The sequence below is a fragment of the Pseudomonas sp. GW822-FHT01E03 genome, from assembly GCF_058802985.1.
The window spans coordinates 513,647-563,933 of the sequence record NZ_JBXAOQ010000004.1 but is presented as its reverse complement, the minus strand read 5'-3'; the positions used below and the strand labels follow the sequence as shown (position 1 = coordinate 563,933).

47 protein-coding genes, 1 tRNA gene and 1 pseudogene (1 of these 49 only partly in view) are annotated in these 50,287 nt (G+C 60.2%); 18 read left to right on the top strand and 31 right to left on the bottom strand.

What is annotated here, in order from left to right; translation table 11 throughout:
- Position 1: 1 nt before the first annotated feature.
- Positions 2-74 (bottom strand) — tRNA-Glu (locus tag AC1RP7_RS11405).
- 385 nt (positions 75-459) lie between these two features.
- Between AC1RP7_RS11405 and AC1RP7_RS11400 the strand changes: the two genes are divergently transcribed.
- Complete coding sequence (locus AC1RP7_RS11400; RefSeq protein WP_493181126.1) at positions 460-1,218, top strand: hypothetical protein; 759 nt, start codon at positions 460-462, stop codon at positions 1,216-1,218.
- A gap of 222 nt (positions 1,219-1,440) precedes the next feature.
- On the opposite strand, the gene AC1RP7_RS11395 is transcribed toward AC1RP7_RS11400, so the two are convergent.
- The 4 genes and pseudogenes from AC1RP7_RS11395 to AC1RP7_RS11380 form a co-directional block, all read right to left on the bottom strand.
- Positions 1,441-2,304: a methyl-accepting chemotaxis protein gene (locus tag AC1RP7_RS11395; protein WP_493183981.1), complete on the bottom strand. Its 864-nt coding sequence runs from the start codon at positions 2,302-2,304 to the stop codon at positions 1,441-1,443.
- Positions 2,302-2,526, bottom strand: a pseudogene (locus AC1RP7_RS11390) (HAMP domain-containing protein); the annotation flags it as partial. The gene AC1RP7_RS11395 and the pseudogene AC1RP7_RS11390, both read right to left, overlap by 3 nt.
- A gap of 987 nt (positions 2,527-3,513) precedes the next feature.
- Positions 3,514-4,899 (bottom strand): aminotransferase-like domain-containing protein, encoded by a 1,386-nt coding sequence (locus AC1RP7_RS11385; RefSeq protein WP_493181128.1) that lies wholly within the window; start codon positions 4,897-4,899, stop codon positions 3,514-3,516.
- 201 nt (positions 4,900-5,100) lie between these two features.
- On the bottom strand, positions 5,101-5,862 hold the full coding sequence (locus AC1RP7_RS11380; RefSeq protein WP_493181129.1) for an SDR family oxidoreductase: 762 nt from the start codon (positions 5,860-5,862) through the stop codon (positions 5,101-5,103).
- Positions 5,863-6,100: 238 nt separating this feature from the next.
- Here AC1RP7_RS11380 and AC1RP7_RS11375 point away from each other — a divergent pair, with 238 nt between their 5' ends.
- Positions 6,101-7,105, top strand: a complete 1,005-nt coding sequence (locus tag AC1RP7_RS11375) for an NADP-dependent oxidoreductase (protein WP_090457259.1) — start codon at positions 6,101-6,103, stop codon at positions 7,103-7,105.
- Between the two features lie 131 nt (positions 7,106-7,236).
- Here the strand turns inward: AC1RP7_RS11375 and pyrF are convergent, their stop codons facing one another.
- The 11 genes from pyrF to AC1RP7_RS11320 all read right to left on the bottom strand — a co-directional run bounded on the left by pyrF (position 7,237) and on the right by AC1RP7_RS11320 (position 16,770).
- Positions 7,237-7,935: an orotidine-5'-phosphate decarboxylase gene (gene pyrF, locus AC1RP7_RS11370; RefSeq protein WP_008016546.1), complete on the bottom strand. Its 699-nt coding sequence runs from the start codon at positions 7,933-7,935 to the stop codon at positions 7,237-7,239.
- A gap of 213 nt (positions 7,936-8,148) precedes the next feature.
- Entirely contained in the window at positions 8,149-9,204 is a 1,056-nt protein-coding gene (locus tag AC1RP7_RS11365) for an AI-2E family transporter (protein WP_090457260.1), read from the bottom strand.
- A gap of 69 nt (positions 9,205-9,273) precedes the next feature.
- Positions 9,274-10,080, bottom strand: coding sequence for a DUF4892 domain-containing protein (locus AC1RP7_RS11360; protein ID WP_057713671.1), 807 nt, complete (start codon positions 10,078-10,080; stop codon positions 9,274-9,276).
- 8 nt (positions 10,081-10,088) lie between these two features.
- The gene (locus tag AC1RP7_RS11355; RefSeq protein WP_489339078.1) at positions 10,089-10,748 is read right to left on the bottom strand and encodes a glutathione S-transferase family protein; all 660 of its coding nucleotides are present in this window, start codon (positions 10,746-10,748) and stop codon (positions 10,089-10,091) included.
- Between the two features lie 50 nt (positions 10,749-10,798).
- Positions 10,799-11,653 carry an alpha/beta hydrolase gene (locus AC1RP7_RS11350; RefSeq protein ID WP_218494369.1) on the bottom strand — a complete coding sequence of 285 codons (855 nt, stop codon included), beginning with the start codon at positions 11,651-11,653 and terminating at the stop codon, positions 10,799-10,801.
- Positions 11,650-12,456, bottom strand: coding sequence for an alpha/beta fold hydrolase (locus tag AC1RP7_RS11345; RefSeq protein WP_493181131.1), 807 nt, complete (start codon positions 12,454-12,456; stop codon positions 11,650-11,652). The genes AC1RP7_RS11350 and AC1RP7_RS11345 overlap by 4 nt, the downstream gene beginning before the upstream one ends.
- A 113-nt stretch (positions 12,457-12,569) precedes the next feature.
- Positions 12,570-13,013 (bottom strand): hotdog fold thioesterase, encoded by a 444-nt coding sequence (locus tag AC1RP7_RS11340; RefSeq protein ID WP_008003274.1) that lies wholly within the window; start codon positions 13,011-13,013, stop codon positions 12,570-12,572.
- A 32-nt stretch (positions 13,014-13,045) separates the two neighbouring features.
- The gene (locus AC1RP7_RS11335; protein WP_218494368.1) at positions 13,046-14,713 is read right to left on the bottom strand and encodes an AMP-binding protein; all 1,668 of its coding nucleotides are present in this window, start codon (positions 14,711-14,713) and stop codon (positions 13,046-13,048) included.
- A 200-nt stretch (positions 14,714-14,913) separates the two neighbouring features.
- Entirely contained in the window at positions 14,914-15,369 is a 456-nt protein-coding gene (gene sixA / locus AC1RP7_RS11330) for a phosphohistidine phosphatase SixA (protein ID WP_057713667.1), read from the bottom strand.
- Positions 15,366-15,713, bottom strand: coding sequence for a DUF4389 domain-containing protein (locus AC1RP7_RS11325; RefSeq protein ID WP_057713666.1), 348 nt, complete (start codon positions 15,711-15,713; stop codon positions 15,366-15,368). Before AC1RP7_RS11325 ends, sixA begins: the two co-directional genes overlap by 4 nt.
- A gap of 31 nt (positions 15,714-15,744) precedes the next feature.
- A complete protein-coding gene (locus AC1RP7_RS11320) occupies positions 15,745-16,770 on the bottom strand; it encodes an NAD(P)H-dependent glycerol-3-phosphate dehydrogenase (RefSeq protein WP_150812165.1) in 1,026 nt (341 codons plus the stop codon).
- A 195-nt stretch (positions 16,771-16,965) separates the two neighbouring features.
- Between AC1RP7_RS11320 and AC1RP7_RS11315 the strand changes: the two genes are divergently transcribed.
- The 6 genes from AC1RP7_RS11315 (at position 16,966) to AC1RP7_RS11290 (ending at position 24,505) form a co-directional block, all read left to right on the top strand.
- Positions 16,966-19,089, top strand: a complete 2,124-nt coding sequence (locus tag AC1RP7_RS11315; RefSeq protein ID WP_492624025.1) for a TonB-dependent receptor plug domain-containing protein — start codon at positions 16,966-16,968, stop codon at positions 19,087-19,089.
- A 1-nt stretch (position 19,090) separates the two neighbouring features.
- Positions 19,091-20,023, top strand: a complete 933-nt coding sequence (locus AC1RP7_RS11310; protein WP_493181134.1) for an ABC transporter substrate-binding protein — start codon at positions 19,091-19,093, stop codon at positions 20,021-20,023.
- Positions 20,020-21,921, top strand: coding sequence for an ATP-binding protein (locus AC1RP7_RS11305; RefSeq protein ID WP_493181135.1), 1,902 nt, complete (start codon positions 20,020-20,022; stop codon positions 21,919-21,921). The genes AC1RP7_RS11310 and AC1RP7_RS11305 overlap by 4 nt, the downstream gene beginning before the upstream one ends.
- Positions 21,922-22,168: 247 nt before the next feature.
- Complete coding sequence (fabA, locus tag AC1RP7_RS11300; RefSeq protein WP_003227150.1) at positions 22,169-22,684, top strand: 3-hydroxyacyl-[acyl-carrier-protein] dehydratase FabA; 516 nt, start codon at positions 22,169-22,171, stop codon at positions 22,682-22,684.
- A gap of 11 nt (positions 22,685-22,695) precedes the next feature.
- A complete protein-coding gene (gene fabB, locus AC1RP7_RS11295) occupies positions 22,696-23,916 on the top strand; it encodes a beta-ketoacyl-ACP synthase I (protein WP_007974551.1) in 1,221 nt (406 codons plus the stop codon).
- Between the two features lie 400 nt (positions 23,917-24,316).
- Positions 24,317-24,505, top strand: a complete 189-nt coding sequence (locus AC1RP7_RS11290; RefSeq protein WP_057713661.1) for a hypothetical protein — start codon at positions 24,317-24,319, stop codon at positions 24,503-24,505.
- A 67-nt stretch (positions 24,506-24,572) separates the two neighbouring features.
- Here the strand turns inward: AC1RP7_RS11290 and AC1RP7_RS11285 are convergent, their stop codons facing one another.
- The 8 genes from AC1RP7_RS11285 to AC1RP7_RS11250 form a co-directional block, all read right to left on the bottom strand.
- Positions 24,573-25,520, bottom strand: a complete 948-nt coding sequence (locus AC1RP7_RS11285) for a hypothetical protein (protein ID WP_493181136.1) — start codon at positions 25,518-25,520, stop codon at positions 24,573-24,575.
- 158 nt (positions 25,521-25,678) lie between these two features.
- Positions 25,679-26,221 (bottom strand): DUF2058 domain-containing protein, encoded by a 543-nt coding sequence (locus AC1RP7_RS11280; protein ID WP_057713659.1) that lies wholly within the window; start codon positions 26,219-26,221, stop codon positions 25,679-25,681.
- A 28-nt stretch (positions 26,222-26,249) separates the two neighbouring features.
- The gene (gene mazG, locus AC1RP7_RS11275; RefSeq protein ID WP_102669940.1) at positions 26,250-27,083 is read right to left on the bottom strand and encodes a nucleoside triphosphate pyrophosphohydrolase; all 834 of its coding nucleotides are present in this window, start codon (positions 27,081-27,083) and stop codon (positions 26,250-26,252) included.
- A gap of 137 nt (positions 27,084-27,220) precedes the next feature.
- A complete protein-coding gene (relA, locus tag AC1RP7_RS11270; protein WP_090457279.1) occupies positions 27,221-29,464 on the bottom strand; it encodes a GTP diphosphokinase in 2,244 nt (747 codons plus the stop codon).
- 122 nt (positions 29,465-29,586) lie between these two features.
- On the bottom strand, positions 29,587-30,939 hold the full coding sequence (gene rlmD, locus AC1RP7_RS11265; RefSeq protein WP_057713656.1) for a 23S rRNA (uracil(1939)-C(5))-methyltransferase RlmD: 1,353 nt from the start codon (positions 30,937-30,939) through the stop codon (positions 29,587-29,589).
- Positions 30,939-31,841 carry a cysteine synthase CysM gene (gene cysM, locus AC1RP7_RS11260; protein WP_057713655.1) on the bottom strand — a complete coding sequence of 301 codons (903 nt, stop codon included), beginning with the start codon at positions 31,839-31,841 and terminating at the stop codon, positions 30,939-30,941. The genes rlmD and cysM overlap by 1 nt, the downstream gene beginning before the upstream one ends.
- A 172-nt stretch (positions 31,842-32,013) precedes the next feature.
- Positions 32,014-33,435, bottom strand: coding sequence for a histidine kinase sensor domain-containing protein (locus AC1RP7_RS11255; protein ID WP_493181137.1), 1,422 nt, complete (start codon positions 33,433-33,435; stop codon positions 32,014-32,016).
- Positions 33,425-34,144: a response regulator transcription factor gene (locus AC1RP7_RS11250; protein WP_090457285.1), complete on the bottom strand. Its 720-nt coding sequence runs from the start codon at positions 34,142-34,144 to the stop codon at positions 33,425-33,427. Before AC1RP7_RS11250 ends, AC1RP7_RS11255 begins: the two co-directional genes overlap by 11 nt.
- A gap of 215 nt (positions 34,145-34,359) precedes the next feature.
- On the opposite strand from AC1RP7_RS11250, the gene AC1RP7_RS11245 reads away from it, so the two are divergent.
- The 4 genes from AC1RP7_RS11245 (at position 34,360) to AC1RP7_RS11230 (ending at position 39,117) form a co-directional block, all read left to right on the top strand.
- Positions 34,360-37,113 carry a response regulator gene (locus AC1RP7_RS11245; RefSeq protein ID WP_493181139.1) on the top strand — a complete coding sequence of 918 codons (2,754 nt, stop codon included), beginning with the start codon at positions 34,360-34,362 and terminating at the stop codon, positions 37,111-37,113.
- Between the two features lie 95 nt (positions 37,114-37,208).
- A complete protein-coding gene (locus AC1RP7_RS11240; protein WP_154860363.1) occupies positions 37,209-38,201 on the top strand; it encodes a 2-hydroxyacid dehydrogenase in 993 nt (330 codons plus the stop codon).
- A gap of 77 nt (positions 38,202-38,278) precedes the next feature.
- The gene (locus AC1RP7_RS11235; protein ID WP_056728017.1) at positions 38,279-38,713 is read left to right on the top strand and encodes a hypothetical protein; all 435 of its coding nucleotides are present in this window, start codon (positions 38,279-38,281) and stop codon (positions 38,711-38,713) included.
- Positions 38,713-39,117 carry an META domain-containing protein gene (locus AC1RP7_RS11230; protein WP_057713650.1) on the top strand — a complete coding sequence of 135 codons (405 nt, stop codon included), beginning with the start codon at positions 38,713-38,715 and terminating at the stop codon, positions 39,115-39,117. Before AC1RP7_RS11235 ends, AC1RP7_RS11230 begins: the two co-directional genes overlap by 1 nt.
- Before the next feature lie 191 nt (positions 39,118-39,308).
- On the opposite strand, the gene AC1RP7_RS11225 is transcribed toward AC1RP7_RS11230, so the two are convergent.
- A complete protein-coding gene (locus AC1RP7_RS11225; RefSeq protein ID WP_057713649.1) occupies positions 39,309-39,776 on the bottom strand; it encodes a TlpA disulfide reductase family protein in 468 nt (155 codons plus the stop codon).
- Positions 39,777-39,890: 114 nt separating this feature from the next.
- Between AC1RP7_RS11225 and arsC the strand changes: the two genes are divergently transcribed.
- From arsC to AC1RP7_RS11210, 3 genes are read left to right on the top strand one after another with little or no spacing between them, the layout of a single operon-like run.
- Positions 39,891-40,244, top strand: coding sequence for an arsenate reductase (glutaredoxin) (arsC, locus tag AC1RP7_RS11220; RefSeq protein WP_218494355.1), 354 nt, complete (start codon positions 39,891-39,893; stop codon positions 40,242-40,244).
- The gene (gene wrbA, locus AC1RP7_RS11215) at positions 40,241-40,837 is read left to right on the top strand and encodes an NAD(P)H:quinone oxidoreductase (RefSeq protein ID WP_493181141.1); all 597 of its coding nucleotides are present in this window, start codon (positions 40,241-40,243) and stop codon (positions 40,835-40,837) included. Before arsC ends, wrbA begins: the two co-directional genes overlap by 4 nt.
- Position 40,838: 1 nt before the next feature.
- Entirely contained in the window at positions 40,839-41,264 is a 426-nt protein-coding gene (locus AC1RP7_RS11210) for a DUF2069 domain-containing protein (RefSeq protein WP_090457293.1), read from the top strand.
- 100 nt (positions 41,265-41,364) lie between these two features.
- Here the strand turns inward: AC1RP7_RS11210 and AC1RP7_RS11205 are convergent, their stop codons facing one another.
- Together AC1RP7_RS11205 and ttcA are read right to left on the bottom strand one after the other, a co-directional pair.
- A complete protein-coding gene (locus tag AC1RP7_RS11205; RefSeq protein WP_493181142.1) occupies positions 41,365-42,039 on the bottom strand; it encodes a DNA-3-methyladenine glycosylase I in 675 nt (224 codons plus the stop codon).
- Positions 42,040-42,161: 122 nt separating this feature from the next.
- Entirely contained in the window at positions 42,162-42,986 is an 825-nt protein-coding gene (gene ttcA, locus AC1RP7_RS11200; protein ID WP_008051493.1) for a tRNA 2-thiocytidine(32) synthetase TtcA, read from the bottom strand.
- A 282-nt stretch (positions 42,987-43,268) separates the two neighbouring features.
- Here ttcA and AC1RP7_RS11195 point away from each other — a divergent pair, with 282 nt between their 5' ends.
- Together AC1RP7_RS11195 and AC1RP7_RS11190 are read left to right on the top strand one after the other, a co-directional pair.
- A complete protein-coding gene (locus tag AC1RP7_RS11195; protein WP_007988750.1) occupies positions 43,269-43,871 on the top strand; it encodes a Yip1 family protein in 603 nt (200 codons plus the stop codon).
- A gap of 157 nt (positions 43,872-44,028) precedes the next feature.
- On the top strand, positions 44,029-44,523 hold the full coding sequence (locus AC1RP7_RS11190) for a SprT family zinc-dependent metalloprotease (RefSeq protein ID WP_057713644.1): 495 nt from the start codon (positions 44,029-44,031) through the stop codon (positions 44,521-44,523).
- A 120-nt stretch (positions 44,524-44,643) separates the two neighbouring features.
- Here the strand turns inward: AC1RP7_RS11190 and AC1RP7_RS11185 are convergent, their stop codons facing one another.
- The gene (locus tag AC1RP7_RS11185) at positions 44,644-45,825 is read right to left on the bottom strand and encodes a CaiB/BaiF CoA transferase family protein (RefSeq protein WP_493181143.1); all 1,182 of its coding nucleotides are present in this window, start codon (positions 45,823-45,825) and stop codon (positions 44,644-44,646) included.
- 156 nt (positions 45,826-45,981) lie between these two features.
- Positions 45,982-47,316 (bottom strand): dicarboxylate/amino acid:cation symporter, encoded by a 1,335-nt coding sequence (locus AC1RP7_RS11180; protein WP_057713642.1) that lies wholly within the window; start codon positions 47,314-47,316, stop codon positions 45,982-45,984.
- Positions 47,317-47,655: 339 nt separating this feature from the next.
- On the opposite strand from AC1RP7_RS11180, the gene AC1RP7_RS11175 reads away from it, so the two are divergent.
- Positions 47,656-48,654 (top strand): AraC family transcriptional regulator, encoded by a 999-nt coding sequence (locus AC1RP7_RS11175; protein ID WP_493181144.1) that lies wholly within the window; start codon positions 47,656-47,658, stop codon positions 48,652-48,654.
- Positions 48,655-48,698: 44 nt separating this feature from the next.
- Here the strand turns inward: AC1RP7_RS11175 and AC1RP7_RS11170 are convergent, their stop codons facing one another.
- Positions 48,699-49,454, bottom strand: coding sequence for a polysaccharide deacetylase family protein (locus tag AC1RP7_RS11170; RefSeq protein WP_090457298.1), 756 nt, complete (start codon positions 49,452-49,454; stop codon positions 48,699-48,701).
- 196 nt (positions 49,455-49,650) lie between these two features.
- Positions 49,651-50,287: the 3' portion of an ATP-binding protein gene (locus AC1RP7_RS11165; RefSeq protein WP_493181146.1), read on the bottom strand. Its footprint extends 710 nt past the window's final position; only the last 637 of its 1,347 coding nucleotides appear in the window; the start codon falls outside the window, past its right edge; it ends in the stop codon at positions 49,651-49,653.

Below are 50,287 nucleotides of genomic sequence, written 5' to 3'. Positions count from 1 at the left end.
GCGTCCCCTAGGGGACTCGAACCCCTGTTACCGCCGTGAAAGGGCGGTGTCCTAGGCCACTAGACGAAGGGGACACACGTACAACATTCACTCCCTGCTTCGTTTCGCTGTGTGCTTTACGCTGCAAGTGGCGCGCATTCTATGGATGGATTGAGAGGTCGTCAACCCCCTGATATAAATTTATTTAAATCAATGACTTCGCCCTGCTTTTGGGAGCCATTGCGGTTTTTCCGCTGCCCGGCGTTTGACGCCTATATTCTGGCACCCGCCAAGACGTTATAGTCCACCCGATGATGGCAATCTGAGTATCGAGTGCCATCATTCAAAGAAGCGGGGCTCCGGCCGATACAAGAACAAGCATGTCCGATCCAACCCGTCGTGCGGGACTGGGGGCTCAAATGCCAAGCCACTCAACCCGCATGCGTAACCTATAAAGAGGTCTTACCGGTGACGCCACTCATGATCACCCTGCTAGTCGTAGCCGGGATCGCGCTGTTGATCGCCATTGGCTACATGAACCATGTGGTGGAAAACAACAAGCTGGAAAAGGCCCGTACCAAGATTGAGCTCAACGATCGCCTGCGACGCTGCGGCGAAATCACCGAGACGTTCCCCGGCCAGCTGATGACCCCGGCCCTCAAGCTGCTGTTGGCCCGCCTGGAACTGAACGTCTGCCAGCGCCTGCTTAACCTGGAAAAATCCAGCGCCAACCTCAAGGCACGGATCGCCGAACTGGAGGCCCTTGTCGGCCTGGGTGAATCCATCCCGGTCAACAATCCGCCGGCACCGATCCAGACTGAAGCCAAGGCCAAGGATGTACGCTTCCTGCTCGAAGCCCTGCACGGCCAGGTTACCCGCGCGGCACAGGACGGCTTCCTGCCCCCCAACGAAGCCAAGCGCTGGATTCGTGAAGTGCGCCACATCCTGGTGCTGCTGCACATCGAGTTCTTCAACAACCTCGGCCAGCACTCCCTGCAACAGAACCAGCCCGGGCAGGCCCGCCTGGCATTCGAACGTGGCGTGCAATACCTGCGCAAACAGCAGGAACCACAGGTCTATGCCGAGCAACTGGAATACCTGGAAAAACTCCTGGCCAGGGCCAACGACCAGGTCATGGATCGCATCGCGCCGGTCGAAGGCGAGGTCAACCAGTTGACCGAAGGCCTCAAGGACGTCGAGGTTGACGCAGACTGGAAGAAGAAAGCGATCTACGACTGATCAGCGAAAATGGAAAAGCCACCTAGAGGTTAATTCCGATCAGTCAACGGTTTGAACACCGCCACCCTGTGGGAGCGAGCTTGCTCGCGATGACGGTTGGACAGTCACACAAGGAGTGCCTGACAGTCCGCCATCGCGAGCAAGCTCGCTCCCACAGGTTTAGTGTGTTAACTGATGAGCATTAACCGAGAGGTGGCTTTTTTAGCCTGGCCGATGATCATTTCAAAGCCTGAAATGCCCCACCATCCCCTTCAGTTCAACCCCCAGTTGCGCCAGCTGAATACTGGACGCTGCATTGCCCTGCATCGCCAGCGATGACTGATCGGCACTGGCGCGAATACTGGTGACACTGCGGTTGATCTCCTCGGCCACCGAGCTCTGTTCCTCGGCAGCCGCGGCAATCTGTTGGTTCATCTGCTGGATCAACGACACCGCCGCCGCAATGCTTCCCAGCTCACTCTCGGTCTGCAAGGCATCGCTGACCGCCAGCTTCACCAACTCGCCACTGCTCTGGATCTGCTGCACCGACGACTGCGCCGCCGAGCGCAAGGCGCTGACCAGGCGTTCGATTTCCTCGGTCGATTGCTGGGTTCGCTTGGCCAGCGCACGCACTTCATCGGCCACCACTGCAAAGCCCCTGCCCTGCTCGCCGGCCCGGGCCGCCTCGATCGCCGCGTTCAACGCCAGCAGATTGGTTTGCTCCGCCACGCTTTTGATCACACTCAAGACAGTGCCGATGTTCTGGATTTCCGCACTGAGGCTTTCGATGCTCGAACTGGCCGAGGTGGCCGAGTCCGCCAACTGCTCGATCCGCGCCATGCTCTGGCGCACCACCTGCTGACCACTTTCAACCTTGCCGTCAGCGGTTTGCGCGGCCAGCGCAGCTTCCTCTGCATTACGCGCGACGTCATGCACCGTGGCCGTCATCTGATTCATTGCGGTGGCGACCTGTTCGGTTTCCTCCTTCTGCGTGCTGACTTCGAGATTGGTCTGTTCAGTCACCGCCGACAACGACTGGGCGGAAGTCGCCAACTGCTCGATACCCGATTGCAAGCCGCTGACTATATGGCTGAGCCCCGCGCCCATTTGTTGCATTGCCTGCATCAACTGGCCGATTTCGTCACGGCGGGTCACGTCAATGGTCGCACTCAAATCCCCTGAGGCAATCTGCTGCGCCACCTGAATCACACGGCGCAGCGGTGCCACGATCAACCGGGTGATGATCCACGCGGCAACCAACCCAACCAGCAAGGCCAGGGCGGAAGAGCCAATGATCAGCAGCGAGTTCTTTTTCAGTTCAGCCTGCATCGCCAGGTCTTGCGCGACATACGCCTGATCCACCCGCTCGACCACTTGGGCTGCGCGCTGGTGCAATTGTTGATAGACGGTTTTTTCCTGTTCCAGCAGGCCGGTGTACTCGGCGAGCTTGTCACTGAAACTGACGATATGACCCATCACCTCATTGAGAACGGTCTGGTAACCCTCGTCCTTGACCGTAGTCTTGAGCTGCTCGGCCTGGGTCAATGCCTGGCTGGCCTGTTCGATCTTGCCCTGCCCGGCGCTGTCGTCGCCTTTGCGGCTTTGATCCAGACGCACGCGCGCTTCATTCATGGCTTGCAGCATCAAGCGTGAAACCTGGCTGACCTGGCTGGCCTGCTCGATGAATTGCGCACCGTCCTTGCCTTCGGAGTCTTTCAGCGTATAGGTGCCGTCATCGGTGAGCCCGGATTGCAATACATCAAGGTTATTGGCCACGCTGGACACCGACCAACTGGCCATTTCCAGCGCCAGGTCCTTGGCCTGGCTGAGCGAGACAAACTCGTCGAAGGCCTTGCGATAGGCTCCCAGGGACTGTTCGACATCATTCATCACCGGCACGTTGGCCGCAGACGCGGCCTTGAGCTGGCCGGCCAGGGCGATCAAGCCATCGACGCCCTCGTGCAGGGCATCGACGGTTTTCGGATTGCCGTGCAAGGCGTACTCCTGCTCCAGTAGCCGCACCTTGAGCAAACCGCTGTTGAGCGATGACATTTGCTTGAGCCCATCGAAGCGCTGGCTGATGGTTTGCAGGGACCAAACGCCAATGCCCGCCACCAGCGCAGTCAACAACAGCACCAGGACAAACCCGACACCCAGTTTTTTCGCCATACCGAGGTTGGCAAAACGTCCTTGCACGGCCGATTTCATTGCACTTAGTCCCCTGCCAAAGTCTGTAGACGCAGATTCGCAACGGGCCAGTGGCAACACAAGGCTCTGGCTCCGGAATAATGGCAAAAAGCTACGTCAACGTCGTTTTCAGAACGCTTGAGGTCGATCCCGGGCAGTGGCCTGAAAGAACGCCCGGGCACGCGGATCGCAGGCATATGTCACGTTGATACGCTGCCAGTCACTGGCCTCACCCGAGGGGTTGAAGGCGGTCTTCGATGACAGCAGTACACCCAGGCGCCGTGCCTGGGTTCGCAGCTGATCGTAGTCGGACATTCGTGATCGCGCCCAGATGAACAAGCCTCCCGCCGGCTTGCCGAAAACTTCCCATTCGGCATCTTCGAGCAATTGCAGCACCACCAGCCGGTCGCTGCTCAAGCGTTGGCGCTGACGCTGTACCAGTTTGCGGTAGGCACCGTTAGCCAACAGGCACGCCAGCACCGATTCGCAAAATCGCGAGGCGCCCATGCCACTGATCATCTTGACCTCGGCCAGACGTGTAATGACTTCGGCATCGGCCACCACGAAACCGACCCGCAAGGAACTGCTGAGGGTCTTGGAAAAGCTGCCCACGTAGATCACATCGTCGTCCAGCGCAGCCAGTCGCATACCGGAACCGCTGTGCAAATCCGCATAAACGTCGTCTTCGATCACCTGCACGCCGAAGGTCCTGGCCAGTTGCAGCACGCGGCGCGCCACCACCGGTGCAAGGCTGCTGCCGGTCGGGTTGTGATAGAAGCTATTGATGAACAGCCCTTGGGGCCGGTGATTGACCAGCACCGACTCGAGCACCTCCACGTCCGGCCCGCGCGGTGTTCGCGGTATCTCGACCATGTGGATGCCGTGCAGCCTGAGCAGATCGAACAGCACCGGATAACCGGGACTCTCCACGACCACACAGTCACCGGCCTTGAACAGCGTCCGCACAATCAGGTCGAGCCCCTGACTGGCACCCGCCGTGGTCATGATCCGGTTGTCCTTTGCCCGGATATCCAGCTGCCTGAGGTGCTTGAGGATCTGTTGTCGCAAGGCTGGCAAACCCAACGGCGTGCTGTAGTTGAACAGGCTGGCCGTGTCGGTACGACTGACTTGCCGAATCGCGTAAGTCAGATCGTCTGTCTCGCGCCAGCTTTCAGGCAGTCCGCCACAGCCAAGCCTCAACTCACTCGAAAAAGTCCCGTGATCGGGCTCCGCCCCCTCGAACCACACCGGCTCGTGCTTTGTGCCTGTGGCCAATGCCGGATCGGCAACCGCATAACCGGCTCCATGACCTGACACCAGCATTCCCTGTGTCACCAGGCGTTCACAAGCCTGAGCGACGCTTAACTGACTGAGCAAATTGATCCGCGCGATCTGTCGCACCGAAGGCAGGCGCGTACCGGGCGATACCCCGCTGGAATGAAGCCAGCAGGTCAGTGCGTCAACAATTTGCTGTACGACGGGCACCAGCGCCTGTCGGTCGATTCTCAATTCCATGAGCAAGCAAACCCCTGTTGATTTTGCGATTAGCAGTTAATCACAGGCGTGCTCGAAGACTTGTGCGACAACGCCGCCAAAACCATTCGATCTAATCATTTGATACACATTGCCTGGCCCTTCAGCGGAACCAAAAAACCTGTGGGAGCGAGCTTGCTTGCTCCCACAGGTTCGCAGTGTGTCTGGTATTGGTATGTCGAGTTAAAACGCGGTAACGCCACCGTCCACGGCCAATGAGTGCCCCGTGGTGAATGCCGCGCCATCGCTGCACAGGTACAGCACCGCGCTGGCGATCTCTTCGACCTTGCCGATGCGACCGACCGGATGCATGGCGTTGGCGAACTCGCCTTTTTTCGGGTCGGCTTCATAAGCGCGGCGGAACATATCCGTGTCGATCACCGCCGGACACACGGCGTTGACCCGGATTTTCTTCTTGGCATATTCGATGGCCGCCGACTTGGTCAGACCGATCACCGCATGTTTAGAGGCTGCGTAGATGCTCATTTTCGGCGCCGCCCCAAGGCCGGCCACCGATGCCGTATTGACGATCGCACCGCCCCCTTGCGCCAGCAGCAACGGCAACTGGTATTTCATGCACAGCCAGACACCTTTGACGTTGACGCCCATGATCGCGTCGAACTCGTCGAGCGTACCTTCGGCCAACTTGCCCTTCTCGATTTCGATGCCGGCATTGTTGAAGGCATAGTCGAGGCGACCGTAAGTATTGATCACCTCCCCCATCAGATTTTTTACATCGTTTTCCAGGGTAACGTTGCAGCGCACGAAGGTCGCTTCGCCACCGGCGGTACGAATCAGCGCCACCGTGCCCTCGCCGCCTGCCACGTCCATATCGGCCACTACTACCCTCAGGCCCTCGGCGGCAAATGCCTGGGCGGTCGCGCGGCCAATACCGGCCGCCCCGCCTGTCACCACGACCACCTGGCCAGAAAACGTCATGCTCATTTTGTTATGTCCTCGAAAAGAAGAATGCGGGGAATCGCGTAGGACCAGTCTAGCCATGGAGGTCTTGAACACGGCAGCACTATCAAGGCTCCGGTTGGGCGCCCATGAGTTGCAGTGATGGAACTGCCGTACCAACTATCACTGCACTGGATCCACCTGCATTCGCCGCATCAGCCGAACTTGCAGCATCGTCGCTGACCGGCTATCAACAAAGCTTCATTCAACTTGAGTGCTTGCCATGACCTCCCAGACCAATCGCCAATTCCTGCTCGCCAAACGTCCGGTTGGCGCGGCGACCCGCGAGACATTCACCTACCAGGAAGTACCGGTCGGCGAGCCGGCGGCGGGTCAGATACTGGTCGAAAACCAATACCTGTCCCTGGATCCGGCCATGCGTGGATGGATGAACGAGGGCAAGTCCTACATCCCGCCGGTCGGGCTCGGCGAAGTCATGCGCGCCTTGGGTGTGGGCAAAGTCATTGCGTCGAACAACCCGGGGTTCGCGGTCGGGGATTACGTCAACGGCGCCCTGGGTGTGCAGGACTTCTTCCTCGGCGAACCGCGAGGCTTCTACAAGGTCGATCCGAAACTGGCGCCGCTGCCACGTTACTTGTCCGCGCTGGGCATGACCGGAATGACGGCGTACTTCGCCCTGCTCGACGTCGGCGCTCCGAAGGCCGGTGACACCGTGGTGCTGTCGGGCGCGGCGGGCGCCGTGGGCAGCATTGCCGGGCAGATCGCCAAGATCAAAGGGTGCCGGGTGGTTGGCATCGCCGGTGGCGCCGACAAGTGCAAGTTCCTGATCGATGAACTGGGTTTCGATGGCGCTATCGACTACAAGAGCGAAGACGTCCTCGCCGGCCTCAAGCGCGAGTGCCCGAAGGGCGTCGACGTGTATTTCGATAACGTGGGTGGCGACATTCTCGACGCGGTGTTGAGCCGCCTGAACATGAAGGCGCGGGTGGTGATTTGCGGTGCCATCAGCCAGTACAACAACAAGGAAGCGGTCAAGGGACCGGCCAATTACCTGTCACTGCTGGTCAACCGCGCGCGCATGGAAGGTTTTGTGGTGATGGACTACGCCGCCCAATACGCCAGCGCCGCCCAGGAAATGGCCGGCTGGATGGCCAAGGGGCAGCTCAAGAGCAAGGAAGATATTGTCGAAGGACTGGAGACTTTCCCGGAGACGCTGATGAAATTGTTCAGCGGGGAGAACTTCGGGAAGTTGGTGCTGAAGGTTTGATTCAAGATTTGAAGTGATCACAAAACCAATGTGGGAGCGAGCTTGCTCGCGATAGCGGAGTGTCAGGCAACATTGATGTCACTGATCCTCCCCCATCGCGAGCAAGCTCGCTCCCACAGGTTTAGCGGTGTTTAGGCCAGTTCAGCCACAACCGAAGCCAGTGCCTTCGCTGGATCCGCCGCCTGGCTGATCGGACGGCCGATTACCAGATAGTCGGAACCGGCATCCAGCGCCTGACGTGGCGTCAGAATGCGGCGCTGATCGTCCTGGGCGCTGCCCGCCGGACGAATCCCCGGGGTCACCAGTTGCAGCGACGGGTGCGCCGCTTTCAGTGCCTGGGCTTCGAGGGCCGAGCACACCAGGCCGTCCATCCCGGCTTTTTCCGCCAGGGCGGCCAGGCGCAGCACCTGCTCCTGGGGCTCGATGTCCAGGCCGATGCCCGCCAGGTCTTCACGCTCCATGCTGGTCAAGACGGTCACGCCGATCAGCAGTGGTTTAGGACCGGTGCGCTGATCCAGCACTTCACGGCACGCCGCCATCATGCGCAGGCCGCCGGAGCAATGCACGTTAACCATCCACACGCCCATTTCCGCCGCTGCCTTGACAGCCATCGCGGTGGTGTTCGGGATGTCGTGGAACTTGAGGTCCAGGAACACTTCGAAACCCTTGTCGCGCAGGGTGCCGACGATTTCCGAGGCGCAGCTGGTGAACAGTTCCTTGCCGACTTTGACCCGGCACAGCTTCGGGTCCAACTGATCGGCCAGCTTCAGTGCGGCGTCACGGGTAGGGAAATCCAGGGCGACGATGATGGGAGTCTGGCAGGCGGACATGAGTGGGCTCTCAGGCAAGTCGAAATCGGCGCGCATTGTAGCGGAACCAGCGCCGCTGCGGGACCCGATGATCGGTAAATCGTCGCGACGGCTCAGGCAAGACTAGCCCTTGAGGCCATTGTGTCGAGTTCGATACACACACGACACGCCCGCAACACCCAGGCCCGCTACCCTCGGCAACCGCAACAGGTCCCTGCAACAGCGCTTCCCGCCTCAGGGCCGGCGATCTTCACCCCGTGCCTGGGTCGTGCTCCAGTCGATCAACAGGCTGTAGGCCACCGCCAGCAATGTCGGGCCGATGAACAGGCCGATAAAGCCAAAGGCAATCAACCCGCCAAACACCCCAAGCAGCACAATGACCAGCGGCAGGTTGCCGCCACGGCTGATCAGGTACGGTTTGAGCACGTTGTCGACACCGCTGATGATGAATGTGCCCCAGATCCCGAGGAATATGGCCATCCCGTACTCGCCTTTCCAGACCAGCCACGCGGTTGCCGGAATCCACACCAGCGGCGGGCCCATCGGGATCAGGCTGAGCATGAACGTCACGATGCCAAGCACCAGCGCACCCGGTACGCCGGCAATCAGGAACCCGATCAGCGCCAGGATCGCCTGGGCCGCCGCAGTGCCGATCACGCCGTTCACCACCCGCTGTACCGTGCCCGCCACCAGCTCAATGTAGTAGCCGGCCCGTTGACCGATCAGCCGCTCCAGCAGTGTGTGTACAAATGCCGCCAGGCGCGGCCCGTCACGATAGAAAAAGAACACGAAGACGACGCTCAAGGTCAGTTCGAGAATACCGCCGCCGATCTGCGCACTGCGCGCCAGCAACCAGTTACCCACCTGCCCCAGATAAGGCTTGAGCGACACCATCATCGCCGCGCCCTGCTCATCGATGCTGTTCCAGATCCCCACCAGCCGCCCGCCCACCAGGGGAATCGAACCCAGCCACAGCGGCGCTTCGGGAAGCCCCTCAACCTGTGCATCCTTGATGAATGCCGTGGCATCGCGCACATGATCGGCAAGGTTGAAACCCAGCCACACCAAGGGTGCCGCTACCAACACCATCCAGCCCAGCGTCAGCAATGCCGCCGCCAGCGACTCGCGGCCATTGAGCCAACGGGTCAGCAAGCGCATCAGCGGCCAACTGGCAAACGCCAGGACCGCGCCCCAGAACATCGCCGACCAGAACGGCGCCATCACCCAGAAGCTCGCGCCGAACAACGCCACGAGCAGGATCTGCACCAACAGGCGATCGTTATTGATCATCAAAAGTCTCGAAAAAGTCAGTCAGCAAAAGAGTAGGCGAACGCGACGTACGCGCTCGCCCGGTACAGCCTAGCGCAATAGCTCGATGTGCAGGCCAGAGCCTTCGGCACTACCGGTTTCCAGCCGCGCGGCACGCACGCCCTGGGCAATCAGGGCCTGACGCCAGGCTTCGGCGTTCGCTCCGGAAATGCTGACCCGCAAGGTGGTGTCCAGATTCAGTCCGCGAGAAATCAAGCGGAGCCAGGTCTCGTCAGGTGCGCTGTTCAACGTGGCAAAATCAAGTTCGCCGGTGCTCTTGAGTTCACGCAGCAAGGTCGCGGAGGTCGGTAACAACTCGCCCAGCGGTGTCGAAGCCTCGAACTGTTCGACATGCAGGTAGGCTTTGCGATTACCGCGGGTGATGCTGTACAGCGCAACGAGCGTGTTGTCCCTTGGAGCAGCAAGTCGCAGCAACAAATAGGCTTGCTGATCGTCGGCGCCATACAGCTTGGCGTTGCCAAAGACCTGGTTGGCCCAGAGGCTGCTTTCACCGCAATCGCGCGCCTGGCACCAGAAGAGCAACCCGGCGTCCTGCTGTTGCAAAGCCTCGCGGGCAGCGGTGAACGCCTCGATGGATGAATGCTCCGAGGGTAATTCGTAGGTCACCGAAGTGACGTTGCCGCGGGCACTGACCTGGCCGTCGAATCGTAACTGGCCACTGATTTTACGGATCGAGCCCAACGGGTAGATCCGCTCCAGTTCGGCGGCGGGGCGATAGTCGACAATCTGGGCGTCGACCATGCGCGGCACTATCGGCAGGTCCTGACTGCCCGGAACATCGGCGGCGAATAACAAGGGACTGAAACTGCACAGCACCAGCAAACTGAATGAACGCATGGATAGACTCATCGGATCAGCATGGCCTGGGCGCCCTTGATAATACTGGCTTCATCGGCGCGTTTCGGTACTTGCAGGCCACGCTGCACCGCCGGCCGGTCCTCCATGGTTGCCATCCAGCGTTGCAACGCCGTCAAGCCTTCCACCGAGACGCCCGACCACTCGTAGCCGCGCACCCAGGGAAAGGTGGCAATGTCGGCAATGCTGTACTGATCGGCGAGGAACTCCACGCCTTGCAACCGCGTGTCGAGCACTTCGTAGAGGCGACGGGTTTCATGCTGATACCGGTCGATGGCGCCCTGGAGTTTTTCCGGAAAGTAGCGGAAGAACACGTTGGCCTGGCCCTGCATCGGGCCGATGCCCCCCATCTGGAACATCAGCCACTGCAATACCAGCGAACGCCCCTTCGGGTCCGATGGCATCAGTTTGCCGGTCTGTTCAGCGAGGTAAATCAGGATGGCGCCTGACTCGAACACGGCGAAATCGCCATTGGCGCGGTCGACAATCGCCGGAATCCGGCCATTGGGGTTGATCTTGAGGAAGTCCGCGGACTTCTGCTCCTTTTTGTCGAAACTCAAGGCATGCACCGTGTAGGGCAGGCCGAGTTCCTCGAGCACGATAGAGACCTTGTGGCCATTCGGGGTCGCAGCGGTGTAGAGATCTATCATGGTTGTCTCCCTTTTCAACCCGCCAAGCCTCGACAGTTGCCCGGCGCAAGTCAAGGAATGGCGAAAAACCGATTGAAACAGTCTGCGACAAGATCGGCACCAGACTCATCATTGAGGTGCAAATGGTGGCCGCCTGGCAGCTGTTCCCGGCTAAAGGGTAGACGCTCCAGCAACTCTGGGTGTTTGGCGAGCATGCCGTCGGCGGCAACCACCAGTGTTGCAGGACACTTGACCCGCTGGACGAAGGCCATGGCCTGTTCGGTGGTAAGACGCAGCGGCGATGGCAGTGTGAGGCGATTGTCGGTGCGCCAGGTGTAACCGCCCGGCACCGGCATCAGGCCACGCTGCGCCAGCAGTTCTGCGGCCTCGCGGCTGACCGCCACCAGGCCTTTCATGCGCGCTTCGATGGCTCGGTCGAGGGTGTCGTAGACCGGTTTGCGCTTTTCCCGCAGATCCAGTTGCGCCTGCAGGGCCATGCCCATGCGCTCGGCAGCGTTTTCACCTTTGTCTGTAGGAGGAATGATGCCGTCGATCAACGCCAGGTGGGTGACCCGCTCGGGCATCGACCCGGCGATGATCAACGAAGCAATGGCGCCCATCGAATGCCCCATCAACGCAAACTTCTTCAGCCCAAGCTGTTCGGCGACTTGCAGCACGTCGTGGGCATAGTCCCACATGGCGTAGCCGGCTCCCGGCGGGCGATGCCCGGAATGACCGTGACCGGCCATGTCCAGGGCGATGATGCGCAGGCCTTTGAGTTTGGGTGCCAGGCGGGCAAAGCTGTTGGCGTTGTCCAGCCAGCCATGCAGGGCAATCACCGGCAAACCGTCTTCAGGACCGAACAGGTGCGCCGCCAGTTCGATGTGCGGCAGGCTCAGGCGGACCTCTTCGACGACGTGGTTCATGCGCAATCCTGTTGTCGACGGCCGTCCCAACGGTAGAACAGGCCTTTGAGCATGTCAGCGGTATCAAGGGGACGTTCGAGCGGAAACATGTGGCCGCCAGGCATGGTCAACGACTCGCCCAACGGCAGGCGGTCGACCGAACTGGCTTGATGGCGCATCACCACGCGGCTGTTGTGCCCGCGTACCACCGCCAGCGGCACTTGCAACTGCCGGGTGCTGCCCGGGCTGGTGTGCGGTACACCGCGATAGATACTGATTTCCGTGGCCGGGTCGAACCGCAGGCGCAACTTGTCGCCGACCTGATGCAAGCCGTGTTGCAGGTAGGCATCGAAACATTCCGGGTCGAAGCCACGAAACAGGGTTTTTCCAGCGAAATACTTCCGGGCGCTTTCCAGGTCGGCGAATTCTTCACGGCGGCCCAGGGTACGCCCGGCCGGGGTCAAGCGGTCGATGAAACCAAAGCGTTTGGCCGCCCGTATGACCCATTGATCGGTCCGGGTCAGCACTGGCGAGTCGAGCATCACCACGCCGCGATACAACTCGGGGCAACGCAAGGCCGCATGCAGGTGCAACACGCCACCGAAGGAGTGACCGACGCCCCACACGGGTTCGGCCTGTTGTTGCAGGTGATGGATCAGCTCATCCACCAGGTTGTACCAATTGTCGTCCGCCGGGAAACGCGGGTCGTGGGCGTGCTGCTCCAGATGCGTCACCTGAAACTCGGGTGCCAGCGCCGCAAACAACTTGCCGTAGGTCCCCGAAGGAAAACCATTGGCGTGGGCGAAAAAGATCTGTTGCGACATACCTGCAAATCCATGAGCGAGAACAGGTGTAGATTGTCCGCAAGACCGCGTCCTACAGCAATGACCGTAACTGACAGGAATGATGACAGTCCGGTCAAAGCTATGGTTTTGGTTCAACGCGCCGGCGGATTCTCACCCAAGGGCACCACAGCCATGGTCAGTCGCGACACACAACTGGCCTTGCCCTCATCGCTGGTCAACCGAATGTCCCAGACATGGGTCGTGCGGCCGATGTGGATCGGCTTGGCCACCGCCGTCACCCGTCCGCTGCGCAGGCCGCGCAAATGGTTGGCGTTGATTTCCAGGCCCACGCAATAGAATTTGCTGGCATCGATGCACAGGTAGCTGGCCATCGAGCCGACCGATTCGGCCAGCACCACCGAGGCACCGCCATGCAGCAAGCCGTAAGGCTGATGGGTGCGGTGATCGACGACCATGCTGGCGGTCAGGGACTCATCGTCAAAAGCTTCGAAACGGATGTCCAGCACTTCGCCGATGGTGTTTTTCTGGATTGCGTTCAACTGCTCGATGTTCGGGGTGGTGCGCCACAGGCTCATCGCAGAGTTTCCTCGTTGGTTTTGTTCGTGGATCAATCCTGCCACAGCACCGCTTCGCTGCGCTCGCTCCATTCCTCAAAGCGTTCACCGTAAGCCGCTTCGATCACGTTGCGCTTGATCTTCAGGGTCGGGGTAAGAAAGCCGTTTTCCACGGCCCAACTGTCCTTGACCACCACCAGGCGCCGAAGTTGTTCGTGCTTGTCGAGGGCACCATTGACCTCTTCCAGCAGTTTTTCCAGGCTCGAATGCAAACCGGCGCGCGCGGCCCCGCCGGCATCCTGCTGGCCGACCGCCGACAACACGCACAAACCCAGCGGCGCACTCAAGCCATCGCCCACCACGCAGACCTGTTCGATGCGCGAATGCACGGCCAGGCGATTTTCAATCGGTGCTGGGGCCACGTACTTGCCTTTGCTGGTCTTGAAGATTTCCTTCAGGCGCCCGGTCAGGCGCAGATTGCCTTCGGCGTCCTCCTCGCCCTTGTCGCCGGTACGCAGGAAGCCGTCCTCGGTAATGGTGTCGGCGGTTTTTTCCGGTTCCTTGTAATACCCGAGCATGGTCGCACCACTGCGCACCATGACTTCCCCCGTCTCGGCGATCCGCACTTCGACTTCCGGACACGGCTTGCCGATCCAGCCCGGTTTGTTCTGGCCCGGCAGGCCGATGTGGGAGTAGCCGCAACTCTCGGTCATGCCGTAGACCTCCAGCACGTCCAGCCCCAGTTTGCGGTACCACTGCAACAAGGTCTGCGGTACCGGAGCCGCGCCGGACAACGCGATGCGCAACGCATCCAGCCCCAACCCGGCGAGGACTTTATGCCCGACCCGTTTGCCGATGATCGGCAGGCCGAGCAGGAAGTCGAGACGTTTTGCCGGGATCTTGCTGTACACGCCCATCTGGAATTTGGTCCAGATGCGCGGCACGCCAAACAGTGCGGTCGGGCGCGCACGGCGCAGGTCGGTGAGGAAGGTATCGAGGCTCTCGGCGAAAAACACCGTTTGGCCGGTATAGATCGATGCCAGCTCGACGAACATGCGCTCGGCAACGTGGCACAGCGGCAGGTAGGACAACAGCCGGTCCGACTCGTTGAGACCGAACAACGCAGTGCCGCGGGTGGTGGCAAACCCCAGAGTGCCGAAGCTGTGCATCACACCCTTGGGCATGCCCGTGGTGCCGGACGTGTAAATGATGGTCGCCAGTTGATCGGCGTCGGGCTTGGGATTGTCCTGGATGGGCGAACTGCGTTGCAGGTCGTCCCAACTGAAATCAAAGTCGCCGGGAGGATGCAGGGGCAGGCTGATGGTCGGCAGGTCGGGGCTGACACCACGGGACATACCTGGCCAGTCGTCGAGCTTGCCGATGAATGCCAGCGCTGCTTGCGAATGTTCGAGTACCTGGGCAACGGTCTCGGCGGTCAGGTTTGGGTACAACGGCACCGACACATGCCCGGCCATCCAGATCGCGAGATCGGCAACGATCCAGTGCGCACAGTTTTTCGAGATCAGGGCGATATGGCTGCCCTGCGGCAGTTCCCGCGCTCGCAGCCAGTGGGCGGCGCAGCGTGCTTGATGACCGACGTCCGCCCAGGTCAAGGTCTCGACCTGGCCGCCCCCGACAGGCTGGACCAGAAAGCGCTGGCGGGGATGACGGGCTTCACGCTCGTAGAAAACGTCCAGCGGCAAACGAAAAGCAGCAGACATGCGACTCGCTCCTGTGATTTTGGTCTGGAGCAAGCGTAGTCAACCAAGCAAGTGCTTGGTTGACTATTTCATACAAAACTTTTCGGGTTATGACGTACCTGTGGGAGCGTGGCTTGCCCGCGATGCAGGCTCCGCGGTTTATCAGGCATGACCGAGTCGATGCCTTCGCGGGCAAGCCACGCTCCCACAGAAAAGCGGTGTTACGGATGCTTGATGCTGTCGAGTTTCATTGACCCGACCAGCAGCTCTTCACCCTTGAGCTCCGCCAGACCGGCAGTGCTGACTCTTTCCGGCGGATGTCCGGCACCATGCTGCAGGTAGCTCAGCAGATTCCCCACCAGAGGGTTGTGACTGACCAGCAAAACGTTGCTTACCGCGACCATCTGTTCGGCCACCTTGTCCGGCTCCGTGTCCGGTGTCAGCCACTCGACGGTGCGGATTTCCGGTTCGAAACCCAATGCATCTCGCACCAGATGCGCTGTTTGCTGCGCTCGCAGGTACGGGCTGGCGTAAATGCCGGTCAGTGGCTGACCCATCAGCTCTGCGGCGATTTTCAATACTTCCTTACGACCGTTATCCGTCAATTCCCGCTCCGAATCGTGGGGGCGGGAGCCGTGTGGTACAGCTTCACCATGACGCAATACCCAGAGTTTCATAGCTTGGGTTCCTCATCTCGGGCCGGATGCGGTGCCGGTGCCACGACATGCGGCGCCTCACCTTCCGGTGTACGCGGCGTCGGCCAGTCGGCGAACGGCCAGGGCTTCTGGTCGCTGTGAAAGCTGCCGAAACGACCGATCTGCGCCAGAAACTGGCTCAGGCTGTCGCCGAAATTCATCAGGCTGGCGCTTGGGGCGCCATAGAACAAACGATAGATCAACTGCACCAGCACGACGGCGCCGAGGATGAACTGCGCCACTTGCCACACCAGCACGAAGAGGATCATCCACAGCACCCGCAGCAGGATGGACTCGTACTTGGCTTCTATTTTTGGATCGTTCATGCGCAACTCCCTGCTTTTCTGGCAAGCGTGATTAGTTGAAACCACTGGTGGAAATAAAGTCGACGTCGGTTTTCGGCTCGCCACGCATTAACAGACCGATGACCTGCTCCAGCGTGCGCCCCTCGAACAGGATCGCGTGCAGCCCGGCGACCAGCGGCATGTACACGCCAACCTCCTGCGCCTTGGCCTTGAGCACTTTAAGGGTATTGACCCCTTCGGCGACTTCGCCCAGGCGCGTGACCGCCTCGTCCAGGCTCAGGCCCTGGCCGAGGGCGAAGCCGACCTGATAGTTGCGGCTCTTGGGCGACGAACAGGTCACGATCAGATCGCCCACGCCGGCCAGCCCCAGGAAGGTCATCGGGTTGGCACCCTGGTTCACCGCGAAGCGGGTCATTTCCGCCAATGCCCGGGTAATCAACATGCTCTTGGTATTTTCTCCCATGCCCAGCGCCACCGCCATGCCGGCGATGATCGCGTAGACATTTTTCAGCGCCCCGCCCAGCTCCACGCCGAAACGATCGGCGCTGGCGTACACACGAAAGGTGCGTCCGTGCAGCGCGGCCTGAACCTGCTGGCAGAGTTCTTCGTCTTCACTGGCGACCACCGTGGCGGTCAGCGCGTGCTCGGCGATTTCACGGGCCAGGTTGGGTCCAGACAGGACGCCGATGCGCGCCTGCGGGGCGATCTCTTCGAGGATCTCGCTCATCAACTTGAACGTGTGGGCTTCGATGCCTTTGGTCAGGCTCACGAGCATTTTGCCGGTCAAACGTTCGGCGTGCGGCACCAGCACCGAGCGCAGCGCACTGGAGGGCAATGCGACGAAACACAGGTCGCAGGCGTCCAGGGTGGCTTGCAGGTCGGTGACCGGCGTGACGCCGGGCAGAATCTTGATGCCTTTGAGGTAACGCGGGTTCTCGCGATTGACCCGAATGGCCTCGGCCTGTTCGGGGTCACGCATCCACTGAAGGACCTGATGCCCGTTCTCGGCCAGCAGATTAGCCACGGCGGTTCCAAAACTTCCGCCTCCCAGGACCGCAATCGGGCGCTGTTCAGTCATATGCAATCCGTTAATCCATACCAGTGGCGATGTCGGCATTATACGGGGCAGTCCATCGACGGCCAGCCCCGACATCAAATACCTGCACCCGTAGGAAGAAGACCAATAAAACCGAGGAAAATGCAGACATCGTGAATGGAAAAGTCATTCGGCTCGGTTAACATGCGCGCCAACAATCACTGACAGGGATGTGTTGTGTCTCCGGGCTCTCCTTCACCGCATTCACCTCTGGTACTGGCGCTGATTTTCAGCTCGCCGGCGCTGGCCGACGACTTGTTCCTGGACAACGAACCGCTGCCGCAAGTACTCACCGCCACGCGCCTGAAGCAGTCGCCGGCGGCCGTGCCGGGAAGCATGACAGTGATCGACAGTGCCCTGATCCACGCCAGCGGTGCCCGTGACATCAGCGAACTGCTGCGCCTGGTGCCGGGGATGATGGTCGGCAACATCAGCGGCAATCAGGCGACGGTGAACTACCATGGCACCAATGCGAATGAAGCGCGGCGCATGCAAGTGCTGATCGACGGGCGCTCGGTGTATCGCGCCGGCCTGGCCACCGTGGACTGGAGTGACATTCCGGTGGCCATGGAAGACATCGAGCACATCGAAGTCTTTCGCGGACCGAATACCGTCAGCTACGGCGCCAACGCCCTGATGGCGGTGGTCAACATCATTACCCGGCGCCCGGCCGACAGTCACGGCACGCGAATGAAGGTCACCCGGGGCCAGCGCGGCATCAACGACTTTTACGCCAGCCAGGGCCTGGGCTGGGAGGATGGTGACATGCGCCTGTCCCTGTCCGGCCAGCAAGACGACGGCTTCGACACCGACAGAACCGGCGCTGACTACCATGACAGCCGTCGCCTCGAGCGCTTCAACCTCACCGTCAGCCAGAGCCTCGACGAACGGCAAAGCCTCGATTGGCAATTGAATGCCAAGGACGGCACCAACCAGCGGCCCTATACCTACCGGCCGGTGTTCCCGGGAATTACCCGCGCCGGCGACGACTCCGACGTCACCGCCAAGGACTACGCCGGGTCATTACGCTGGAATCTGGACGTCAATCCCGACCACAGCCTTTACATCCAGGGTTCGGCCCAACACTGGGATCGCCAGCAAACCTGGCGCGCCTGCGATGCAGAAGTTTCGTTCAGCCCGCAGCTGACCGAACTCTGGCAGTTGAACCCGAACTACACCGAGCGCCTGGCCCGCAATATCACGCGTTTCATCGGCTCTGGTGCGCCGGCCGGCACGCCCGCCGAGCAGGCGCTGGCCAACCAGGTACTCGATCAATGGCGCAACGGCGCGAGCCAGACCGTTTGCGGCGACATCGACCAGAGCACCCGGGAATCGCGCTACGACCTCGAACTGCAGGACACCCTGAGCCTTGCCGATAACCTGCGACTGGTCAGCGGGATGAACTATCGTTACGACCGGGCGGATTCCGAGACCTACTTCAATGGCACTCTCGATGACAGGATCTGGCGAGCGTTCGGCCAGTTCGAGTGGCGTGCCACCGAACACTGGCTGCTGCAAGGCGGCGCCATGTTCGAGGACACCCGGTTGACCGGTAGCTCGCTGACACCTCGCATGGCAGTCAACTACCTGATCAACCCGCGCCACGGCTTGCGTGCGGTGTACTCCGAGGCCATCCGCTCACCGGACATGTTCGAGAACAACGTCAACTGGAGTTATCAGGTCACCAACCTCAAGCCCGGTGCGTTTGGCCAGTCCAGCGCCCGTTATTTCGTCAAGACCCGCGGCCCCGGCGACCTTGATCAAGAGCACATGCGCTCCCGGGAACTGGGCTACAACGGCTATTTTCCCGAACCGGGGCTGGCGCTCGACGTGAAGCTGTTCCACGACGAAATCACCGGCATGATCAGTGAGCCGCTGCGCAACAATCAGTACATTGCCAGCAATGCCAACAAGGCGCGCTTTTCGGGGGTCGAAACCCAGCTCGACTGGCGTGTCGGCAGCCTCGATCGCCTGCGACTGACTTATGCCTACGTCGATACCGATGCCAGCAATCCGCTGGATGCCAGGCAGACTGCAAGTAACAGTGGTTCGGCCGGATGGCTGCGCGATTGGGGCCAAGGCTGGAACAGTGCGCTTTTCTATTATGGCGATGACGCTCTCAACGGCTACCGCTTCGAACGGGTCGATGCGCGCATCGCCAAACGCATCGCCTTGGGCAAGGCCAGCCTGGAACTGGCCGGGGTGCTCCAGCAACGGCTGGACAATCAGCCGACCACCTTCATCGACAATAATTATGACCAGCGCCAGGTGATGTATTTCAGCGCCGAGCTGGAGCTTTAAGATGTCGAATCGCCCGGCCTGCAGAATGCCGCCCCTGGGTCGGCTGCTGGCCATACTTTGCCTGATGACAAGCGGCCTGCTGGGCAGCCTGGCGAGTAACGCGGCCGACATTTTGCTCACGGGGGCCGAAGACAGCCCCGGTGTGCGGGCGTTTACCCAGGCCCTGAGCGAGTTGCGACCACGCGATAACGTACGCTTCCAGACGCTGGCCAAAATGCCGATACCGGACAAGCTGCCGGAAAACATCCGCTTGATACTGCTCGACCTGCCCAGCCTCGACTGGCGCCTGCAAAACGCCCAGGGCCCGGCGACTCTCGTACTGCGCATCAGCCGCCTGCAAGCCCGGCAACGCTTGAACAATACGTTGCCTGCGCGCCTGTGCTTGCTATGGAGCGATCCACCACTGGACCGCCAGTTGCGCTTGACCCGCACCCTGTTGCCACAAGCCAGGCGCATCGGCGTGCTCTACGACACCCACAGTGAATTCCTGTTGAATGAGCTGCGTCAGGCCGCCCTCCCCCTGGGTCTTGAGATGGTCACCCAGCGCTGGGACAACATTCACGACAGTCGTCCATTACAGGCACTGCTAAATAACAGCGACGTGTTGCTGGGACTTGACGATGCCGACCTGTACAACCCGCAAACCGCAAAGAACCTGCTGCTGAGCAGCTATTCGCGGCAAGTGGCCCTGATCGGACCCAACGCCGGATTCGTCAAGGCCGGAAGCCTGGCCAGCACCTATAGCGATCAGAGCGACTGGCTGGCAGTCCTCGACGAATTGCTCGACCAGCCACCGGCCACCTGGCCGCGCACGCACTATCCCCATCGATTCAAGGTCGCGAGCAACCCGCAAGTCGCACGTTCATTGGGTATCGAACAGATAAACGAAGCGTCTGTCGCCACACTGCTGGCTGAAGGAGAACGCCGTCCATGAGCTTGAGCCGTCGCTGGGACATCAACACTCGCACCCAACTGATCAGCCTCGGCCCTGCACTGCTGCTGACCTTGTTGCTGATCAGTTTCTTCACGTTCGTGCGCATCCAGGATCTGCGTCAGGAAATCTCCCACACCGGCCAGTTGATCGCCAATCAACTGGCCCCGGCCACCGAGTACGGCGTGATTTCGGGCAACATCGAAGTGCTCGAAACCTTGCTCAAGGCAACGCTGGCCACGCCCAACGTGAGTTTTCTGGAAATCCAGGACAGTGCAAACCGGGTTCTGGTGTACGTCGAACAACCGAGCGAACACCACAATCGCGCGCAACAGCTCGAAGTGTTCCAGGCACCGATACGGCTCCAGCGTATCGCGTTGCACAATGATTTTTTCCAGAGCAGCAAAACCGCCACTGCCGCCCCCACCGAGGACTACCTCGGTCGGGTGATCGTCGGGCTGTCCAACGATGCCTTCAGCCGGCGCCAACAGGAAATCGTGCTCAAGGCCGCCATCCTGGCGCTGTTTGCCCTGCTGTTTACCTTCATCGTGGCCCGCCGCCTGGCGGGCAGCCTGTCGAAACCGATCCGTGATATCGGCAATGCGGTCAAGGCGATCCAGGACGGCGATTACAACACACCGCTGCCCATTGTCGACGACACCGAGCTGGGGGCGCTGTCGCAACACATCAACAACCTCGCCATCGGTCTCGAGCAGGCCAGCCGCGAACAGCATCAGGCCATGGCGCAGTTGATCCAGACCCGCGAAGAAGCGGAAAAGGCCAACAACGCCAAATCCGATTTCCTCGCGATGATGAGCCATGAACTGCGCACGCCGATGAATGGCGTACTGGGCATGCTGCAGTTACTGGAAACCACCGACATGACCGAGGAGCAGGTGGAGTACGCGGCGCTGGCCTCCGAATCCACCGAGCACTTGCTCAAGGTCATCAACGACATCCTGGATTTCTCGCGGATCGAACGTTCAGAGCTGGAACTGGAGCACATTGCATTCAACCTCACCGACCTGATCGGCAGTTGCGCCCAGTCGTTCCAGCACAGCGCCGCGCAACGCGGCCTGGACCTGCAACTGATGATCCCCGACGACATGCGCGGTTTGCAGGTCAAGGGCGACCCGACGCGTATCCGTCAGATACTGGTCAACCTGGTCGGCAATGCGCTGAAGTTCACCGAGCAGGGCCGCGTCACGATCGAGGCGCAGTGGCAATCGCTGGACCACGAGTTGCTGTGGTTCACCTGCACCGTGCGCGACAGCGGGATCGGCATCCCGGCGCAAAGCCTGGAATTGATGTTCAGCGCTTTCCAGCAGGCCGACAGTTCTATTTCAAGACGCTACGGCGGTACGGGGCTGGGCCTGCCGATTGCCCGTACCCTGGCCGAACGCATGGGCGGCACCTTGCGCGCGCAGAGTGAGGAAAGCCGCGGTTCGGTGTTCACCCTGGAAATTCCCCTGGCATTGCACCAGCAGACACAACCGCTGCTACCCCCTCGCGCGCAATCGCGCAACAGCAACGGCGAAGGACGCAATGTGTTGTTGGTCGAAGACAACCCGGTCAACCAGACCGTCATCGAAGCCATGTTGCGCAGCCTGGGATTCAAGGTCAGTGTCGCTGCCGACGGCGCGCAGGCGGTACGCAGCGCCGAGAGCCTGATCTTCGAAGCGATCCTGATGGATTGCCGCTTGCCGATCATCGATGGCTATGAAGCCACCCGACAAATACGCAAGCTACCCGGTTGCACCGACCTGCCGATCATCGCCCTGACCGCCAACGCCTTGCAGGGCGACCGCGAAGCCTGCCTGTCGGCGGGGATGAACGATTACCTGGCCAAGCCGTTCAAACGGACTGATCTGCAGCAAATTCTTCAGCGTTGGGTGCAGTAGTACAGGCCTTTCGACCATCTGCGACTGGCGTGAAAGGCGAAAGTGCGGCAGTCTTAGTCACCCGAACAGGCCCGAAAAGGGGCTTGAATAATAATTTCAGTGCACAAGTGTACATTCATGTCCTTGGTGCTGTGACTTTCACCACAACGCAATAGTCTATGAGTAGGCTGCCGGTTCGAGGCATGAACGCTTCGATCGGTCGGGAAGATTTGCCCCACCTGCCGCATGGGACTATTGAGGAGCTCGCATGACCAAACAAAACGCCTTTACCCGGGAAGATCTGCTGCGCTGCAGTCGCGGTGAGCTGTTCGGCCCTGGTAACGCGCAACTGCCCGCCCCGAACATGCTGATGGTTGATCGCATCACCCTGATCAGCGAAGAAGGTGGCAAGTACGGCAAAGGTGAATTGGTCGCCGAGCTGGATATCAATCCGGACCTGTGGTTCTTCGCCTGCCACTTCGAAGGCGATCCGGTGATGCCGGGCTGCCTGGGCCTCGACGCCATGTGGCAACTGGTCGGCTTCTTCCTGGGCTGGCAAGGCCTGCCGGGCCGTGGCCGTGCGCTGGGTTCGGGCGAAGTGAAATTCTTCGGCCAGGTCCTGCCGACCGCCAAGAAAGTCACCTATAACATTCATATCAAGCGCGTCCTCAAGGGCAAGCTGAACCTGGCCATCGCCGACGGTTCGGTCACTGTCGACGGTCGCGAAATCTACACCGCCGAAGGCCTCCGGGTCGGCGTGTTCACCTCCACTGACAACTTCTAAGGGTTATCCGCATGCGCCGCGTCGTTATCACTGGTCTGGGCATCGTTTCTTGCCTGGGCAATGACAAAGAGACCGTCTCCGCTAACCTGCGTGCAAGCCGCCCTGGCATCCGGTTCAACCCGGAATATGCCGAAATGGGTCTGCGTAGCCAGGTTTCCGGCTCCATTGACCTCAACCTTGAAGAACTGATCGATCGCAAGATCTATCGCTTCGTCGGCCACGCGGCAGCTTATGCCTACCTGGCCATGAAAGACGCCATCACTGACTCCGGCCTGACCGAAGAGCAGGTTTCCAACCCGCGTACCGGCCTGATCGCCGGTTCCGGTGGCGCATCGACCTTGAACCAGATGGAAGCGCTGGACATCCTGCGCGAGAAAGGCGTCAAGCGCGTCGGCCCATACCGCGTAACGCGGACCATGAGCAGTACCGTTTCCGCTTGCCTGGCCACTCCGTTCAAGATCAAGGGCCTGAACTACTCCATCGCTTCTGCCTGCGCCACCAGTGCTCACTGCATCGGTACCGCCATGGAACAGATCCAGATGGGCAAGCAGGACATCGTCTTCGCCGGCGGCGGTGAAGAAGAGCACTGGAGCCAGTCGTTCCTGTTCGACGCCATGGGCGCCCTGTCCAGCAAGCGCAACGACACCCCGGAAAAAGCTTCCCGTGCCTACGACGCTGACCGTGACGGTTTCGTCATCGCCGGCGGTGGCGGCATGGTCGTGGTTGAAGAGCTGGAACATGCTCTGGCCCGCGGCGCGAAGATCTACGCGGAAATCGTTGGCTACGGCGCGACCTCCGACGGCTACGACATGGTTGCCCCGAGCGGCGAAGGCGCGATCCGCTGCATGCAGCAGGCGCTGTCCACCGTCGACACCCCGATCGACTACCTGAACACCCACGGCACTTCGACCCCGGTCGGCGACGTCGCGGAAATGAAAGGTGTGCGTGAAGTGTTCGGCGACAAGGCTCCGGCCATCAGCTCCACCAAGAGCCTGTCGGGTCACTCCCTGGGCGCTGCCGGCGTTCACGAAGCGATCTACTGCATGCTGATGATGGAAGGCAACTTCATTGCCGGCTCCGCCAACATCGACGAGCTGGACCCTGAAGTGGCCGACCTGCCGGTGCTGACCAAGACCCGCGAAAACGCCACCATCAACACCGTGATGAGCAACAGCTTCGGTTTCGGTGGCACCAACGCCACTTTGGTACTGAAGCGCTGGGAAGGTAAGTAATTTCCCTCTGCTGAGTCGCACATGAAAACGCCCCGACTGGTTCGGGGCGTTTTTTTTGGCCTCAAAGAATTCGACACCACAACCATTGTGGGAGTGAGCTTGCTCGCGATGAGGGAGTGTCAATCGACATCATTGCTGTCTGACCCACCGCCATCGCGAGCAAGCTCGCTCCCACAGTTTCAGTGCTCGACACTGGATTTGTAGTGCCTTCAACATGAAACGTTTGTCATGAAACTTAACGCCATGCGACTGAATGTCGCGGATTCCGCGGGCTGCAGGACTGTTTCCATTTTTGCAAAAAACCGTTACCAAACTCAGTTATTTACTTAGCAAGCTAACAAAACATATAACAGAGCCCTGCACACGCCTTGCTGCAGATAACAGAGATTGGAGCTAGCAGATGACTGTAAAAGTAACTGAACGCGACGATTCACATAAATCCCACGAGGGTGTAGCCGCCGGTATCCGGATCTGGGACGTGCATCAACAAGACCTGCTGGTCGGGATGTTCCACTCCGAGATCGACGCGCAAAACTACAGGGCCGAACTGGAAATGCTCGAGCGCAACCGCGAGCTCGCAACCGGTTGAAGACAGACTCCACCACCGTGCAGCCTGCCCCTTCCCGCACGGGCAGACTGCAACCGGAGCACGCGGCTCAGGCAATCTGAACGGCCGCTAAATGAAGGGAGTCGTCGATCACCACCGAAGGAACAACACCGACGATCCAGCCCGCCTCAAGTTTCACCACCTCGCACTCACCATCGCCCATGCCGTCATTGCGGACGGCAAACTGAAGCGAAGATAGATGACGCTTGCCGTCATCGAAGTCCATGCCACAGGCGATCAGGAAATCGATTTTGGCCCCCGCCAGTTCAACCTCCTTGTCCCGTTCACCGTCTTTCAACACCGCATAATCGAGGCACAAATTGATACCGAATGGGCAACCCACTACAAGACTATTAATAAATATTCCTTCGTAGCCACCAAAGTAACTGTGCTCGGCCTGTACACTACCGACCTTCTTTACCCGTACCACAACCTCATCGAACAACTTGAAAAACCAGTACCCGTCTTCCGAGCCTACATGTCTTCCAAAATCGATTCCTGACACATAACGCTTCGGCCACATCGACATCAGCGGCATGTCGACCTCGTATTCCTTATTGGAAATTGTGAGCACATAATTAATGACATCGTAATAGCTCGACTCCCCCTCTCCCACCTTGATCAGCGTCGCACAACTTCCCGCCAATAAAACGATCTTGCCGTAGCGCTGCACTGGCAGATCACTTATCAACAGCGTCACACACTCGGTCACCTTCGTCAGATAAGCAGAGTTCAGTTCGTGAAGCTCCTGTTCATTACGGACTTCGTGCCAGGGAATGTTCCAGAAAAACTCAGGCAGGGTTACGAAAACGCACGCGGGCCTGCCGTGATCGTCGCGAGCAGCTTTCGCAGCGATCTTGATCTTTCGGCGCACAAGTTCCGCTCGTGCGACAAGCTCGTCGTCCAGATAATCGTGAATGGATTGATCGGGTTGTCGCGGCTGTGAAATCTGCGATTTAAAAGTAGGTTGGCGTAACGAGGCGATACTTACCAGCATTGACAATATCCTTATTCATTTAATTTCATTCCATTAGTTCTCTCCCCTGAGAATATTTCGGGCAAAAGAAAACCCGAGAGATCGTATCGACGCGATCTTTCGGGTTCAATTCATTAATCCAGCAATGTACTAACAAACATGTAATGGAAGAGGAGCGATTACCACATCAGATCATCAGGGATCTTGTAGGCCGCATACGGATCGTCCTCGACGCTGACTTCTTCGGTCTGCACATTCATCTGCACGATGCGTTGCGGGTCGCGCTCCTGAATCTTCAATGCCGCCTCGCGCGGAATCACTTCGTAGCCGCCAGCGTGATGCACGATAGCCAGCGAACCGCTGCTGAGCTTGTTACGCATCAGCGTGTTGACGCAGATGCGCTTGACCTTTTTGTCGTCGACGAAGTTGTAGTAATCCTCGGTCGTCAATTTCGGCAGGCGCGAGACTTCGATCAATTGCTTGACCTGCGCGGCACGGGCCTTGGCCTCAGCCTTTTCCTGCTGCTGGCGGTTGAGCTCCTGGTCACGCTTGACCTTCTCGGCCATGGCTTCCTGTGCCGCGCGCTGCTGGGAGTCATCCAGCTCGATCTGGCCTTTGTGGGCCAGGCGTTGCTGTTTCTGCTTGTCTTTGCTGACCTGCTTGGCCTGCTTCTGGTTGACCAGCCCTGCTTTGAGCAACTGGTCGCGAAGGGAAATGCTCATGGTGCTTATTACTCACTTAGGCCACTGCTCAACCGCAGCTGGGCAAATTCTTTTCCTGACGTTTGGCTTCGCCCCACAAGGCGTCCAACTCTTCGAGGGTGCAATCTTCCATGGGACGGCGGGTGTCGCGCAATGCCTGTTCGATAAAACGAAAGCGTCTTTCAAACTTGCCGTTGGCACCCCGCAATGCGGTTTCCGGATCAACCTTGAGATGCCGCGCCAGATTCACCACGGAAAACAGCAGGTCACCGATCTCTTCGGCCACGGCCTCGGGATCATTTTCCGACATGGCTTCGAGGACTTCATCAAGCTCTTCACGCACCTTGTCGAGCACCGGCAAGGCGTCCGGCCAGTCGAACCCGACCTGCCCCGCGCGCTTTTGCAATTTTGCCGAACGTGACAACGCCGGCAATGCGGCGGGGACGTCATCGAGCAATGACAGCTGCTCGGGCGCGCAGGACTTCTCTGCGCGCTCCTCGGCCTTGATCTCTTCCCAGCGCTGCTTGACCTGCTCTTCGCTGAGGCGCGGGACATCCAGCGGTGCATAGAGGTCGCCCGTAGGAAACACATGGGGGTGACGACGGATCAGCTTGCGGGTGATGCTGTCGACCACACCTTCAAACTCGAAGCGCCCTTCTTCCCGAGCCAACTGGCTGTAATACACCACCTGGAACAACAAGTCGCCGAGCTCCCCCTGCAAGTGATCGAAGTCACCGCGCTCAATGGCGTCGGCGACTTCGTAGGCTTCTTCCAGAGTGTGGGGGACGATGGTGGCGTAAGTTTGCTTGATGTCCCACGGGCAACCGTACTGCGGGTCGCGCAGGCGGTTCATGAGGTGCAGCAGGTCTTCAAGTGAATACATCAATCTCTCTCACTGCAAAGTCCCTTGTGGGAGCGAGCTTGCTCGCGATAGCGGACAGTCAGACAACACCTGTGTTGAATGTTGAACCGTCATCGCGAGCAAGCTCGCTCCCACAGTGGATCGGCGCTGAACATGCATCAAGGTGTACGGTTACGCCGGGTTTCGATGATATTCGGCAACTGGGAAATCCGCCCCAGCAACCGCCCCAATGCATCCAGCCCCGGAATCTCGATGGTCAGGGACATCAGCGCGGTGTTGTCCTCCTTGTTCGAACGGGTGTTGACCGCCAGCACGTTGATCCGCTCATTGAGCAAAACCTGCGAGACGTCACGCAGCAACCCGGAACGGTCGTAGGCGCGGATGATGATGTCCACCGGATAGGTGAGTACCGGTACCGGGCCCCAGCTGACCTGGATGATCCGCTCCGGCTCCCGCCCACTCAGTTGCAGCACCGAGGCGCAGTCCTGGCGGTGAATGCTCACGCCGCGGCCCTGGGTGATGTAACCGACGATGGCATCACCCGGCAATGGCTGGCAGCAGCCGGCCATCTGGGTCATCAGGTTGCCGACGCCCTGGATCTGGATGTCGCCGCGCTTGCCCGGTTTGTAGCCGGTGGCCTTGCGTGGTATGAGTTCAAGCTGTTCGTTGCCACGCTCCGGCTCGACCAGTTGCTGCGCGAGGTTTACCAGTTGCGCCAGGCGCAAATCCCCGGCGCCGAGGGCGGCGAACAGGTCTTCGGCGGTTTTCATGTTGGCCTTGTCGGCCAGCTTGTCGAAATCCACCGCTGGCAGGCCGAGGCGATTGAGTTCGCGCTCGAGCAAGGTTTTACCGGCCGCGACGTTCTGGTCGCGAGCCTGCAACTTGAACCAGTGAACGATCTTCGCCCGTGCCCGCGACGTAGTGACATAACCCAGGTTCGGGTTCAGCCAGTCACGGCTCGGGGTGCCGTGCTTGCTGGTGATGATCTCGACCTGTTCACCGGTTTGCAGGCTGTAGTTGAGCGGTACGATGCGCCCGTTGATCTTGGCGCCACGGCAGTTGTGACCGATCTCGGTGTGTACGCGGTAGGCGAAGTCCAGCGGGGTCGCGCCCTTCGGCAAGTCGATGGCGTGACCGTCCGGGGTGAAGATGTAGACCCGGTCCGGCTCGATGTCGACCCGCAGTTGCTCCGCCAGGCCACCGATGTCGCCCAGTTCTTCGTGCCATTCGAGCACCTGGCGTAGCCAGGAAATTTTCTCTTCGTAGTGATTGGAACCGGATTTGACGTCGGTGCCTTTGTACTTCCAGTGTGCGCAAACCCCCAGCTCGGCCTCTTCGTGCATGGCGTGGGTGCGGATCTGCACTTCCAGCACCTTGCCCTCGGGCCCGATCACCGCCGTGTGCAGCGAGCGATAGCCGTTTTCCTTGGGATTGGCGATGTAGTCGTCGAACTCTTTCGGGATATGCCGCCACAGAGTGTGGACGATGCCGAGCGCGGTGTAGCAGTCGCGCATTTCCGGCACCAGCACGCGCACGGCACGCACGTCGTAGATCTGGCTGAACTCCAGACCCTTGCGCTGCATTTTGCGCCAGATCGAATAGATGTGTTTGGCGCGGCCGCTGATGTCGGCATCGACACCGGTAGCCTGCAGTTCGTTTTTCAGCTGGCTCATCACGTCGCTGATGAAGCGTTCGCGATCCAGTCGCCGCTCATGGAGCAGCTTGGCGATCTGCTTGTACTGGTCCGGTTCCAGGTAACGGAAGGACAAGTCTTCCAGTTCCCACTTGATATGACCGATACCCAGGCGATGGGCCAATGGCGCGTAGATGTCGAAGACTTCACGGGCCACACGGTTGCGCTTTTCGTCGTCGGCGGTTTTCACCGCACGGATCGCGCACGTGCGTTCGGCCAGTTTGATCAGGGCGACGCGAACGTCGTCAACCATGGCCACCAGCATCTTGCGCAGGTTTTCCACCTGGCCCTGGGTGCCCAGCACCAGGGATTTTCGCGGACTCAGGCTGTCGCTGATCGCGGCCATGCGCTGCACGCCGTCGATGAGCTTGGACACCACCGGACCGAAGCGCTGGCTGACGGCCGGCAACTTGATCTGGCCTTCGCGCACGCCTCGATACAAGATCGCGGCGACCAAAGAGTCCTGGTCGAGTTTGAGATCGGCGAGGATCTCGGCGATCTCAAGCCCTGTACGGAAAGTCGAGTTACCTTCCGACCACAGATTCTGTGCCGCATTGGCTTGTTGTTCGGCCTCGCGAGCGTACTCGCAGGCTTCTTTCAAGGCTTCGCGATCCAGTGCCAGATCGACACTGACCGCATGATCGAGCCAAGCCTCGAGATTGATACTGCCGTCGGTGTTGATCGGCTGGTGTGCTCTCACCTGTACCATCTTGCTTACCTTCCCTACGACGCAGATTCAATGCGTCAAATCGCTGACCTTCGTTGCCGGTGCGCCCACGTCGGGCTGGGTGCGCGGCTGCACGGGCGGGCCAGTCGGACCAGACGAGCATCCTAGCTCGCTTCAAATAACGCCATGGCCTCGACATGTGCCGTTTGAGGAAACATATCGAGAATCCCGGCACGTTTTAACCGGTAGCCCTGCTTGATCAATTCGACCGTGTCGCGCGCCAGAGTTGCAGGGTTGCACGACACATACACCAAACGTTCGGCGCCCAGGCTCCTGAGCTTGCGCACAACCTCGAAAGCACCGTCACGCGGTGGGTCCAAGAGTACCGCACAAAAGCCTTCGGCGGCCCATTCGGCGTCCGTCAAAGGCTGGGATAAATCGGCCTGAAAAAACTTCGCGTTATGCAGATTATTGCTGGCCGCATTCGCCGCGGCCCGATCGACCATCACCTGCACGCCTTCGACCGCCACCACTTCACGAGCAGCCTTGGCCAGTGGCAAGGCAAAATTGCCCAGGCCACAGAACAGGTCGAGTACGCGCTCATCCGCTGTCGGCTTCAGCCAGTCCAGTGCCTGGGCGACCATCGCTTCGTTGACGGCGGCGTTGACCTGAATGAAATCCCCGGGACGATACGCCAGCTCCAGGTCCCACTGTTCAAGACGATAGCCCAACGATTGATCGGCCTCGACCGGTTGCGGTTCGCCATCGCCGTGCAACCACAACTGGGCTTCATGGAACGCGCAGAATTCCTTGAGGATCGTCAGGTCGGCATCGGACAACGGCGCCATGTGCCGCAGTAAAACCGCCAGCGTCGAGCCGCTGAACAACTCCACATGCCCGAGTGCCTGGGGTTTGCTCAAGCGCCGCAGCATCTCCGGCAAGCGGGCCATGATCGGTTGCAAGGGCTGTACCAGCACCGGGCAGTCATCGATGCCCACGATGTCCTGGCTGCCAGCGGCACGGAAACCGACTTCGAGTTTTTTTGCCTTCATGTCCCAGCGCACCGCGACGCGGGCGCGACGGCGGTAAGCGAACTCCGCACCGCTCAATGGCGCCGCCCACTCATCGGGTTCGACGCCCGCGACTCTCGACAACTGCTCGGCGAGCATGCGCTGTTTCAGGGCAAGCTGTTCGTTGTGGGGCAGATGCTGCACGCTGCAACCGCCACAGCGGCCGGCATGGGCGCACGGTGCAGGGCGGCGTAATTCGCTGGCCTTGAACACCCGTTCGGTGCGCGCCTCGACCACTTTGCCATGGGCACCGAGGACGCGCGCCTCGATCTCTTCACCGGCCAATGCGCCGATGACGAACCAGGTGCGACCTTCGAAAAACGCGATACCGCGACCGTCATTGGCCAGGCGCTCGATGGTCAGGCGCTGCTTTTTGCCGGTCGGGACTTGCGGGGCCTTGCTGCCGCCGGTGGGCTGGAAGCGCAGGCCTCTTTCATGTTTGGCCATCAGTTGGGCGCGTCGAAAATGCCGGTCGACAAGTAACGGTCGCCACGGTCGCAGATGATCGCGACGATCACCGCGTTTTCAACTTCTTTGGACAGGCGCAACATTGCCGCCACGGCACCGCCCGAGGACACGCCACAGAAAATGCCTTCTTCGCGGGCCAGACGACGGGTCACGTCTTCGGCTTCGCTTTGCGCCATGTCGACGATCCGGTCCACGCGGTCAGCCTGGTAGATCTTCGGCAGGTATTCCTGAGGCCAGCGGCGGATCCCCGGGATCGCCGAGCCTTCCATCGGTTGCAGGCCGATGATCTGCACGTTGTCGTTCTGCTCTTTCAAGTAGCGCGACACACCCATGATGGTGCCGGTGGTGCCCATGGAGCTGACGAAATGGGTGATGGTGCCCTGGGTCTGGCGCCAGATTTCCGGGCCGGTGGTGGTGTAGTGCGCCTCGGGGTTGTCACCGTTGGCGAACTGATCCAGTACCTTGCCCTGGCCTTCGGCTTCCATCTTCTGCGCGAGGTCACGGGCGCCTTCCATGCCCTGCTCCTGGCTGACCAGAATCAGCTCGGCGCCATAGGCCGTCATGGCTGCCTTGCGCTCGGCGCTGGAGTTGTCGGGCATGATCAGGATCATCTTGTAACCCTTGATCGCAGCGGCCATGGCCAAGGCGATCCCGGTGTTGCCCGAGGTCGCCTCGATCAGCGTATCGCCGGCGTGGATCTGCCCGCGCAGCTCGGCGCGGGTGATCATCGACAGCGCCGGACGGTCCTTGACCGAACCCGCCGGGTTGTTCCCTTCGAGCTTGAGCAAAAGGGTATTGCTGGTGGCGCCGGGCAGGCGCTGCAAACGGACCAGCGGAGTGTTGCCGACGCAATCGGCGATGGTTGGGTACTGCAAGGTCATGGCGTATTCGCAATCCAGACTGCGGGGGCGACTATCATACCGGCAAACGTTCCCAGGCCATATCACGCAAAGTGCGGTGCTTATGGCTTATGGGAATAAGCAGATATGTTGCGGTGAACAGGAGGGCCTAATCGCGAGCAAGCTCGCTCGCTCCCACAGGGTGCCGGGGTGATCACAGGTTTCGCGGTTCAAGCACGGTCAGTGTGGGAGCGGGATTGCCCGCGATGGCGTCGGCACTGGCGCTATCAACATCCGCCAACAACCGCATGTTCAGGCGCAACCCGGTTCCGGTGTTCTGTGCCCACAACTGTCCGCCCTGACGCTGCACCGCGTTTCGGGCGATGCTCAAGCCCAGGCCAAACCCACCATCCCCCGGCCGCGAACCGTCGAGTCGGGTGAACGGCAGGAAGATCCGCTCCAGATCAGCTTCCGCCACGCCGCCGCCCTGATCCTCCAGCCATAGATGCCAGAAATCTCCATCACGCTGGCCGCCGAGCAGGACAACCCCACCATCAGGTGAATGCCGTATCGCATTGCGCAGAATGTTTTCCAATGCCTGGGCCAGGGTGTTGAGATGACCGCGAACCCAGCAGGATGAATCTACGGTGCATTGCAACTGCGTATCGGGCCAACCACTTTCATAGCAGGCGTTCTCCGTGAGCATTTCCCACAGGGCCTGGATCTGGATCGCTTCGTCAGGCAAACGGGTGCGCTCGGTATCGAGCCACGCCAGTTGCAGCGTGTCTTCCACCAGCCGCTGCATGCCATCGACTTCACGGCCGATGCGTTCGCGCAATGGCTCCAGCCCCTGCTCGCTTTCACTGGCCACCCGCAGGCGGCTCAAGGGCGTGCGCAATTCGTGGGACAAGTCGCGCAGCAGTTGCTGCTGCAAGGCCACAGTGCTTTGCAGGCGCTCGGACATGTGATCGAACGCCCTGCCCAACTCACCCAATTCATCGGAACGATTGGTAGTGCGGCTCGACAGGCGCACATTCAGTTGGTCGGCACGCCAGGCATTGGCCTGTTCACGCAGACTGTTGAGCGGCACCACCAACAAACGATACAGCCCGACGCACAACAGCAAGGTGAACAATCCCGGAATCACGCCGTTGGTGATCACCCGCCAGAACACCCGGTATCGCCCGGGTACGAAGCGCTTGGGCAACTCGATCACCAGGCTGCCGACGGAGGGGTCACCGGGAAAGGGTATTCGCATCCACGGCCGGCCTTTCTTGTGGATGGGCCAATCGAGGCCGCGCAAAAAAGTCAGGCGTTCGACTTCCTTGTCCGTCAGCGATTGGTTGCTCAAGGACTGCAAATCACCGCCGATGACACCGACCCAACCTTTTTCCCGCTGATGCATGCCTTGCAGCCAGTCATCGACACCGGCGCTCTGGCTTTGCTGCCAGGCCTGCTCGGCTTCGGCGGCATAACCGGACAGGGTGCCGCGGGCCTCATCGGAGAGGAACTGGTTACGCTGCTCCATGTAACGGCCCCAGGACCAACTCAGCCAGATCATCAGCAGACAGAAAGCGACCAATAGACAGGCCAGTTTCCAGAACAGCGAATGCCTGCCCGGCAAGTTACATGTCATCGGCGGCGCTCAGGATGTAGCCCTTGCCCCAAACCGTACGCACTTCGCGCTCGGTATATCCAATGGCCTTGAGCTTGCGGCGGATCTGGCTGATGTGCATGTCCAGGCTGCGGTCATGGGCCGCGTAACCGCGCTGCAGCACCTGTTGATAAAGAAAGGCTTTGCTCAGTACTTCGTCGGCGCTGCGGTGCAGCGTCTCCAGCAACCGATACTCGCTGCGGGTCAGGCCACCGGCCTGTTCGCCATAAAAGACCTCGAAGCTTTCATCGTCGAAACGCAGGCTGTCCATCGACGGGGCCGGCACTGCGGGTGCCGGTCGGCGGTCGAGTGCCACCCGCCGCAGAATGGCTTCGATGCGCACCCGCAACTCCACCATGCTGAAGGGCTTTGGCAGGTAATCATCAGCCCCCAGGCGAAAGCCGCTGATGCGATCGGCCTCGGCACCGAGGGCAGACATCAGCAACACCGGAGTGGAATGGCTCTGGCGCAATTGGGTCAGTACCGCCAGGCCGTCCATGCCGGGCAGCAGAATATCCATCAACACCACGTCGAATGGTTGCCGGCGGGCAATGTCCAGGCCTTCCTGACCGTTCTGGCACCAGGTCACCTGGAAGCCGCTGCGGTCCAGATGCTCATGCACGTAGGCTCCGAGCACAAGGTCGTCTTCGATGGACAGGATTCGGGGAAGGCCGGCAGTGATGGGAGTCATGACTATCTGCAAATAATTCTCAGTTGAGCGATTATTCAAGATTGCCTCGCCAGGGGCAACCCACCGTTTGTCCCAATTGCCAATGAGTCGTCCGGACCGACGAATGACGGCACCATTTTTACGAAGATTGCCCGCGAGCAAATCGCTACACTGCGCAGGTGGTGCATGGCGGATGCATGTGCAGGCCTATAAATAGCGGGATGCAGGAGAGATGCGTGCTCAAGAAACTGGGAATCAAAGGCCGCGTGCTGTTGCTGACCCTGTTGCCAACCAGCCTGATGGCGTTGGTGCTGGGGGGATACTTTACCTGGATGCAACAGGCTGACCTGCAAACCCAACTCATGCAGCGCGGCGAAATGATCGCCGAGCAGTTGGCTCCACTGACGGCGCCAGCCATGGGCCATCAGGACAACGAACTGCTCGAACGCATCGCCACCCAGGCCCTGGAACAAACCGATGTGCGGGCCGTGACCTTCCTGGCTCCTGACCGCACGCTGCTGGCCCACGCCGGCCCGACCATGCTCAACCAGACACCCTCCGGCAGTGGCACGCAGATGCTGCGCCGCAGTGGCAACGATGCAACCCGCTATCTGCTGCCGGTATTCGGCAAACACCGCAACCTGGCTGGGGACGTGATTCCCGAAGAAGCCGACCGCCTGCTGGGCTGGGTCGAGCTTGAACTGTCCCATAACAGCATGCTGTTGCGCGGTTACCGCAGCCTGTTCGCCAGCCTGATGTTGATCGCGGCGGGGCTCATAGGTGCGGCACTGCTGGCCTTGCGCATGGGTCGCACGATCAATCGGCCATTGAGCCAGATCAAGCAAGCCGTGGCTCAACTCAAGGACGGTCATCTGGAAACCCGCCTGCCGCCGCTCGGCAGTCAGGAACTGGACGAGTTGGCCTCCGGCATCAACCGCATGGCCGGCACCCTGCAAAATGCGCAGGAAGAATTGCAGCACAGCATCGACCAGGCCACCGAAGACGTGCGCCAGAATCTGGAAACCATCGAGATCCAGAACATCGAACTGGACCTGGCGCGCAAGGAAGCCCTGGAAGCAAGCCGGATCAAGTCCGAATTCCTGGCCAACATGAGCCATGAAATCCGCACGCCGCTCAACGGCATTCTCGGCTTCACCCACCTGCTGCAAAAAAGCGAGCTCACCCCGCGCCAGCTCGACTACCTGGACACCATCGAAAAATCCGCCGACAGCCTGCTGGGCATCATCAACGAGATTCTCGACTTTTCGAAAATCGAGGCCGGCAAGCTGGTGCTCGACCATATTCCGTTCAACCTGCGCGACCTGCTACAGGACACCCTGACCATCCTCGCCCCGGCTGCCCACGCCAAGCAGCTGGAACTGGTGAGCCTGGTGTACCGGGACACGCCGCTATCGCTGGTGGGCGACCCACTGCGGCTCAAGCAGATCCTGACGAACCTGGTGAGCAACGCGATCAAGTTCACCCGCGAAGGCACCATCGTCGCCCGCGCCATGCTCGAAGAAGAACACGAAGACACCGTGCAGTTGCGCATCAGCATTCAGGACACCGGCATCGGTCTGTCGAACCAGGACGTACGCGCCCTGTTCCAGGCCTTCAGCCAGGCCGACAACTCGCTGTCGCGGCAACCGGGCGGTACTGGCCTGGGCCTGGTGATTTCCAAGCGCCTGATCGAACAGATGGGCGGTGAGATCGGCGTCGACAGCACGCCGGGGGAAGGGTCTGAATTCTGGATCAGCCTGAGCCTGCCAAAAACCCGCGACGATGCCGAAGACCTGCCCTCGGCCCCCTTGCTCGGGCGACGGGTGGCGGTACTGGAAAACCACGAACTGGCACGGCAGGCGTTGCAGCATCAACTGGAAGACTGCGGCCTCACCACCACACCGTTCAATACCCTGGAAAGCCTGACCAATGGCGTCACCGCCGCCCACCAGACCGACCAGGCGATCGACCTCGCCGTGCTCGGCATCACCAGTAACGACATGCCGCCGGAACGCCTCAACCAGCACATCTGGGACCTCGAGCATCTTGGCTGCAAAGTGCTGGTGCTGTGCCCGACCACGGAACTGACGCTGTTCCATCTTTCCGTGCCCAACCCCCACAGCCAGCTCCAGGCTAAACCGGCCTGCACCCGCAAGCTGCGACGCTCCCTGTCTGACCTGGTCAACCCGCGGTCTATGCGCAGCGAGCCGGGCGAACCGGTATCCAGCCGTGCCCCGAAGGTGCTTTGCGTCGACGACAATCCGGCCAACCTGATGCTGGTGCAAACCCTGCTCGAAGACATGGGCGCCAAGGTACTTGCGGTGGAAAGCGGTTATGCCGCCGTCAAGGCGGTGCAGAACGAGACATTCGATCTGGTGTTGATGGACGTGCAGATGCCCGGCATGGACGGTCGCCAGAGCACCGAGGCGATCCGCCAGTGGGAAAGCGAACGCCATTGCACGCCGCTCCCGATCGTGGCCCTCACTGCCCACGCCATGGCCAACGAAAAACGCGCGCTGCTGCAAAGCGGCATGGACGACTACCTGACCAAACCGATCAGCGAACGGCAATTGGCGCAAGTGGTGCTGAAGTGGAGCGGCCTGGCGCTGCGCAATCACAGCCCGGAGCGCTCCGGCGATGGGCATGCTGGCACCCATGACCTGTTGGTGCTCGACCACGAGGAAGGATTGCGCCTGGCTGCCGGCAAGGCCGATCTGGCCGCGGACATGCTGGCGATGCTGCTGGCGTCACTGGAGGCTGACCGCGAAGCCATCCGACTGGCTCGGCAAAGCAATGAACACAACGCTCTGGTCGAACGGGTCCATCGCCTGCATGGCGCGACGCGTTACTGCGGCGTACCGCAATTGCGTGCGGCCTGCCAACGTAGCGAAACCCTGCTCAAGCAGCAGGACCCGAAAGCCAGCCTGGCACTGGATGAGCTCGACCGGGCAATCAATCGCCTGGCAGCCCAGGCGCGCATCAATGCTTGATGCAGCGCAATCGCGAAGGGCTGCCGGCGAGTTAACCTGAGGACTGTCGAATGCCGGCTTGCTCAACGGCGCAGGCCACCTTCAAGGAGCACCGCATGCGTACGATTCTTTTCAGCAGCCAGAACTACGACCGCGACAGCTTTCTCGCGGCCGGGCAACCAGCCGGCATCGAGCTGCAATTTCAGACTGCGCGCCTGAGCCTCGACACGGTAGCGCTCGCCCAAGGGTATGAAGCGGTCTGCGCGTTCATCAATGATGACCTTGGCGCTGCGGTACTCGAGCGCCTGGCCGCTGGAGGCACACGCCTGATCGCCCTGCGCTCGGCCGGTTACAACCATGTCGACTTGCCGACAGCAAAACGCCTGGGACTGGCCATCGTGCGTGTCCCGGCCTATTCGCCCCACGCCGTTGCCGAACATGCAGTAGCGCTGATCCTCGCACTCAACCGCCGCTTGCCCCGCGCCTACAACCGCACTCGCGAAGGGGATTTCAGACTACAAGGGCTGACCGGATTCGATCTGGTGGGCAAGACCGTCGGCGTGGTCGGCACCGGTCAGATTGGTGCCACCTTCGCCAAAATCATGAGCGGATTTGGCTGCCGGTTGCTGGCCTATGACCCCTACCCCGACCCGCAGGTCGAAGCCCTCGGCGCTCGCTACCTGAGCCTGCCGCAATTGCTGGCCGAATCGCAGATCATCAGCCTGCACTGCCCGCTCAACGAACAGAGCAGGCACTTGATCAACCGCGAGTCCCTGGCGCACATGCAACCGGGCGCGATGTTGATCAATACCGGGCGTGGCGGTCTGGTGGACACCCCGGCACTGATCGATGCCCTGAAAGACGGCCGCCTGGGTTACCTGGGGCTGGATGTGTATGAGGAGGAAGCGCAGCTGTTCTTCGAGGACCGCTCCGACCTGCCGCTGCAAGACGATGTGCTGGCACGGCTGCTGACCTTCCCCAACGTGATCGTCACCGCACACCAGGCCTTCCTGACCCGCGAAGCGCTGGACGCGATTGCCGCAACAACATTACACAACATTGCAGCCTGGACGGCGGGCACCCCGGAAAACCTGGTGACGGGAGACTGAAACGGATCGAAGGTCATCTACCTGCGCGATGCGGCGTACAAGCCCGTGCTAGCATATCGCGCATATTTGGAGGACCCATGGTCGAACACGATTTCCGCTACAGCCTGATGAACCCGCAACACACCCTCACTGAATGCCGCGCCCTGGTGCCGGGGCGCTATCAAGTCACCGGCAACGGTGGTTCGATTCGCAACAATGACGTGCTGGTTGTGACCCTCAAGGGTGCCAAGGACTTGTCCATGCGCCTGACCGTCGAAACGGTTCGCCACCTGATCAACCCGCCCGGCCAATGGGTCGCGGTAGCCAGTGGCCCGGTGTTCGGCGAACTGGCCATCCACACCTGGCAAGTGAACTGTGACAGCTGTGCCAAAGAGCTGAGCTTCGAGTTTGCCGTCGATGCCAAGCTGGGCAACAAGGCCGAAAAGCCTGCCGCCACCGCGCGGATTGCCGAGCTGGGCTGGACCAGCGTTGGCGAGAAACACCTCTGCCCGAAATGCCAGGAGCCTGCGTGATGAAAGGCCTCGCTCTGACCGCCATGGTCGGTGCCGGCCTGCTGGGCTGCGCCGCCGAGCCGGTGCAACTGCAACAGAACCGCAGCTACATTCTGGAGTGGATCGGCGAGCGGCCGTTGATGGACTACAGCCACCTGACCGTCACCCTCGACGAAGATGGCCGGGCCTACGGCAATGGCGGCTGCAACCACTGGTTCGCGCCGTACACCCTCGATGGCGACAAACTGACCTTCGGCAAAATCGGCAGCACCCGCAAATTGTGCGCGCCGGCACTGATGGAACAGGAAAAACGCTTCCTTCAGGCCCTGGAAAACGTCCAGCGTTGGGACGTCTCCCCGATCGAGCAGATACGCTTCTGGCCAGCCGAAGGCAAGCCGTTGCGTTGGTGGCTCGAGGAGGGTTGATCGCCCTTTCAGCACGGTGAAACCAGTGGGGAGGGGGCTTGCCCCCGTTGGGCTGCGAAGCAGCCCTAAATCCAATAACCGCGTTTGATCAGGTTAACCGTGTATATCGGCTTTGCGACTGCTGCGCAGCCGAACGGGGCAAGCCCCCTCGCCACAAAAAGCCCCTGACCACAATGAAAACGATCATCTGATCAATTCTTCGCCTGCAACGCCTCAAGCTTCGCCATCACCCCCGCCGCCGTCTGTTCACCCATCAACTGCTCACGCACCTTGCCCTTGTTATCGATGATGTAGGTCACCGGCAATGCTTCGCTGCGCGGCAGCTCGAACAGTTCGGAAGGGTCCTGGGCCAGCACGGTGAACCTGATCCCAAGTTTCTCGCTCGCGTCCTTCAGTTCTTGCCCCTGGACATTGTCGAAGTTGACCCCGAACACACCGATTTTCTTGTCCTTGAGCTGCTCAGCCAAGGCATTCAACTCCGGTATCTCGGTACGGCAAGGCCCGCACCATTCTGCCCAGTAGTTCAGGACCAGCCATTTGCCGTCCAGTCGGTCGGCGGCGATCTTGTGGCCGTCCTGGTCGATGCCATAGTCATTACCGCAGCCCCCCAGCATCAACGCCCCAATAATCGCCAATGCTGCTGCCAGTCGCCTTGTCATGTCGTGTTCCTTGTCAAAAATTGAATGCACCTGCGACCCATCGCCTCTTACGGTTCTGGATTGCGCGCTGCACAGTTAGAATAGCCGCCACCTTACGCAAGATGCGACCCGCTCATGACCGATCTGACGCTTTATCACAATCCGCGCTGCTCGAAATCCCGCGGTGCGCTCGAACTGCTTGAAGCCCGTGGCCTGACCCCGACCGTGGTCCGTTACCTGGACACTCCGCTGGACGCCGCGCAAATCCAGAGCCTGCTGGGCAAACTCGGGATCAGCGCCCGGCAATTGCTGCGCACCGGCGAGGACGAGTACAAGACCCTTGACCTGGCCGACAGCAGCCTGAGCGAAGCGCAATTGATTGCCGCCATCGCCGCCCACCCGAAACTGATGGAACGACCGATTCTCGAAGTCGGCAACAAGGCCATCATCGGCCGCCCACCGGAGCAGATCCTGGAACTGTTGCCATGAGTGCACCGTACATTCTGGTTCTGTACTACAGCCGCAGCGGCTCGACCAACGAAATGGCCCGGCAGATCGCCCGTGGTGTCGAACAGGCCGGGCTTGAGGCCCGCCTGCGCACGGTGCCGGCGATTTCCAGCGAGTGCGAAGCCGTTTCGCCGGAGATTCCCGACGAAGGCGCGCTGTATGCCAGCCTCGACGACCTGAAGAACTGTGCCGGCCTGGCACTCGGCAGTCCGACCCGCTTCGGCAACATGGCGGCACCACTGAAGTATTTCCTCGACGGCACCAGCAACCTGTGGCTGACCGGCGCCCTGGTGGGAAAACCGGCGGGTGTGTTCACCTCCACCGCGAGCCTGCACGGCGGCCAGGAGACCACGCTGCTGTCGATGATGCTGCCGTTGTTGCACCACGGCATGCTGATCACCGGCCTGCCCTACAGCGAGTCGGCACTGCTGGAAACCCAGGGCGGCGGTACGCCATACGGCGCCAGCCACCACGCCGGCGCCGACGGCAAAAGCGGTCTGGATGCCCATGAAGTGGCGTTGTGCCGCGCGCTGGGTCTGCGCCTGGCCAAGACCGCACTGAAACTGGAGAGCTGAGTTGGCCAAGAAGCCGAAGATCCTGCCCGCCCTCGAATGGCTCGAACCACGCGTCAAGGCGATGCGCGCCATCAGCCTGCTGTGCTTTTTCGGTCTGGTGGGACTGCTGTGTGTTTACTACCTGGCGATTGCCGATCTGCATGGGGCACGCCCCTGGGTGATCCTGTTGATCGAACTGGTGCCACTGCTGATTCTGGCACCGGGGATGATCGTCGGCAGCCCTCGCGGGCATTCGTGGATGTGCTTTGTGGTGAACCTGTACTTCATCAAGGGCGCATTGGCTGCCTATGACCCGAACCGGCAAGTCTTCGGCTTGCTGGAGATGGGCGCGAGTCTGGCGGTGTTTTGCTCGGCGCTGCTGTATGTGCGCTGGCGCTATCAGTTGAATCGCAAGTTGGCTGGCGAGGGCGAACCCTCCGTCGCCTGACCCACCGCTATCGCGAGCAGGCTCGCTCCCACAGGGGATTTTGTGAACGACACAGATCCAATGTGGGAGCGGGCTTGCCCGCGATTGGGGCGACTCGGTCTCAATGATTGACTGTGTAAGCCAGCATCATCGAAATCTGGCTCATCGGCCGCCCGCCGCTTTCCTCATGCCACTGATTGAACACGTCCTGCACCAACGCCAGGTCGCGCAGACTGCTCGGCACCTTGTCGATGATGTCCTGCGCATTCAGCGCCGCCACCACGTCATAGCTCGGTACAAAGGTGTCCTTGCCGATCATCCGCAAGAAGCGCGGGGCTGACAGCCCGCCCAACTGATGCCCACGTTTTTTCAGGAAGGTCCAGAGCCCGACGATATCGGTCACCGGCCAGTCGGCGATGAGCGCGCCGAAGCTGCCCTTTTCATGGGCCACGTCCAGTATGAACTGCGCATTGCGCGGCACGCTCTTGAGCTTGCCCAGGTGACGGATGATCCGCGTGTCCTGCATCAGGCGCTCAAGGTGCTCGGCGCTCATCAGCACGACTTTTTCCGGGTCGAACCTGAAGAACACTTCTTCGAAGGCCGGCCACTTGGCATCCACCAGGCTGTGCTTGAGCCCGGCGCGGAACACCCGTAACGCAATCATCGAGAGGTAGCGATCGTCGCTGATCTTGCGCAGTTGCGCGGGAGTCTTGGGAACGGGCAGATGGGCTTCCAGTTCAGCCGCCGAACCGAAGCGGTTCAAGCAGTACTCATTCAGCCACTTGTAGTCGCGCATGCCCTCTCCTGAGGTAAACGAAAGACCTGTGGGAGCGGGCTTGCTCGCGAAGACGAAGTGTCAGCCAACATCAATGCTGAAGACACACCGCTTTCGCGAGCAAGCCCGCTCCCACAGTTTGGTCAGAGGTTGACCACGTTGACGAAGCGCGATGCGGCGCTTTCGTCGATCTTGAGGCTGGTGAAGTCGAACAGGTTGCGATCCGCCAGTTGGGACGGGATCACGTTCTGCAGGCTACGGAAAATGCTCTCGGTACGGCCCGGGGTCTTGCGTTCCCAGTCCAGCAGCATTTCCTTGACCACCTGACGCTGCAGGTTCTCCTGGGAACCGCAGAGGTTGCACGGAATGATCGGGAATTGCTTGAAGTCCGAGTAGGCCTGGATGTCTTTTTCGTTGCAGTAGGCCAGCGGGCGGATCACCACATTACGACCATCGTCGGCGCGCAGTTTTGGTGGCATGGCCTTGAGCGAACCGTTGAAGAACATGTTCAGGAAGAACGTTTCGACGATGTCGTCGCGATGGTGACCGAGGGCCATCTTGGTCGCGCCGATTTCATCGGCGAAGGTGTAGAGCGTTCCGCGACGCAGGCGCGAGCACAACGAGCAGGTGGTCTTGCCTTCCGGAATCAGCTCCTTGACCACCGAGTAAGTGTCTTTCTCGACGATGTGGTACTCGATCCCCAGTTCCTTGAGGTAGGCCGGCAGCACGTGCTCCGGGAAACCCGGCTGCTTCTGGTCCATGTTCACGGCCACGATCTCGAACTTGATCGGCGCGACCTTCTGCAAGTGCATCAGCACATCGAGCATGGTGTAGCTGTCCTTGCCACCGGACAGGCAGACCATGACCTTGTCGCCGTCTTCAATCATGTTGAAATCGGCAACTGCCTCTCCGGCCAGTCGGCGAAGGCGCTTTTGCAGTTTGTTCTGGTTGACCGTGAGAGTGCCCATGACGCGAAATCCGTGAGGTGTGACGAAAGGCCGGCATTTTACGCAAAAACGCCTCAGGGGCGAAGTGCCTCGCCAAAAGGGCTGTTCGCCACAGACCCTGCGGCGATTAACAACTGCGTTTACAGCGCGATTTGCTCTAAAGCCCTTACTCCCTCTGGGGAAACTCCTCCCTATACTGCGACATAAGGTCACATACAAATTCAGACCTATGACTTGCTTGGCCGTATTGGCCCGTAGGCGCTCCACTGGGGGGCGACGGTAAAAACAAGAGGAGTGACTGGCATGATCCATCACGTAGTGGGGCTCTTCACCCACCCTGACCAAGAATGGAAAGAAATCCGTGGCGACCAGGAGGAAAGCATCAGCCACATGTACCTGACCCATACGCTGATCCTGGCGGCGATCCCCGCCGTGTCTGCCTTTATTGGCACCACACAGGTCGGCTGGGTCATCGGCAATCGACCTCCCGTAATGCTGACCGTAGAAAGCGCAATATGGATGACGGTCATGTCGTACCTGGCGATGCTCGGTGGTGTGGCCGTAATGGGCGCCTTCATCCACTGGATGGCCCGCACCTATGACGCCAACCCAAGCCTGGCCCGTTGCATTGCGTTTGCCACCTACACCGCTACACCGCTGTTCATCGGCGGTCTCGCCGCCTTGTACCCACACCTGTGGCTGGGGATGATCGTCGGTACCGCAGCGATCTGCTACACGGTGTACTTGCTGTATGTGGGCTTGCCGACATTCATGAACATTCCATCTGACGAGGGCTTCCTGTTTTCAAGTTCGGTGCTCGCCGTAGGCCTGGTGGTGCTGGTCGCCATCATGGCGTTCACAGTAATTGTCTGGGGACTCGGCGTGGGCCCGGTCTACACCAGTTAGCCGCTCATCACTGAAAATCAGAACTGCCGACAAAGGCCGCCGCAAGGCGGTCTTTTCATTCTTCAGCAACGAGAACGCACACGACCATTCGGCAACCTGGTGATTCGCAAGGTCCGAGGGTTGCGGCATACTCGACCGCTCTGGAGATCCATCAAGCATGCCCGAGCAACTCAATACCCGCGTCGAAGACTGTTTCCAACTAGCCGAATCCTTTTTCAAACGACCTTTCAAGCGCCCCGTGGTGAGCCTCAAGCTGCGCGGGCAAAAAGCCGGTGTCGCGCATTTGCACGAGAACCTGCTGCGCTTCAACCCGCAGCTGTACCGGGAAAACACCGAAGATTTCCTCAAGCAGACCGTGGCCCATGAAGTCGCGCACCTGATCGCCCACCAACTGTTCGGCGACCGCATCCAACCCCATGGTGAAGAGTGGCAACTGATCATGCGCGGTGTGTACGAACTGCCGCCCAACCGCTGCCACACCTATGACGTCAAACGCCGCAGCGTGACCCGCTACATCTACAAGTGCCCGTGCGTCGACAGCGACTTCCCGTTTTCGGCACAGCGCCACAGCCTGGTTCGGCAGGGACGGCGGTATTTGTGTCGACGGTGCCGCAATACGTTGGTGTTCAGTGGCGAGATGCGGGTCGAATAGTTGGATTTTCGGTGTTTGTGCTGCCGCTATCGCGAGCAAGCTCGCTCCCACAGAGAATCTGTGGCGTGACACAAACCCAGTGTGGGAGCGAGCTTGCTCGCGATGGCGGCCTGACAGGCACTAAAGAATCACCTTGGCCCGCCGCAACTGCTCGATCCGCTCAGCACTGAACCCCAACTCTCCCAACACCTGATCCGTATGCTGCCCCAGCGCCGCGCCAATATGCCGGGGCTCCGGCAAACCTTGCGAAAACTTCAGCGGACAAGCCATCTGCGCCTGGGTCGAGCCATCGCCACGAGGTACGTCGGCCACCAACTCCCGCACCTGCAACTGCGGATGACCGAGCGCTTCTCCCAGGCTCAACACTGGCTCGACACACGCATCCAGCTCTGCGAACAGCGCGCGCAACTCGGCAAAGTCATGCTTTTCGAATTCGAGCTTCAGCGCGTCTTTAAGCTGTTTCTGATGCGCCGGTTGCGGTGACAGGCCGAGGCCGGCCAATTCCTCCAGACCCAATGCCGTGCACAACTGTTTCATGAAGACCGGCTCCAGGCTGCCCACCGACAGCCAGCGCCCATCCCGGGAGCGGTAGTAATCGTAGAAACTGCCGCCATTGAGCACCTGGTTTTCCGGTCCCGGCTCGACGCCGCAGGCCAGATACCCGGCACCGGCCATCGCATTCAGGCTGAACGCGCAGTCGGTCATGCTGACATCCAGGTGCTGGCCCTGCCCGGTTTGCTGTCGGGCGATGACTGCCGCCAGCAAGCCAATCACCCCGTGCAGCGAACCACCGGCGACATCCGCCACCTGCATGCCCAACGGCAACGGCCCAGTGTCGGCACGGCCGGTGTAACTCGCCAGCCCGGACAGGGCCAGGTAGTTGATGTCATGACCGGCGCGGTCCTTGTAGGGGCCCGTCTGGCCATAGCCGGTGATCGACACATAAATCAGTCTCGGATTGATCGCCTTCAGGGCTTCGTAACCCAGGCCCAGACGCTCCATGACACCCGGGCGGAACTGCTCGAGCACAATGTCGTAGTCCTGCAGCAACGACCGGATCACCTCCAGCGCCTCAGGTTGTTTGAGGTCCAGGGCGAGGCTGCGCTTGTTGCGATTGAGATAGGCATGACTGGCTGACACGCCTTGATCGTGGGGCGGCAACACCCGCAGCAGATCCATCCGGGTCGGTGATTCGATGCGCAGCACTTCGGCGCCCATGTCCGCCAGCAGCAACGAGGCGAACGGCCCCGGTAGCAATGTCGAGAAATCCAGAACCTTGAGTGATGCCAGTGGACCGAGCATAAGTGTTCTCCAGTGCGATCCTCCAAGCCTAGGCAGCCGAGAACATCGCAGCAATCACCTGATGCGTCACTGGCGGTGACCGTTGCGCTCAAATCGCAGGCATGAAAAACCCGCCGAAGCGGGTTTTTCATTGCAGGCCGAGTTTCTGTTGAGCGTTTACTTGACGCTGGCCGGGGCTGGGCCTTCGGCCACGCCCAGGTCGTCTACTTCACGCTCGTCGGAGATACCGCGACCGCCGGAAGCCAGTTCGACTTGCAGCGTGTCTTCGTCCAGCTCTTTCACCCACTTGGCCACGACCAGGGTCGCAACAGCGTTACCCACCAGGTTGGTCAGGGCACGGGCTTCGGACATGAAGCGGTCGATACCGAGGATCAGCGCCAAGCCGGCAACCGGCAGGTGGCCCACGGCGGACAGGGTGGCCGCCAGTACGATGAAACCGCTACCGGTCACGCCGGCGGCGCCCTTGGAGGACAACAGCAGCACCAGCAGCAAGGTGATCTGGGCAGTGAGGTCCATTGGGGTGTCAGTCGCCTGAGCGATGAACACAGCGGCCATGGTCAGGTAGATCGACGTACCGTCGAGGTTGAACGAGTAACCAGTCGGGATCACCAGACCCACAACGGATTTCTGTGCACCCAGGCGTTCCAATTTGATCAGCATGCGTGGCAGAGCGGATTCCGAAGAGGAAGTGCCCAGCACGATCAGCAGTTCTTCACGGATGTAGCGAATCAATTTGATGACGCTGAAACCGTGCGCGCGGCAGATGGCACCCAGTACCAGGAGCACGAACAGGATGCAGGTGATGTAGAAGCAGATCATCAACTGGCCCAGTTGCACCAGCGAACCGACGCCGTAGGCACCGATGGTGAAAGCCATCGCACCGAACGCACCGACTGGAGCGAGCTTCATGATCATGTTGATGATGTTGAACATCACGTGAGCAAAGCGATCGATGAAGTCCAGCACCGGCTTGCCGTAGGCACCCAGGCGATGCAGGGCGAAACCGAAGATCACCGAGAACATCAGCACTTGCAGGATGTCGCCGTTGGCGAACGCGCCGACGATGGTGTTCGGGATCACGTTGAGGACAAAGGCAATGATGCTTTGGTCTTTACCAGCCGAGATGAAGCCAGCGATTTTGCTGGTATCCAGGGTCGATACGTCGATGTGCATGCCGGCACCCGGTTGCACGACGTTGACCACGACCAGGCCGATCAGCAAGGCAAGGGTGGACACGATTTCGAAGTACAGCAGCGCATAGCCGCCGGTCTTGCCGACCGATTTCATGTTCTGCATGCCGGCGATACCACTGACGACGGTACAGAAGATGATCGGCGCGATGACCATTTTGATCAGTTTGATGAACCCGTCACCCAGCGGTTTGAGGGCTACACCGGTCTGCGGGTAGAAGTGACCGAGCAAAATGCCGATAGCGATGGCAACGATCACCTGGAAGTACAGGGATTTATACAGTGGCTGACGAGTCGTCATTGCAAAGTTCCTCAAAGGTGCCCGGTGACAACATCCAGCTGTTGCCCGCAACACCGCGATTGCGAACCCTCCTGCACTGGAGGGATTTGTTTTTTCGAGCTGCGCAACGGCAGGCATCTGCTCGTTGTATCGCAAGGCCCGTGCCACCTTCCGTAAAACCCCCTGCAAGCCTTTTTATATCTGGGGTTGCAGCGAATTCCCTGTCACCGAACGGCTACAAGCATGTGGCGGATTTCCGCCCCTGCACTGAAAGTCGTCCTGCAATTTGGCGGATATCCGCCCTGTTCACGCCCGCGGCGCGCAGCTAACATCCGTCGATCAACGGTCAGATCTGCTGCCATGCGCGAACGTACCATCGCCAGTCACTTCGCCCGCGCCGCCCTGTGTGGTGCGCGTCGGCACGGCTACGACTATTCGGGCCTGCTACAGCAACTGGGAATCAGCCCCGAGTTGCTGGACGAACCCCGGGCACGCATCGCTCCGGAGCAATTCACCCAACTGATCCAGGCGTTATGGCTGGCACTGGACGACGAGTACCTCGGGTTCGGGCAAGCCCCAAGCAGGCCGGGCAGCTTCGCAATGATGTGCCATGCCGTGATTCACTGCCGCAGCCTGGATAAGGCACTCCATCGCGGCTTGTTGTTTTACAGCCTGTTCCCCGGGGCGCCGCGTTTGACCCTGAGCCGTGAAGGTGAATGGGTGCGCCTGAGCCTGGACGACTCGCAGCTCTGGGACCCGGATCATTTCCTCAGTGAAAGCCTGCTGGTGATCTGGCACCGTTTCGGCAGCTGGCTGATTGGCCAGCGCATTCGCCTGGAACAGGCCACGTTCAGCTACCCCCGGCCGGAACACGGCGCCGAGTACGACCTGCTGTTTTCCTGTCCGCTTGAGTTTTCCAGGCCCCAGAGCAGCCTGTTGTTTCACAGCCGCTACCTGGCCATGCCGTTGTTGCAGGATGAACGCACCCTCAAGCATTTCCTCGAATGCTCCCCCGCCGACCTGCTCTCGCGCCCGGACGATGGCGACAGCTTGAGCAGCCGCCTGCGGCGCTTGCTCAGTCGCGACAGTTCACACTGGCCCGACCTGGAAGCCGTGGCCGCCCACCTGCACATCAGCCCGCAGACCTTGCGCCGGCATTTGCGGGAAGAGGGTTCGAGCTTTCAGGAATTGAAGGACCAATTGCGCCGGGACATCGCGATTTATCACCTGAGCCGCGCCGACCTGTCGTTGCAACAGATCGCCGAGCAGTTGGGGTTTTCCGAGCCGTCGGCGTTTCACCGGGCGTTCAAGAAATGGACGGGGCTGACGCCGGGGGCTTATCGGGCGCAGGAGAACTGAATTTTCAGCACCCGCGTTACACCCCGTCCAGATTTGGCGAACGCTTACCCTGGAGGCGGGATGATCAGTGACAGGCCAGGGTAAATTTTGTCTGGATGATCCAGCACCGACCTGTTCGCATTAAAGATCAGTAGGTATTTGGCAGCATCGCCATAAAACTCTCTGGCAATTCTGGACAATGTATCGCCCCTTACCACCACATACATATTCAACTGACTGACCGGCGCAATCGCCAGTGTGGCCGGTGACTCGAAGTCCACATCGCCCAGCAGGTTCACTTGTCCGATGAACCGGCCAAGATTATTGGCCGTGGTCGCATGTATGTCATGCATCAGCACAATGGAATTCTTTCTTTTCCTTACTTGCTCAACACCATGGGATACCCAGCCCCCCGGTTGGTAGTTGCTGCTCCAGTCCAGGGTATCCACGTTCCAGAGAACCTGCCGGTACCCCAACTCGGCGACAGTGCGATCGACCATCGCGTCGTGAGCGCCATAAGGCGGCCTCATGATCAGGTCCGGCTGCTGGTAGGGAGTCAGCGCCTGCTCCGTCATTTTGACTTGATCGATGATGGTGTCTTTGTCCTGGCCGACCAGTCTTAGATGATCGTAAGTGTGATTGCCGATCCGGTGCCCTTCGCCCAGGATGCGCTTGATACGCTCGCCATGCCTGGCAACCAGATTGCCAACAATAAAAAACGTTGCCTTGATATCAAACAGCTCCAGTGTTTCCAGCACGGTTTCGGTCTGGGCTTGCCGAGGACCGTCGTCAAACGTCAGCCAAACTTTCTTCCTTTCCATCCTTATCTCCTTTGGTGGCTTGTAACGCTTCAGCCCCTATCCACTCATGCAAGCAACACAGACTCTGCGTGTGCATGTCGTCAATAAGGCGAGGCTTATTACTTGCCACCAAACGGCTGAACGCCAACAAAACATTGTTGCCGGTCGTTTAACGCTTGATGCCTGTAGCCCGAAAAGACTGCTATCAAATACCCGTTCACACCGCCGGAAAATAAATCCGGAACGCCGCTCCGCCCATCGGTGAATCCCCCAGGGTCAGCTGGGCGTGGTAGCTCTCGATGATGTCCTTGACCACCGCCAGGCCGATACCCTGCCCCGGGTGCTGGCGGTCCAGGCGTTCTCCGCGCTCGAGAATCCGTGCGCGCTGATCCTGTGGTACGCCAGGGCCGTCGTCCTCGACACACAACTGCGTGCCGCTGAGGGTTTCACGCACACTGATGCGTATTTCGCCCAGGCACAGGCGATAGGCGTTTTCCAGCAGATTGCCCATCATTTCCAGCAGAGCACCCTGCTCGATCGGTAGGTAACATGGGTCGGGCAAATCGAACGCGACGTGCACGCGCTTGTCGCGATAAACCTTGTCCAGCGTGTCACACAAGCTTTTCAGTACCGGCCGCAAATGCACCTGATGACGTACCAGGCCGCTTTTGCGCAGGCTGGCGCGCTGCAACTGGTAGCTGATCTGCTGGCTCATGCGTTCGATCTGGGTTTGCAGCACCCAGGCCTGATCGCGATCCTCGGGACGCTGGGCCATGTCTTCACTGACGCCTTGCAGCACCGCCAAGGGCGTTTTCAGGCTATGAGCCAGGTCGTCGAGGGAATCACGATAGCGA

What these genes read in the sequence shown, in the direction of transcription:
- AC1RP7_RS11400 (WP_493181126.1), top strand. Translation starts at nt 460, where the DNA reads ATGATCACCCTGCTAGTCGTAGCCGGGATCGCGCTGTTGATCGCCATT.
- AC1RP7_RS11395 (WP_493183981.1), bottom strand. Translation starts at nt 2,304, where the DNA reads ATGGGCGCGGGGCTCAGCCATATAGTCAGCGGCTTGCAATCGGGTATC.
- AC1RP7_RS11385 (WP_493181128.1), bottom strand. Translation starts at nt 4,899, where the DNA reads ATGGAATTGAGAATCGACCGACAGGCGCTGGTGCCCGTCGTACAGCAA.
- AC1RP7_RS11380 (WP_493181129.1), bottom strand. Translation starts at nt 5,862, where the DNA reads ATGAGCATGACGTTTTCTGGCCAGGTGGTCGTGGTGACAGGCGGGGCG.
- AC1RP7_RS11375 (WP_090457259.1), top strand. Translation starts at nt 6,101, where the DNA reads ATGACCTCCCAGACCAATCGCCAATTCCTGCTCGCCAAACGTCCGGTT.
- pyrF (WP_008016546.1), bottom strand. Translation starts at nt 7,935, where the DNA reads ATGTCCGCCTGCCAGACTCCCATCATCGTCGCCCTGGATTTCCCTACC.
- AC1RP7_RS11365 (WP_090457260.1), bottom strand. Translation starts at nt 9,204, where the DNA reads ATGATCAATAACGATCGCCTGTTGGTGCAGATCCTGCTCGTGGCGTTG.
- AC1RP7_RS11360 (WP_057713671.1), bottom strand. Translation starts at nt 10,080, where the DNA reads ATGCGTTCATTCAGTTTGCTGGTGCTGTGCAGTTTCAGTCCCTTGTTA.
- AC1RP7_RS11355 (WP_489339078.1), bottom strand. Translation starts at nt 10,748, where the DNA reads ATGATAGATCTCTACACCGCTGCGACCCCGAATGGCCACAAGGTCTCT.
- AC1RP7_RS11350 (WP_218494369.1), bottom strand. Translation starts at nt 11,653, where the DNA reads ATGAACCACGTCGTCGAAGAGGTCCGCCTGAGCCTGCCGCACATCGAA.
- AC1RP7_RS11345 (WP_493181131.1), bottom strand. Translation starts at nt 12,456, where the DNA reads ATGTCGCAACAGATCTTTTTCGCCCACGCCAATGGTTTTCCTTCGGGG.
- AC1RP7_RS11340 (WP_008003274.1), bottom strand. Translation starts at nt 13,013, where the DNA reads ATGAGCCTGTGGCGCACCACCCCGAACATCGAGCAGTTGAACGCAATC.
- AC1RP7_RS11335 (WP_218494368.1), bottom strand. Translation starts at nt 14,713, where the DNA reads ATGTCTGCTGCTTTTCGTTTGCCGCTGGACGTTTTCTACGAGCGTGAA.
- sixA (WP_057713667.1), bottom strand. Translation starts at nt 15,369, where the DNA reads ATGAAACTCTGGGTATTGCGTCATGGTGAAGCTGTACCACACGGCTCC.
- AC1RP7_RS11325 (WP_057713666.1), bottom strand. Translation starts at nt 15,713, where the DNA reads ATGAACGATCCAAAAATAGAAGCCAAGTACGAGTCCATCCTGCTGCGG.
- AC1RP7_RS11320 (WP_150812165.1), bottom strand. Translation starts at nt 16,770, where the DNA reads ATGACTGAACAGCGCCCGATTGCGGTCCTGGGAGGCGGAAGTTTTGGA.
- AC1RP7_RS11310 (WP_493181134.1), top strand. Translation starts at nt 19,091, where the DNA reads ATGTCGAATCGCCCGGCCTGCAGAATGCCGCCCCTGGGTCGGCTGCTG.
- AC1RP7_RS11305 (WP_493181135.1), top strand. Translation starts at nt 20,020, where the DNA reads ATGAGCTTGAGCCGTCGCTGGGACATCAACACTCGCACCCAACTGATC.
- fabA (WP_003227150.1), top strand. Translation starts at nt 22,169, where the DNA reads ATGACCAAACAAAACGCCTTTACCCGGGAAGATCTGCTGCGCTGCAGT.
- fabB (WP_007974551.1), top strand. Translation starts at nt 22,696, where the DNA reads ATGCGCCGCGTCGTTATCACTGGTCTGGGCATCGTTTCTTGCCTGGGC.
- AC1RP7_RS11290 (WP_057713661.1), top strand. Translation starts at nt 24,317, where the DNA reads ATGACTGTAAAAGTAACTGAACGCGACGATTCACATAAATCCCACGAG.
- AC1RP7_RS11285 (WP_493181136.1), bottom strand. Translation starts at nt 25,520, where the DNA reads ATGCTGGTAAGTATCGCCTCGTTACGCCAACCTACTTTTAAATCGCAG.
- AC1RP7_RS11280 (WP_057713659.1), bottom strand. Translation starts at nt 26,221, where the DNA reads ATGAGCATTTCCCTTCGCGACCAGTTGCTCAAAGCAGGGCTGGTCAAC.
- mazG (WP_102669940.1), bottom strand. Translation starts at nt 27,083, where the DNA reads ATGTATTCACTTGAAGACCTGCTGCACCTCATGAACCGCCTGCGCGAC.
- relA (WP_090457279.1), bottom strand. Translation starts at nt 29,464, where the DNA reads ATGGTACAGGTGAGAGCACACCAGCCGATCAACACCGACGGCAGTATC.
- rlmD (WP_057713656.1), bottom strand. Translation starts at nt 30,939, where the DNA reads ATGGCCAAACATGAAAGAGGCCTGCGCTTCCAGCCCACCGGCGGCAGC.
- cysM (WP_057713655.1), bottom strand. Translation starts at nt 31,841, where the DNA reads ATGACCTTGCAGTACCCAACCATCGCCGATTGCGTCGGCAACACTCCG.
- AC1RP7_RS11255 (WP_493181137.1), bottom strand. Translation starts at nt 33,435, where the DNA reads ATGACATGTAACTTGCCGGGCAGGCATTCGCTGTTCTGGAAACTGGCC.
- AC1RP7_RS11250 (WP_090457285.1), bottom strand. Translation starts at nt 34,144, where the DNA reads ATGACTCCCATCACTGCCGGCCTTCCCCGAATCCTGTCCATCGAAGAC.
- AC1RP7_RS11240 (WP_154860363.1), top strand. Translation starts at nt 37,209, where the DNA reads ATGCGTACGATTCTTTTCAGCAGCCAGAACTACGACCGCGACAGCTTT.
- AC1RP7_RS11235 (WP_056728017.1), top strand. Translation starts at nt 38,279, where the DNA reads ATGGTCGAACACGATTTCCGCTACAGCCTGATGAACCCGCAACACACC.
- AC1RP7_RS11230 (WP_057713650.1), top strand. Translation starts at nt 38,713, where the DNA reads ATGAAAGGCCTCGCTCTGACCGCCATGGTCGGTGCCGGCCTGCTGGGC.
- AC1RP7_RS11225 (WP_057713649.1), bottom strand. Translation starts at nt 39,776, where the DNA reads ATGACAAGGCGACTGGCAGCAGCATTGGCGATTATTGGGGCGTTGATG.
- arsC (WP_218494355.1), top strand. Translation starts at nt 39,891, where the DNA reads ATGACCGATCTGACGCTTTATCACAATCCGCGCTGCTCGAAATCCCGC.
- wrbA (WP_493181141.1), top strand. Translation starts at nt 40,241, where the DNA reads ATGAGTGCACCGTACATTCTGGTTCTGTACTACAGCCGCAGCGGCTCG.
- AC1RP7_RS11205 (WP_493181142.1), bottom strand. Translation starts at nt 42,039, where the DNA reads ATGCGCGACTACAAGTGGCTGAATGAGTACTGCTTGAACCGCTTCGGT.
- ttcA (WP_008051493.1), bottom strand. Translation starts at nt 42,986, where the DNA reads ATGGGCACTCTCACGGTCAACCAGAACAAACTGCAAAAGCGCCTTCGC.
- AC1RP7_RS11195 (WP_007988750.1), top strand. Translation starts at nt 43,269, where the DNA reads ATGATCCATCACGTAGTGGGGCTCTTCACCCACCCTGACCAAGAATGG.
- AC1RP7_RS11190 (WP_057713644.1), top strand. Translation starts at nt 44,029, where the DNA reads ATGCCCGAGCAACTCAATACCCGCGTCGAAGACTGTTTCCAACTAGCC.
- AC1RP7_RS11185 (WP_493181143.1), bottom strand. Translation starts at nt 45,825, where the DNA reads ATGCTCGGTCCACTGGCATCACTCAAGGTTCTGGATTTCTCGACATTG.
- AC1RP7_RS11180 (WP_057713642.1), bottom strand. Translation starts at nt 47,316, where the DNA reads ATGACGACTCGTCAGCCACTGTATAAATCCCTGTACTTCCAGGTGATC.
- AC1RP7_RS11175 (WP_493181144.1), top strand. Translation starts at nt 47,656, where the DNA reads ATGCGCGAACGTACCATCGCCAGTCACTTCGCCCGCGCCGCCCTGTGT.
- AC1RP7_RS11170 (WP_090457298.1), bottom strand. Translation starts at nt 49,454, where the DNA reads ATGGAAAGGAAGAAAGTTTGGCTGACGTTTGACGACGGTCCTCGGCAA.